This is a genomic window from Pedobacter sp. ok626 (genome assembly GCF_900100435.1).
Taxonomy (GTDB): Bacteria; Bacteroidota; Bacteroidia; order Sphingobacteriales; family Sphingobacteriaceae; genus Pedobacter.
This window is the reverse complement of record NZ_FNEX01000021.1, coordinates 1-57,671: the sequence shown is the minus strand read 5'-3', so window position 1 is coordinate 57,671 and position 57,671 is coordinate 1. Positions and strand designations below refer to the sequence as shown.

57 protein-coding genes (1 of these 57 running past the window's edge) are annotated in these 57,671 nt (G+C 38.5%); 22 read left to right on the top strand and 35 right to left on the bottom strand.

Annotated features, from left to right (window positions below; genetic code table 11):
* Positions 1 to 243: the 5' portion of a peptide-methionine (R)-S-oxide reductase MsrB gene (msrB, locus tag BLS35_RS23935; RefSeq protein WP_090786128.1), read on the bottom strand. 261 nt of this gene lie to the left of the window's left edge; the window shows 243 of its 504 coding nt (coding positions 1–243); it begins with the start codon at positions 241 to 243; its stop codon lies off the left edge, out of view.
* A gap of 105 nt (positions 244 to 348) precedes the next feature.
* A complete protein-coding gene (locus tag BLS35_RS23930) occupies positions 349 to 1,395 on the bottom strand; it encodes a c-type cytochrome (protein ID WP_090786126.1) in 1,047 nt (348 codons plus the stop codon).
* A gap of 321 nt (positions 1,396 to 1,716) precedes the next feature.
* Between BLS35_RS23930 and BLS35_RS23925 the strand changes: the two genes are divergently transcribed.
* Both BLS35_RS23925 and BLS35_RS23920 read left to right on the top strand, forming a co-directional pair.
* Positions 1,717 to 2,394, top strand: coding sequence for an acetyltransferase (locus BLS35_RS23925; protein WP_090786124.1), 678 nt, complete (start codon positions 1,717 to 1,719; stop codon positions 2,392 to 2,394).
* A gap of 30 nt (positions 2,395 to 2,424) precedes the next feature.
* Positions 2,425 to 2,697: a UBP-type zinc finger domain-containing protein gene (locus BLS35_RS23920; RefSeq protein ID WP_090786122.1), complete on the top strand. Its 273-nt coding sequence runs from the start codon at positions 2,425 to 2,427 to the stop codon at positions 2,695 to 2,697.
* Here BLS35_RS23920 and BLS35_RS23915 read toward each other — a convergent pair.
* The 6 genes from BLS35_RS23915 to BLS35_RS23890 form a co-directional block, all read right to left on the bottom strand.
* Positions 2,694 to 3,596, bottom strand: a complete 903-nt coding sequence (locus tag BLS35_RS23915) for a DUF5996 family protein (RefSeq protein ID WP_090786120.1) — start codon at positions 3,594 to 3,596, stop codon at positions 2,694 to 2,696. The genes BLS35_RS23920 and BLS35_RS23915 overlap by 4 nt on opposite strands.
* A 64-nt stretch (positions 3,597 to 3,660) precedes the next feature.
* Complete coding sequence (locus tag BLS35_RS23910; protein WP_090786118.1) at positions 3,661 to 4,911, bottom strand: YdcF family protein; 1,251 nt, start codon at positions 4,909 to 4,911, stop codon at positions 3,661 to 3,663.
* Between the two features lie 82 nt (positions 4,912 to 4,993).
* The gene (locus tag BLS35_RS23905) at positions 4,994 to 6,364 is read right to left on the bottom strand and encodes a RagB/SusD family nutrient uptake outer membrane protein (RefSeq protein ID WP_090786116.1); all 1,371 of its coding nucleotides are present in this window, start codon (positions 6,362 to 6,364) and stop codon (positions 4,994 to 4,996) included.
* 10 nt (positions 6,365 to 6,374) lie between these two features.
* Positions 6,375 to 9,668 (bottom strand): SusC/RagA family TonB-linked outer membrane protein, encoded by a 3,294-nt coding sequence (locus tag BLS35_RS23900; protein ID WP_090786114.1) that lies wholly within the window; start codon positions 9,666 to 9,668, stop codon positions 6,375 to 6,377.
* Positions 9,669 to 9,756: 88 nt separating this feature from the next.
* Entirely contained in the window at positions 9,757 to 10,782 is a 1,026-nt protein-coding gene (locus BLS35_RS23895; RefSeq protein ID WP_090786112.1) for a FecR family protein, read from the bottom strand.
* A gap of 58 nt (positions 10,783 to 10,840) precedes the next feature.
* Positions 10,841 to 11,389 (bottom strand): RNA polymerase sigma factor, encoded by a 549-nt coding sequence (locus BLS35_RS23890; protein ID WP_090786111.1) that lies wholly within the window; start codon positions 11,387 to 11,389, stop codon positions 10,841 to 10,843.
* A 221-nt stretch (positions 11,390 to 11,610) separates the two neighbouring features.
* Here BLS35_RS23890 and BLS35_RS23885 point away from each other — a divergent pair, with 221 nt between their 5' ends.
* From BLS35_RS23885 to BLS35_RS23865, 5 genes are all read left to right on the top strand, one after another.
* Complete coding sequence (locus BLS35_RS23885) at positions 11,611 to 12,663, top strand: sensor histidine kinase (protein WP_090786109.1); 1,053 nt, start codon at positions 11,611 to 11,613, stop codon at positions 12,661 to 12,663.
* 18 nt (positions 12,664 to 12,681) lie between these two features.
* On the top strand, positions 12,682 to 13,122 hold the full coding sequence (locus BLS35_RS23880; protein WP_090786107.1) for a response regulator: 441 nt from the start codon (positions 12,682 to 12,684) through the stop codon (positions 13,120 to 13,122).
* A gap of 15 nt (positions 13,123 to 13,137) precedes the next feature.
* Positions 13,138 to 14,685 carry a sensor histidine kinase gene (locus tag BLS35_RS23875; protein ID WP_090786105.1) on the top strand — a complete coding sequence of 516 codons (1,548 nt, stop codon included), beginning with the start codon at positions 13,138 to 13,140 and terminating at the stop codon, positions 14,683 to 14,685.
* Positions 14,686 to 14,969: 284 nt separating this feature from the next.
* Positions 14,970 to 16,430: a PhoX family protein gene (locus tag BLS35_RS23870; RefSeq protein ID WP_254779108.1), complete on the top strand. Its 1,461-nt coding sequence runs from the start codon at positions 14,970 to 14,972 to the stop codon at positions 16,428 to 16,430.
* 71 nt (positions 16,431 to 16,501) lie between these two features.
* Entirely contained in the window at positions 16,502 to 18,307 is a 1,806-nt protein-coding gene (locus BLS35_RS23865; protein WP_090786103.1) for a cytochrome-c peroxidase, read from the top strand.
* Between the two features lie 185 nt (positions 18,308 to 18,492).
* Here the strand turns inward: BLS35_RS23865 and BLS35_RS23860 are convergent, their stop codons facing one another.
* Positions 18,493 to 19,599 carry an NADH:flavin oxidoreductase gene (locus BLS35_RS23860; protein WP_090786101.1) on the bottom strand — a complete coding sequence of 369 codons (1,107 nt, stop codon included), beginning with the start codon at positions 19,597 to 19,599 and terminating at the stop codon, positions 18,493 to 18,495.
* Positions 19,600 to 19,613: 14 nt separating this feature from the next.
* Positions 19,614 to 19,913: an ArsR/SmtB family transcription factor gene (locus BLS35_RS23855; RefSeq protein ID WP_090786099.1), complete on the bottom strand. Its 300-nt coding sequence runs from the start codon at positions 19,911 to 19,913 to the stop codon at positions 19,614 to 19,616.
* Positions 19,914 to 20,073: 160 nt separating this feature from the next.
* Here BLS35_RS23855 and BLS35_RS23850 point away from each other — a divergent pair, with 160 nt between their 5' ends.
* Positions 20,074 to 21,756, top strand: coding sequence for a M28 family metallopeptidase (locus BLS35_RS23850; protein ID WP_090786096.1), 1,683 nt, complete (start codon positions 20,074 to 20,076; stop codon positions 21,754 to 21,756).
* Here the strand turns inward: BLS35_RS23850 and BLS35_RS23845 are convergent, their stop codons facing one another.
* A complete protein-coding gene (locus BLS35_RS23845; protein ID WP_165973399.1) occupies positions 21,757 to 23,115 on the bottom strand; it encodes an MORN repeat-containing protein in 1,359 nt (452 codons plus the stop codon).
* A 42-nt stretch (positions 23,116 to 23,157) separates the two neighbouring features.
* Positions 23,158 to 23,604 (bottom strand): DinB family protein, encoded by a 447-nt coding sequence (locus tag BLS35_RS23840; RefSeq protein ID WP_090786091.1) that lies wholly within the window; start codon positions 23,602 to 23,604, stop codon positions 23,158 to 23,160.
* Positions 23,605 to 23,782: 178 nt separating this feature from the next.
* On the opposite strand from BLS35_RS23840, the gene BLS35_RS23835 reads away from it, so the two are divergent.
* Positions 23,783 to 24,604, top strand: coding sequence for an alpha/beta hydrolase (locus BLS35_RS23835; RefSeq protein ID WP_090786089.1), 822 nt, complete (start codon positions 23,783 to 23,785; stop codon positions 24,602 to 24,604).
* The gene (locus tag BLS35_RS23830) at positions 24,601 to 25,269 is read left to right on the top strand and encodes a lysophospholipid acyltransferase family protein (protein WP_090786087.1); all 669 of its coding nucleotides are present in this window, start codon (positions 24,601 to 24,603) and stop codon (positions 25,267 to 25,269) included. Before BLS35_RS23835 ends, BLS35_RS23830 begins: the two co-directional genes overlap by 4 nt.
* On the opposite strand, the gene BLS35_RS23825 is transcribed toward BLS35_RS23830, so the two are convergent.
* The 3 genes from BLS35_RS23825 to BLS35_RS23815 form a co-directional block, all read right to left on the bottom strand.
* A complete protein-coding gene (locus BLS35_RS23825; protein ID WP_090786085.1) occupies positions 25,262 to 26,737 on the bottom strand; it encodes a tetratricopeptide repeat protein in 1,476 nt (491 codons plus the stop codon). The two genes, BLS35_RS23830 and BLS35_RS23825, sit on opposite strands and share 8 nt — an antisense overlap.
* 84 nt (positions 26,738 to 26,821) lie before the next feature.
* Positions 26,822 to 27,454 (bottom strand): phosphoribosyltransferase, encoded by a 633-nt coding sequence (locus BLS35_RS23820; RefSeq protein WP_090786083.1) that lies wholly within the window; start codon positions 27,452 to 27,454, stop codon positions 26,822 to 26,824.
* 35 nt (positions 27,455 to 27,489) lie between these two features.
* Complete coding sequence (locus BLS35_RS23815; protein WP_175459627.1) at positions 27,490 to 28,140, bottom strand: dienelactone hydrolase family protein; 651 nt, start codon at positions 28,138 to 28,140, stop codon at positions 27,490 to 27,492.
* Between the two features lie 195 nt (positions 28,141 to 28,335).
* On the opposite strand from BLS35_RS23815, the gene BLS35_RS28105 reads away from it, so the two are divergent.
* Together BLS35_RS28105 and BLS35_RS28100 are read left to right on the top strand one after the other, a co-directional pair.
* Complete coding sequence (locus BLS35_RS28105) at positions 28,336 to 28,695, top strand: erythromycin esterase family protein (protein WP_207909174.1); 360 nt, start codon at positions 28,336 to 28,338, stop codon at positions 28,693 to 28,695.
* On the top strand, positions 28,686 to 29,309 hold the full coding sequence (locus BLS35_RS28100) for an erythromycin esterase family protein (RefSeq protein WP_207909173.1): 624 nt from the start codon (positions 28,686 to 28,688) through the stop codon (positions 29,307 to 29,309). Before BLS35_RS28105 ends, BLS35_RS28100 begins: the two co-directional genes overlap by 10 nt.
* A gap of 25 nt (positions 29,310 to 29,334) precedes the next feature.
* Here the strand turns inward: BLS35_RS28100 and BLS35_RS23805 are convergent, their stop codons facing one another.
* From BLS35_RS23805 to BLS35_RS23780, 5 genes are all read right to left on the bottom strand, one after another.
* On the bottom strand, positions 29,335 to 31,617 hold the full coding sequence (locus tag BLS35_RS23805) for a TonB-dependent receptor (protein ID WP_165973398.1): 2,283 nt from the start codon (positions 31,615 to 31,617) through the stop codon (positions 29,335 to 29,337).
* A 613-nt stretch (positions 31,618 to 32,230) separates the two neighbouring features.
* Positions 32,231 to 33,106 carry a DUF808 domain-containing protein gene (locus BLS35_RS23795; RefSeq protein ID WP_090786077.1) on the bottom strand — a complete coding sequence of 292 codons (876 nt, stop codon included), beginning with the start codon at positions 33,104 to 33,106 and terminating at the stop codon, positions 32,231 to 32,233.
* 16 nt (positions 33,107 to 33,122) lie between these two features.
* Positions 33,123 to 33,872 (bottom strand): hypothetical protein, encoded by a 750-nt coding sequence (locus BLS35_RS23790; RefSeq protein ID WP_090786074.1) that lies wholly within the window; start codon positions 33,870 to 33,872, stop codon positions 33,123 to 33,125.
* A gap of 57 nt (positions 33,873 to 33,929) precedes the next feature.
* Positions 33,930 to 34,412, bottom strand: coding sequence for a YdeI/OmpD-associated family protein (locus tag BLS35_RS23785; RefSeq protein WP_090786072.1), 483 nt, complete (start codon positions 34,410 to 34,412; stop codon positions 33,930 to 33,932).
* Positions 34,366 to 35,949, bottom strand: coding sequence for an MFS transporter (locus BLS35_RS23780; RefSeq protein ID WP_254779105.1), 1,584 nt, complete (start codon positions 35,947 to 35,949; stop codon positions 34,366 to 34,368). Before BLS35_RS23780 ends, BLS35_RS23785 begins: the two co-directional genes overlap by 47 nt.
* A gap of 69 nt (positions 35,950 to 36,018) precedes the next feature.
* On the opposite strand from BLS35_RS23780, the gene BLS35_RS23775 reads away from it, so the two are divergent.
* Positions 36,019 to 36,873 (top strand): AraC family transcriptional regulator, encoded by an 855-nt coding sequence (locus tag BLS35_RS23775; RefSeq protein ID WP_371328260.1) that lies wholly within the window; start codon positions 36,019 to 36,021, stop codon positions 36,871 to 36,873.
* A gap of 66 nt (positions 36,874 to 36,939) precedes the next feature.
* Here BLS35_RS23775 and rsgA read toward each other — a convergent pair whose 3' ends face one another.
* Complete coding sequence (gene rsgA / locus BLS35_RS23770; protein WP_090786068.1) at positions 36,940 to 37,992, bottom strand: ribosome small subunit-dependent GTPase A; 1,053 nt, start codon at positions 37,990 to 37,992, stop codon at positions 36,940 to 36,942.
* Positions 37,993 to 38,256: 264 nt separating this feature from the next.
* Between rsgA and BLS35_RS23765 the strand changes: the two genes are divergently transcribed.
* On the top strand, positions 38,257 to 38,616 hold the full coding sequence (locus BLS35_RS23765) for a DUF4180 domain-containing protein (protein WP_090786066.1): 360 nt from the start codon (positions 38,257 to 38,259) through the stop codon (positions 38,614 to 38,616).
* A 111-nt stretch (positions 38,617 to 38,727) separates the two neighbouring features.
* On the opposite strand, the gene BLS35_RS23760 is transcribed toward BLS35_RS23765, so the two are convergent.
* Complete coding sequence (locus BLS35_RS23760; protein WP_090786065.1) at positions 38,728 to 39,771, bottom strand: NAD(P)-dependent alcohol dehydrogenase; 1,044 nt, start codon at positions 39,769 to 39,771, stop codon at positions 38,728 to 38,730.
* Positions 39,772 to 40,137: 366 nt separating this feature from the next.
* On the opposite strand from BLS35_RS23760, the gene BLS35_RS27940 reads away from it, so the two are divergent.
* Positions 40,138 to 40,938 carry a DUF6266 family protein gene (locus tag BLS35_RS27940; protein ID WP_090786063.1) on the top strand — a complete coding sequence of 267 codons (801 nt, stop codon included), beginning with the start codon at positions 40,138 to 40,140 and terminating at the stop codon, positions 40,936 to 40,938.
* On the opposite strand, the gene chrA is transcribed toward BLS35_RS27940, so the two are convergent.
* The 8 genes from chrA to BLS35_RS28310 form a co-directional block, all read right to left on the bottom strand.
* Positions 40,924 to 42,051 (bottom strand): chromate efflux transporter, encoded by a 1,128-nt coding sequence (chrA, locus tag BLS35_RS23750; protein WP_090786061.1) that lies wholly within the window; start codon positions 42,049 to 42,051, stop codon positions 40,924 to 40,926. The genes BLS35_RS27940 and chrA overlap by 15 nt on opposite strands.
* 302 nt (positions 42,052 to 42,353) lie before the next feature.
* Positions 42,354 to 43,280, bottom strand: coding sequence for a transporter (locus tag BLS35_RS23745; RefSeq protein ID WP_090786059.1), 927 nt, complete (start codon positions 43,278 to 43,280; stop codon positions 42,354 to 42,356).
* Positions 43,281 to 43,282: 2 nt separating this feature from the next.
* Positions 43,283 to 44,329, bottom strand: a complete 1,047-nt coding sequence (locus BLS35_RS23740) for a cytochrome-c peroxidase (protein WP_090786057.1) — start codon at positions 44,327 to 44,329, stop codon at positions 43,283 to 43,285.
* A gap of 5 nt (positions 44,330 to 44,334) precedes the next feature.
* Complete coding sequence (locus tag BLS35_RS23735) at positions 44,335 to 45,192, bottom strand: MbnP family protein (RefSeq protein ID WP_090786055.1); 858 nt, start codon at positions 45,190 to 45,192, stop codon at positions 44,335 to 44,337.
* A 3-nt stretch (positions 45,193 to 45,195) separates the two neighbouring features.
* Positions 45,196 to 46,275: a cytochrome-c peroxidase gene (locus BLS35_RS23730; protein WP_090786052.1), complete on the bottom strand. Its 1,080-nt coding sequence runs from the start codon at positions 46,273 to 46,275 to the stop codon at positions 45,196 to 45,198.
* A 4-nt stretch (positions 46,276 to 46,279) separates the two neighbouring features.
* Positions 46,280 to 47,062 (bottom strand): MbnP family protein, encoded by a 783-nt coding sequence (locus BLS35_RS23725; protein WP_090786050.1) that lies wholly within the window; start codon positions 47,060 to 47,062, stop codon positions 46,280 to 46,282.
* A gap of 172 nt (positions 47,063 to 47,234) precedes the next feature.
* Positions 47,235 to 47,450: a hypothetical protein gene (locus tag BLS35_RS28260; protein WP_254779099.1), complete on the bottom strand. Its 216-nt coding sequence runs from the start codon at positions 47,448 to 47,450 to the stop codon at positions 47,235 to 47,237.
* A gap of 193 nt (positions 47,451 to 47,643) precedes the next feature.
* Positions 47,644 to 47,766, bottom strand: a complete 123-nt coding sequence (locus BLS35_RS28310) for a hypothetical protein (protein WP_256375315.1) — start codon at positions 47,764 to 47,766, stop codon at positions 47,644 to 47,646.
* Between the two features lie 49 nt (positions 47,767 to 47,815).
* On the opposite strand from BLS35_RS28310, the gene BLS35_RS27935 reads away from it, so the two are divergent.
* On the top strand, positions 47,816 to 49,261 hold the full coding sequence (locus BLS35_RS27935; RefSeq protein ID WP_165973397.1) for a TlpA family protein disulfide reductase: 1,446 nt from the start codon (positions 47,816 to 47,818) through the stop codon (positions 49,259 to 49,261).
* Here the strand turns inward: BLS35_RS27935 and BLS35_RS23705 are convergent, their stop codons facing one another.
* Together BLS35_RS23705 and BLS35_RS23700 are read right to left on the bottom strand one after the other, a co-directional pair.
* Complete coding sequence (locus tag BLS35_RS23705; protein ID WP_254779096.1) at positions 49,262 to 49,750, bottom strand: sterol desaturase family protein; 489 nt, start codon at positions 49,748 to 49,750, stop codon at positions 49,262 to 49,264.
* Positions 49,751 to 50,005: 255 nt separating this feature from the next.
* A complete protein-coding gene (locus tag BLS35_RS23700; RefSeq protein ID WP_254779092.1) occupies positions 50,006 to 50,428 on the bottom strand; it encodes a winged helix-turn-helix transcriptional regulator in 423 nt (140 codons plus the stop codon).
* A 50-nt stretch (positions 50,429 to 50,478) separates the two neighbouring features.
* On the opposite strand from BLS35_RS23700, the gene BLS35_RS23695 reads away from it, so the two are divergent.
* Positions 50,479 to 51,477 (top strand): NADP-dependent oxidoreductase, encoded by a 999-nt coding sequence (locus BLS35_RS23695; RefSeq protein WP_090786039.1) that lies wholly within the window; start codon positions 50,479 to 50,481, stop codon positions 51,475 to 51,477.
* A 155-nt stretch (positions 51,478 to 51,632) separates the two neighbouring features.
* Complete coding sequence (locus tag BLS35_RS23690) at positions 51,633 to 52,073, top strand: putative antibiotic biosynthesis monooxygenase (RefSeq protein ID WP_254779090.1); 441 nt, start codon at positions 51,633 to 51,635, stop codon at positions 52,071 to 52,073.
* Here BLS35_RS23690 and BLS35_RS23685 read toward each other — a convergent pair.
* Together BLS35_RS23685 and BLS35_RS23680 are read right to left on the bottom strand one after the other, a co-directional pair.
* Entirely contained in the window at positions 52,070 to 52,327 is a 258-nt protein-coding gene (locus BLS35_RS23685; protein WP_132226061.1) for a hypothetical protein, read from the bottom strand. The genes BLS35_RS23690 and BLS35_RS23685 overlap by 4 nt on opposite strands.
* A 101-nt stretch (positions 52,328 to 52,428) precedes the next feature.
* Positions 52,429 to 52,875 (bottom strand): Hsp20/alpha crystallin family protein, encoded by a 447-nt coding sequence (locus tag BLS35_RS23680; RefSeq protein WP_090786036.1) that lies wholly within the window; start codon positions 52,873 to 52,875, stop codon positions 52,429 to 52,431.
* A gap of 617 nt (positions 52,876 to 53,492) precedes the next feature.
* Here BLS35_RS23680 and BLS35_RS23670 point away from each other — a divergent pair.
* Together BLS35_RS23670 and BLS35_RS23665 are read left to right on the top strand one after the other, a co-directional pair.
* Entirely contained in the window at positions 53,493 to 54,029 is a 537-nt protein-coding gene (locus BLS35_RS23670; RefSeq protein WP_090786032.1) for a hypothetical protein, read from the top strand.
* A gap of 56 nt (positions 54,030 to 54,085) precedes the next feature.
* The gene (locus BLS35_RS23665; RefSeq protein ID WP_254779087.1) at positions 54,086 to 54,778 is read left to right on the top strand and encodes an AAA family ATPase; all 693 of its coding nucleotides are present in this window, start codon (positions 54,086 to 54,088) and stop codon (positions 54,776 to 54,778) included.
* On the opposite strand, the gene BLS35_RS23660 is transcribed toward BLS35_RS23665, so the two are convergent.
* Positions 54,752 to 55,621, bottom strand: coding sequence for a hypothetical protein (locus tag BLS35_RS23660; protein ID WP_090786030.1), 870 nt, complete (start codon positions 55,619 to 55,621; stop codon positions 54,752 to 54,754). The two genes, BLS35_RS23665 and BLS35_RS23660, sit on opposite strands and share 27 nt — an antisense overlap.
* A 186-nt stretch (positions 55,622 to 55,807) precedes the next feature.
* On the opposite strand from BLS35_RS23660, the gene BLS35_RS23655 reads away from it, so the two are divergent.
* Positions 55,808 to 56,455, top strand: a complete 648-nt coding sequence (locus tag BLS35_RS23655; RefSeq protein WP_090786028.1) for a hypothetical protein — start codon at positions 55,808 to 55,810, stop codon at positions 56,453 to 56,455.
* 145 nt (positions 56,456 to 56,600) lie between these two features.
* Entirely contained in the window at positions 56,601 to 57,431 is an 831-nt protein-coding gene (locus tag BLS35_RS23650; RefSeq protein ID WP_090786026.1) for a sulfurtransferase, read from the top strand.
* The last annotated feature ends 240 nt before the right edge of the window (positions 57,432 to 57,671 follow it).

The window sequence follows — 57,671 nt, the reverse complement described above, 5'->3', positions numbered from 1 at the left end:
TTTGCAGTAGTATGTTCCTCTGGTTTCCGAATCCCAATATTTTCCTGTGAAAGGCTTTTCTGTCGCGGCCTCTCTGGCTACAGCATACAGATCTGCAGGCAGTATCTTTTTCCATTCCGCATTGCTCACATTTAGTTTTTTAGTGTCCGTTCTGGAATAATATGAATTTTTCATAGCTTTATTTTGTCCGTAGCTACCGTTAAACAATAGTACAAGGATCAATGAAGTGAATATCGTTTTCATTATTAAAGTTCTATTATAACTATATATACGAGAATAAGCTGACCTTGGGTTTTATACACCACTATATAACAACGTTTGGACATTAAAGTTGTAACGCGTTATTATTTATTTTGTTGCGAAAACAATTGATCCGTAAGGTCCAAATTTATGCTGCTGCTCAGGGTATTTATCCGCGTAAGGCCCATAAGGCGCATCAATTGGCTTCTTTGTCAAATCAGGATAGTCCTTTTTCTGCGTTCTATGCGGTCTGGGTTGCGAATTAACAAAGGCCGCTAAATCCCATGCTTCCTCATCGCTTAGTTGCGGATTATCATAAGTTGCACCCAAGGGCATATTGTTCTTCACAAATCCAGCAAAATTGCTTAACCTGTACTGCCCTGCCCCATCGTTATAACTATCCTTACCCCATAAAGGTGGATAAACATAACTGAGTTTATCTTCAGCAATTATCCCTTCTCCATCCCTGCCGTGACAGCTCTGACACTTGTTATTATATAAGATTAACCCCAGTTTGGGGTCTGCTGCCCTATCCAGATATTTCAATTTTTCCGTGCTATTTCCAAAAACTAGATCTCCTTTATTCAGGCCTGTACCAACCCATGTCATATAGGCCAACATTGCCTGGATCTCTTTGCCTGATTCATCTGGTACTTTGCCATTAAGACTGCGTTCAAAACATTCTGCTATGCGCTCGGATGGCGGCTCTATCTTGCCAGACCTGTTGCTTTTTTTAGGATAACTGGAAATAAATACAGAAAAGTTATTAGCGAATGGCTTTGTTCCTGCTTCAAGGTGGCAATTTTGACAATTCATCCCATTGCTGATTTGAGCAACAGTTCCATTCGGGCCGAAATATTTAGAGGTATTCACAACCAGATCTTTTCCATACTTAATCATATCACCATATTTACCAGCGGGAATAGTACTTTCATGGGGTGCCTTCCATGAATCCACAGGCGTAGAACGTTTTTGTAAAGGCTCAAGAGCTGCTCCAGCTTGCACTAATTCTGTCTGAACCGATATAACTCTATCAGTTGGACGATCGTTCCAGAAAAAGAGGCTAATTATGATAAACCCGCAAATCACAAACAAGATGGCTACAATAGCTATACTTCTGGCAGTATAAATAAGTGCTTTGTCTGATGATTTCATTTTTGGCTTGCTCAATTGTTTCGAAAAATACTTAAAAAGAGTTAAATACGGTTAAGAACCTGTAAACAATAAGGCTCAAAACCGTAAAACAAGTTTACAATATGTAATGTCATTCAGAAATGAGCTTATTTTATAGGAAAGCAAAATATCCCCATATATTATAAAAAAACTAAATGTAATCTGCTTTGTTCTTACAAATATTACTTTAAGAAGCTGTAAAACTGTAAAGAAGGAACTTGTCAAAATGGGTAGTTGCTATACACTTGCGTAATATTTTGGACTATCTTTAAACAAGATAATTTAACCTCAAAACATGGCACTATGAAAGTTGTAATTTATGGAACAGGAAAAATGGCGGAACTTATATGTTACTCCTTTAACAATGACAGCCCTTATGAAGTTGTCGCTTTTTGTGTTGATGATGCATATATCCCTTCGGAGGAAACCAAACTATTGGGACTACCTATATTGAGCTTTGAACAGGTATTGAGAAAGTTCCCAAAGGAAAATCACAAAATGCACATTGGCATTGGCAGAAATAGTGCCAGAGAGGTTGTTTACAATAAGGTTAGAGAAGCTGGCTATTCTTTTGCAAATTACATTTCTTCAAAAGCTAATTTATGGCCAGATTTGATTACAGGGCAAAACACTTTTATCGATCAATGCTGTGACATACAACCTTTTGTAACTATAGGTAATAACTGTATGTTAATGGGTTCACGTATTGGCCACCATTCCACAATTAAAAACAACGTACTACTGTCGGGTAATACGATGGGTGGAAATGTAACTATTGGAAATAATTCTTTCCTGGGAATCAACTCCGCTGTAAAGGAAGATGTTTGTATAGGAAACAATAATATCATCGGTGCTGGGGTATTCATTAATAAGAACACTGAAGATTATGCGATAATTTCAAGCTCAGCTATTCCACAGCGTGTAGGTGATTCAAAAAGATTTATTATGTTCAATAAATCACAGGAAGTTAAACAAGCGTAATAGTAATTTGAAATCCAAAATTCATAGCTCATGGAAACTGAACAAATTTGCGACCACATCAAAAATATTAAAGAATTAAAACTTCCTAAAGATCTCCTGTGCGAAGAATGCATTAAGACAAACAGTACCTGGGTACATTTGCGAACTTGTCAAACTTGCGGTGTGACATTGTGCTGTGACGATTCCCCAAATACGCACATGACAAAGCATTACCACGCCACAGAGCATCCTGTTGTGAGTTCTGCTATGCCCGGCGAAAGGTGGTTATGGTGTTATAAAGATCAAGTTTTTGCAGACTATTAATATTCCAACGATTCTCTATCCCATTTTGCCAGGTCGGCGCCAATACTATAAGTACTGCGCAAGAATTCAATTAATTTTTCTTCTGGCTTTCCCGCCCCCTGCACTGCTGAATAAGGCAAAATAAATTCGCCTAACGTCTGGTGATAGTAGGCTTCGTCGGGTTTAACTCTTGCATTCTTGTATCCTTCCGGTTCAGGATACAAATAACAATAAAATGCCGCTTCATTCACACCTCCCCCTCCCGTCCAAAAGCCACAACTGCTCACCTCTTTACAATATGCGTCTTCTGCAACCCAATTGGGCATACCAGGTATTCCACCTGCATGTTTTGGAGCTGTAGCACCGGAAAAAAAAGACAATGCTAAATCAAAACTTCCCCAAAAAAAATGGATAGGGCTGCATTTACCTCTAAATTCAGCTCTGAATTTCATAAAAACATCCTGAATATTTAACAAAGCTTTATGAAAAGCGGTGACCTGTTCGTCCTCATAGGTCGCATGAATAGTATCTTGTTCGAAAGGAATAGGATCAGCGAGCTCAACAGGCACAGGTCTGATTGTTACATTAATTTTTAAATCATTTAATAGTTCGAAAATCTTTCCGTAAAAATCAGCAACAGAAATCCCGTGTAAATCAAATTGCCGGTTTTCTCCATTGCTGGTTGTAATTTTCAATTGATGAGCTATAAAATCAAAATCTATTTGAAAGTTTTGATCATTATAACGCATAGATCCTGTAGTTAAGCCTGTCGTTGTAATGTGCAGTGTAATATGCCAGGAATGGTTTACCCAGGGGAGAACCGCAAGTTTTATCTTTCCAACAATCTGCGACCATAGTTGCAAAGTTTCATAGGTAGCCTTTCCTTTTTCATAAGAAAGTATTGGCCAATGCTGTTCCATAGTAAGGGCTTTAGTTCTCTAAAAAGTAACTACAAACCATGGCCACAATTGTTTGATTTTTTACCTATGGATCCATAGGCTCATCATAATCGATTTGTAAAGACATCACATTTGGATAAAATTCCAGAGCGGTATCTGACAAACGATCCCCGATCCGATAGGGTTCGTACCCAAGTTCTTTCATGCAGCGTTTAGGCATAACATCACTGATATACATACTTTGTGACTTAACAGTTACGGTAAGTGCTTTCTTATCCATAGGCATACCATACCGGAACATAATTCTGGCTGCATTACGCAAGTTTGTGGTTGTATGCCTGGCATGAGGTTCCATAATAATTGCACTTTCAGGAATCTGTAGCGTTTGTATTAAAAACTTTTTCATTTCATGCGCCTCACTGTATTTTGTTTTATAAGGATGTACCCTACCTCCTGAGACCATAATAAAAGGTGCAACACCTCTGCGGTACTGTTCTACAGCAAGGCGACAGCGCAACATCCCACCTGCACTTAATTCAGTATCGTGCTCTTCGGGCCCCTCACCTGGCACCAATATCAAGCTATATTTATAGGCTCCAAAGTTTGTCTTTTTGATGGCCAAAAGACTTGATTTGTTTACGGTGCTCATCATGGGCTCATAATCTGCTGCATCATTCCGTTCGTTAATTTCCAGAGCAACCAAGGCAAACTGCATAGATGGCTCAAAAAATAGTTTATTTTTAGTGTTCACACTTAATAAAGCGTTAGTATTAACTAGCTCCGGATAGCTTTTATCTTTCACATTGAACCCTATTGAGTCTATTTTCGGGTAATTGGGTTTTGATCCCTCTACATATACCCCAATAGCAAAATTAATTGCCTTAGCGTCCTGTTCCCATGCTTTAAGCAACATATCTATTGGTTTCAAATTACTATACATGTTATAACAGCCTGAAGGAATAACCTGATTCTTTACCATCATTCCTAATGCATTACTCTCTTTAAAAAGAAAGCTTAAACGCTCACTTACAGCGGCAATTTCATCTTTAGAAAACTTAAAAGCAGCGCTGAAACAGGCTATATTATGCTGACAACTTTTAAGTGCATCAGTTATTTTTGCTTCCCTCTCTTTAAATAAATCACTCATCACAAGATCATTTTGAATAAGCTTTTTTACAGCCAGATCTTGTTGTAACAGCGTAAGTAAATAGTAGTTTTTATACTGCACAGCGTTATGGGTACTTTGGAGCACATACTGCCTGCTTGGCCCCTGACTTTGTGCCCAAACATTTATGCTGCAGAACCAACAGCAAATCAAAAAGAAGAAAGATCTCATATAGGGTGTTTTATATTCAATTCAAAAATATTAAAAATAAAAGGCCGGTACGTCAAGGTACCGGCCAAATTGGTAAACAGGCTTAATTATAGCCCGTATTTTGCCATCCATTTTTATTGTTAATATTGTCAATTTCTACCTGCGGAACCGGATATATACTCCTGAAAGCAGGGATACCAGGAAAAATTGAACTCATCTGATTTGTTCTCACAATATCAAACCAGCGATCCGCTTCCAAAGCCAGCTCTAATCGTCTTTCCAAATATACAGCGGTCCGGAACTCGGCTTGCGAAGTAAGCATTCCTGGAGTTTTTAAAGACGCTTTTGCAACTTCACGCACAGCATTAAGTGCTTTAAAAGCCTCCGCATTTCCATAAGCAGTTTCATTAAGTGCTTCAGCATACATCAATAAAACCTCGGCACAACGAAGAACCGGAAAATCACCACTGGTTTCATTGTTCACTTGCGGAGCGTTAAATTTCCCTGGCCTGCCACCTGTTCCTGTTATAGCAACCAATGCCTTACGGTTATCACTAGCTTCAAATAGAGATTGGGGAATGTTAATGATGTTCGTGTTGTTGTTATTTCTATAGCGATTATCCTGGTGAACAAACTCTTTTACCCCACCTAGTAGATATTGAACCGCAAAAATGACATCCTTGCTTGTTTTAAGGTTATTAGGGAAAGTTTTAGCCTGCGGAACTGTATCCAATATTGTTTTGGCATAAATAGCTGTCACAACGGTTCTTAAAGCAGGGACTGCCAGATCAAACTTTTTCTGATATATGTAAACCTTGCCCAATAAACCGCTCGCTGCATAACTGGTTGCCCTTCCCCGCTGCGCATCTGGCCAGGATGTTGGGAGTTTTACCGCAGCATCCGCTAAATCATCAATTACCTGCTGGTAAACCTGTGCAGTTGTAGCACGAGAATTTTGCCTGGCTTCCTCTGTTTTTTGAACTTTTAAAACCAAAGGAACGTTACCCCAAAGACGGGTTAAATTAAAATAACTTAATGCCCTTATAAACTTCGCTTGCCCAATGATCTGATTTTTGATAGTTTCATTCATGCTTATTGCGGGTGCCCGATCTAATATGATATTGCAGCGGTAAATCGCTCTGTAGTTTCCAAGCCAGGCTCCTGCAAGAATGCTATTGGCAGATGTTTCGGAAAACACTTCAATCTGGTTGCGGACACCTGCTCCTGAGCCAGGATCATTATCGATCAGGTTATCCCCCCTAAGTTCGCCCAAGGTCAATAAGTTATTTCCATAAAGACTGTCCGTTTGCAAAGCATCATAGCAACTGATCAGGCCTCCTTGTAATCCTTTTTCATCATTATAAAAGGTGTCTTCCGTATAAGAATCAAGCGGCTTTAAGTCCAGAAATTTTTTGCAGGATGTGGCGGTTATCATTAAGCCACATGTAAGGATTGATATGATAAATGTTTTCATCTTTCTAATTTTATAAAGTGATGTTAAGGCCTATTGATGTTGTTTTAGCTGTTGGATATACCCCATAATCTTCTCCATTTGTAGTGGCATCAGAACGGTTGGTAACCTCCGGATTATACCCTGTGTACTTGGTAAAAGTAAAAGGATTTTGCATGGACACATATACTCTGACTTTAGTTAAGGATGCTTTCTTAATCAGTCCAACAGGTAGTGTATAACCCAAAGAAATGTTACGGATGCGTAAATAAGATCCATCTTCAATATGCCAGGTAGATGTCGTGCCATTACTGCCCTTAGCTGCACGGTTGGCCCTTACATCCTGGCCACTGCCCGGATTGCTTTCTGAAATCCAGCGATCCAATGAGCTCAGCATATTATTCATATTTCCTTCCTTATTGGCAAAATATCTGCGGGAAAGGTTAAGGATCTGATTTCCATAAACTCCTTGCATAGATACACCTAGATCTACCCCTTTGTACTCCGCTGAAGTGGCAAAACCATAAGTAAATTTAGGTAGGTAATTACCTACGATCTCCCGATCTTTCGTTAAATCAATAACGCCGTCACCATCCACATCTTTAAATTTAAAATCGCCCGGTTTAGAAGTATTCAAGTCATAGTTACCCTGAGTATCGGTGTAATGAGGATATGCATTTACTTCAGCCTGATTTTTAAACACGCCTAAAACTACCGGCAAATAATAAGAACCAATAGGCTCGCCTACTCTTGTGATGAAGTACGCATTGGCTACAGAACCTGTTTTAATGATATCTGCATTGCCTGGCCCTAACTCTACAACCTTGTTTATGTTTTTAGAAAAGTTTCCACTTGCGGTCCACTTCACTCCACCAAATTGCTGTTGAGTACCTAAGTTAATATCAATTCCCTTATTGTTAACCTTCCCAATGTTTTTCAATTCGGTAGCAAAACCGGTAGAGATAGGTACTGGTACATCCAGTAGCAGGTTGTTGGTGTTACTATTGTAAACATCAACAGATAAAGTAAGCTGATTTTTGAAAAAAGCGGCATCAAATCCAAGATTTAGCTGTGCTGTTTTTTCCCATTGCAGATTATCATTCGGTTGAGCTATTGGGGCTACTCCATTAATAACACCAGGAGTTGTACCGCCAAACACGTATCCATAATTGGTCATAGTGCCTAATGCAGCATAGTTCGGGATATTAAAATTACCCGTTAAACCATAACTAGCCCTTAACTTCAGATCAGAAATTGTTTCCGACTTCTTCAAAAATTCCTCTTCCGATAATCTCCAACCAACAGAGGCAGATGGGAAATATCCCCATTTGTTATTTCTTCCGAATTTTGAAGAACCGTCAGCCCTTATCGAACCCGTAAATAAGTACTTCCCTTTATAGCTGTATTGCAACCTGGCAATACCTGAAGCCAAAGCCCACTGTGTTTTGGTACCCGTTCCATTCGTTACAATACCTGCCTTTATAAATTCTACCTGGTCGCTGATGAAACCTTTAGAAGCAAAAGCATAGTTACCACTTAGATCATCTTTTTGTGTAGACCAACCAATTAAAGCATTGATATTATGATCACCAATCGTTTTAGCATAATTTAAAGTCTGCTCTAACAACCAGTTGGTTTCTTTTATGGTGCGGGAAGAACCTGTTGCATCCGACAATGGATTTCCTGCGGTATTGGATTGAGGGAGAATAGATGGCCTGAAAGTATCCTCTGAACTGTTAAACAGATCAATTCCCAACTGAATTCTGTATTTTAAATTTTTTACTACTTCTGCTTCCAGAAAAGCACTACCAGTCATTCTGGTAGCAGCAACATCATCTTTTTGCAACATCGCCAATGCCACCGGATTCCAGGCCTGTGTTTCTCCGTTACCACTTGCTGTTGTGTTGTTTGGCAATGTGGTAATGGTTCCCGGACTCCAGGAGTTTTGAGCAAAATTGTAGCTACCATCAGCATTATACACTGGAAAAATTGGTGAGTAATGTAATGCCGATGCAACAATACCTCCGCCATTTACACTGTAGGCACCATTGGCGTTTACTTTTTTTTCATTGATGACCGAGGGGCTGAAATTAACGCCATATTTGAAAACTCCTTTTTTCCCTTCCAGGTTTAGCCTGCCGCTATAACGTTTGAAACCACTGTTCAAAATAATTCCATCCTGATTAAAATATTCCAGGGAGGCATAGTATTTTAACAACTCGCTACCCCCTGCTGCAGAAATGGAATGGTCTTGTATAGGGGCTGTTCTAAAGATCTGGTCTTGCCAGTCGGTATTGGTTAAGCCCTGCTGTCCTTGCAGATATGGCAAAACCTCTAAGGGCATTACCGTATTGGTATTGTTGGCTGTATTGAACAGGCGGACACCGTTATTGTCGTTTACACTAAAGCCAACTACAGGTTGGCCAAGCGCGACGTTCTTTCTATTTATGGCCTCCATCGCATCGGTATAAGAATTGTTCCTTGAATCCAGCACCATTTGCGCATACTGGTAAGCATCCATCATATCTATTTTATGCGCTAGTGTCTGCCATCCTGTATAGCTGTTTACACTAATAGTCGATACACCATTCTGGCCTTGCTTTGTGGTGATCAGGACCACACCATTGGAGCCCCTTGAGCCGTAAATTGCCGCTGATGAGGCATCCTTTAAAACTTCAATGGATGCAATATCGTTTGTATTTAGCGTATTGATGTTATCATTTGAAATAGGCACACCATCAATAACATACAATGGATTTGAGCCGGCAGTTATGGTACCAACCCCACGAACTTTAATAGATAATGCACCACCAGGAGCTCCAGATCCCTGTGAAACCTGGACACCAGCCATTTTTCCAACCATGGCCTCGGCCGCATTACTAATAGGTTGGTTCTCCAGATCAGCAGCTTTGATACTGGAGATGGAAGTGGTTACATCCTTCTTTTTCTGACTCCCATATCCTACAACAACCACATCTGTTAAGGTAGTTGAAGCAGGGTTGAGTTGAATCAGCAGAGTCGCCTGTTCTCCGGCTTTGAGCACATAATTGTCAATGGTTTTCGTAACGTAACCAATAAATGAAGCACTGATACTGTACGGTACGTTCGCAGAAAGGCCCTTTATTGAAAACTTGCCTTCTCCGTTCACCATGATCCCCTTCTTTTCATTGGTTTTTGTATTGAGTAAAAGTATGGAGGCCCCAAGTAATGGCTGGCCGGCTTCATCTTTTACAATCCCTGTGATCTCTGATGTTTGAGCCCAGGTCTTCGCCGATACTGATAACATCAGCAGGCAAAAGAACAAATGTGTAGTAAATTTTCTAAGCATATTCTATTTAATTTGATTGGTTTTTGGCAAAAGGATTCCCTTCCCGCTTTTATTTGCAGGTTAAGTATATTTTAATATGGTTCTGGTTTTACTTTCTAATCAGGTAGCCTTCGGTTGTTTTAATTTGATTTAGTTTGTTCAACTCGGCAATTTCTTCTAGTATAGTATCTATGGATTGCGTTAATTTTAAACTTCCAGTAAACGACATCTCGGCCAAATCAGCTCTGTCGTAAATAATCTTAACTTTATATTCTTTTTCGAGTTTAGCGAAAACATCAACTAAAGAGGCCTGTGTAAAGTTTAATTCCTTCAACACATTTTCCGTCTTGATGGATAAAGATTTGAAATCTGAAACTTTTACTTTATTGATCAGACTATTGTATACCAATTCCTTTCCTGGCAATAGAATCTTGCTAAATGCCGAAATATGATGCATTGAATCCATATTTTTCACCCAAACCTTACCTGTATGCAGCTGTACTTTAATAAACTTGCTCTTCTCTAAAGCTGTGATCGTAAAAGATGTCCCCAAAGCAGTGGTAGAAATACCTTTAGCATATACTATAAATGGATGTTTCTTGTCCTTCGTAACCTGAAAGAAGCCTTTGCCATTTAAATACACTTCTCGCTTATTTTTCACGAATGGAATAGCATATGTCAATTCTGCTCCCGGATATATTTTTACAATAGAACTATCAGGCAGGGTAAATAACTGGTTATGCTCTGTATAATTCGTTACCGATTTCCACTTTATTGGGCTTGTTTTTTTAATGCTTAAAATCTTATTTTTCGCCAGAACAGTATTTAGGGCAGTTCTGTTTAAATTTAAAAGAGTAACTGTCAACACTGCCAGAACAACTGCCGCCACAGCTGCAACTTTTATCCATTTTAAACGATAAACCTTGGTGATGGTCTGCCTTTTTATCGCATTAAGCATCTCCTCAGTTTTTGCCTCATCTATTATCGCATCATCCGTCTTATCCCATTCATCTTTACTTAACAAATGCGTTGGTAGCTCATCAACTTTGTTCAAATAGTCTAACACCTGCAGCTTTTCTTCTGGGCTACACTGTCCTTTAAAATATTTATCTAACAACTGATCAGATACACTCATACTACTAATACGATTGAATTAGAGATAAACCCGTAACGGGCAAAAAATATATTTTAAATTAACGGAGAAATTTAAAAAGAAGGATAAACACTGGGAGATAAGCATAACCATTCAGCTGCTTTGTGGCCAGTGAAATATGTTTTTCTACTGTTCTGGGAGAAATAGAAAGCTGCTCGGAGATTTCTTTATAGGAATATCCCTGTAGACGATTTAATATGAAAACTTTTTTACGTGTAGGTGGTAGCAGACTTAAAGCAACTTCCAATTGCTGGTTGGTTTCAAAATTTTGATTCTGATCGTCTGCTTCTTCAGAAATCCTGTTATAGTAAAGTTTAAGATTCCGCTCATCATTTGCCAGCTTTTTAAAATAATCCAGCAGCGTGGTCTTGGCTATTCGGAACAATTGATGGTCAAGTTCATGCGCTTCCGATAGCGTATGCTTAAAATTCCATAATTTTATAAAAGCAAGCTGAGTTAGTTCCTGAGCAAGATCTTCAGAAGCCGTCTTCTTCAAAAAATATGCATATACTTTTTTGTGACATAGTTTGAAAACTATTTCAAAAGATACATGATCGCCCTTTTTTATATTTTGGATATAGTTTAACATCGCTGCACAAAACTATTTGCTATATGTTACCTAAACCTAAATATAGTATTAATTCTAATCAAAAAATTTAAAAAAGCCATACGATTTATACCCCAATTTACTCAGGTTCCATTATATTATGTTAGCTTTAGCAAATCCAAAGGGAAAACACCTTCCTTCCTACTCCAATTACCCTTTGCTTATTTCCACCGCTTTAAAAATATGGTCTTTTAGTTAAGGATATGAAAAAAAACGATTCTGATGAATTAATTATTGCCAATAGAGAGATTGCATTCCAACTCCAGGAAAAAGAAGACCGGGCGGCAGAATTAGTCATTGCAAATAAGGAGTTGGTTTTCCAAAATGAAGAGAAGGAAAAAAGAGCTGAGGAATTAGTGATTGCGAATAAAGAGCTGATTTTCCAAAATAAGGAGAAAGAGAATAGAGCGGAAGAATTGATCATTGCTAATAAGGAGCTGGCTTTTCAAAACAAAGAAAAAGAAAAAAGAGCTGAAGAATTAATCATCGCCAACAGGGAACTTAAAAATGCCGAAGATGATATTCGCAAATTAAACGATGAATTAGAGCAAAAAGTAATTGAACGAACGGCTCAATTAGAATCGGTAAATAAAGAATTAGAATCCTTTTCCTATTCTGTATCACATGATTTACGTGCCCCAATCAGGGCAATAAACGGCTATACAAGGATTCTGGTAGAAGATTATGCCGAAAAGCTAGATTCAGATGGGATAAAAACCCTTCAATCCATTATTAACAACTCTAAAAAAATGGGCGAATTGATTGATGACTTACTTGCATTTTCCAAACTGGGAAGAAAACAGGTAACTGTTTCAGAAATTAATATGGCTGATCTTGTAAAGCTGGTACAGGAAGAATTGTTATTTGAGGACTACGAAAACATACCTGAATTTAATGTAGGTGTACTTCCACATGCTAAAGGAGATAAGTCTCTGATTAAACAGGTATGGGTCAACCTAATTTCCAATGCCGTTAAATATTCAAAACATAAAGAAAAAACGAGTATCGAGATTGGTGCTTATCAAAAAGACAATCTCATTGTATATTATATAAAAGATGAAGGCGCTGGATTTGACATGCAATATTATGATAAACTTTTCGGGGTTTTTCAGCGACTGCATTCCCAGGAAGAATTTGAGGGCACAGGCATTGGTCTTGCCATTGTGCAAAAAATAATAGACAGACACAATGGAACCGTTTGGGCCGAATCGGCAATAAACCAAGGTTCTTGCTTCTATTTTAGCCTACTCGCATAAACCATTAAAACAAAAAACATGAGCTACCATAACGTTGAAATATTATTTGTTGAAGACAGTGCCGATGATGCTGCACTCACCATTCGTGCATTGAAAAAGAGCGGTTTTACCAATAAACTTCATCATGTAATTAACGGTGTTGAAGCCCTGGATTTTATATATTGCAGAGGGGATTATGCTTTAAGGAGTAGCAATGAATTTCCAAAACTGATTTTATTGGACTTGAAAATGCCAAAGGTATCTGGCCTACAAGTATTAGAAAAAATAAAATCTGATCCAGACCTTAAATCGATCCCGATAGTGATGTTAACTTCATCTAATGAAGGTCCGGATATCGAGAAATGCTTCGAGCTAGGTGCAAACAGCTATATCGTAAAGCCTGTTGACAGCGATAATTTTTTCCATGCAGTAAAAGAAATTGGATTGTACTGGATGATATTAAACCAAGCCCCAAATTAACATTTGAATAAAGCAATGGCACCAAAGCTGAAAATACTTATTCTCGAAGACAATGAAAGTGATGCTGATCTACTTAATCGGGAATTGAAAAAATCAGGATTAAGTTTTACATCTGAAATTGTCCAAACACGTATAGCATTTGAGCAGGCCCTCCATGGCTTTAATCCAGATCTCATATTATCTGATTATTCCCTTCCCTCTTTTGACGCAGTTGAAGCTTTCCGCATCAAGCAGAATAAACATCCACACATTCCATTTATTATTGTTTCTGGTATTATTGGAGAAGAAAATGCCGTTGAGCTGATTAAGGCTGGCGTTACTGATTACGTATCAAAAAATAAATTATTTACGCTATCGACCAAAATTGACAGAGCATTAAATGATGCTGAGATCAGGAAAGAAAAAATACTGACTGATAAAAAGTTAAAACTCCTTAACCAGGAGCTTCTGGAGCTGAATCAGGAATTGGAAGCCCGGGTAGTTCACCGTACAAAAGCACTAGCTGAAAGTGAAAGCCGATTCCGAAGCATGATGGAAACCATTCCTCAAATCGCATGGACCAATAGGATTAATGGCAAAGTTGTTTTTTACAACCAACGGTGGTATAATTATACCGGATTGGATAATGGACAAACTCAGTTGAGGGGGTTTAAAACAGTGGTTCACCCTGAAGACCTTAAGACTGGTTTTAAGCAATTCAGTTCGATCTTAAGGACAAACGATGGTGGTGAGTTCCAAATTCGCGTAAAGCGCATGGATGGGCTCTACATGTGGCATCTGATCCGCTTAATGCCAATTACCGACCAACATGGCGAAATGCAGCTTTGGGTGGGGACAGCTACAGACATTCAGGAACTTAAATTACTGCAGCAACATAAAGATGATTTCATCATTATTGCTAGCCACGAACTCAAAACACCAATAACCAGCTTAAAGGCATCTCTTCAATTTTTGGACAAAATAAAGGATAATCCACCCACGCCCATTTTATCCAAACTTATTGGACAAGCGAATAAAAGCCTAGGCAAAGTAAATTCGCTTATAGAAGATCTGTTAAATTCAAGCATGGCTAGTCAAGGGCAACTTCACATCAATCAAAAACATTTTGTCCTATCTGAGACCATAAAAGAATGTTGCCTTGATATACAGACAGAGGGCATGTATACGATCAAAACCGAAGGAGATATGCAGGTCGAAGTGTATGCTGATATCATTAGGATTGGACAGATCGTGATTAACTTTCTCAATAACGCCATTAAATACGCCCCTAAATCAAAGGAAATACGCATCTCAATTGAGAAAGTAAACGATATGGCGAAAGTCTCGGTGATCGACAATGGACCGGGCATACCCCAAGAAAAGTTACGCTATCTATTTGATCGTTACTACCGTGCAGAAAATAGTGGAAGCCAATATACAGGCTTAGGACTAGGACTATACATTTGCGCAGAAATCATCAAAAAGCACAACGGACAGATTGGTGTTGAAAGCGAATTAGACAAGGGCAGCTCTTTTTGGTTTACCTTACCCCTTCATACACAATCGATTCATCCCAGCAAATAATCTAAATCCCAATTCTTCTTCTACCCCAGCAACATCAATTGTAATCTTTTGATGCATCAGATTATTAAGTATTTGCTCCACAAAGTAGGTAGCCTCCCCCTTTCGGTAATGGTACTCCGGAAATATCCTGGTAAATGTTATCACATTGCTCACAAATCAAATTTCATCATATCTTTTTAATTATCATTCACCTTTCAAGAATTACAGACCAATACATTTAACATAACCTTAAACCTCCCACAATATTAGCCCTGTAGCTTTGATGTAGAAAACAAAAACAAACTATGACTAAAAATCTATTCAAAAGAAAAACATTGGCATTTGCTATTGCTGGCTTTGTTGCCGCTGCAGTTGCAGTAACAGCTTGTAAAAAAGATAAGAAAGATAATTCAGAAAGCAATGAGGTAAAATTGGATAACTATTCGAAAACACCCGTGCTATTGAATAAACTTTCAGGATTTGAAAATCTGGAGTTTTTCTCCCTTTTCAGCAGTGAAGATAAATTCCCTGAATCTCCGGACTACGTATTTGGTGGCTCAGCTGATGGAGCTGGAATTATAAAAAATACAACAGGTGGCTTCATTATGATGGTAAACAACGAGGATAACTACTCTGTCTCTAGAATTTCATTTGACAAAACCTTTAAACCTGTTAAAGGTGAGTATACTTTAAATTCGGATGGCGGTCAATGGCGCTTATGCTCTGGAACCATGGTTACAAAAGAAGAAAATGGCTTTGGTCCATTTTATCTTAGCGTTGGGGAAAGTGCATCAGAAGCACAAACACATCGCATTAACCCATTAGTTTCAGGCAAACAAACCAAAACAGCTACTGAAGGTCTTGGCCATTGGAGTGGCGAAAATGCTGTCCCATTAAACAAAGATGCCTATCAGGGAAAAACAGTAATGATTTTGGGCGAAGATGCTGATGATGCTTCTGGAGGTCAGGTAGTAATGTATATGTCTAATACTGTAGGTGATTTAGATAACGGAACACAATACATGCTTAAGCGTGTAGACAACAACCAGAAGGAAACTGACATGCAAGTTGGAAGTTCTTATGATGTTGAATTTGTAAAAATTGAAAACCACAAAACAATTACCGGCACGCAAATTCAGGCATTGGTAGACCCATTAAAAGCCATCAAATTTGGTCGTGTTGAAGATGTAGATTATCGTAAAGGGAATGCAGCAAACTCTCGCGAAATTTACTTTAATGTAACCGGACAAGCAGCAACAGGTTTTAATGCAGATAATTCAAGAACAGTTTTTGGTCGTACTTATAAATTAGTATTAAATGCCGCTGATCCTACAAAAGGTAAATTGGAGTGCATACTTGATGGTGATAACAAAAACGGACCAGCAAAGGAATTTCAAAACCCGGATAATATTTGTGTAACCACAAACTACGTATACATCCAGGAGGATTCGAATACTTATGGCGGAGAAACTCACGATGCTTATATTTATCAATACAACATCGCTACTAAAGAATTAAAAAAGGTAGTTGAAATTGACCACCGCAGATCAGATCCTAAATTTAAAGCTACTGCTGCAAGAGGAAACTGGGAATATGGTGCTTTAGTAGACGTGTCTGACGTAATTGGAATCCCTAATACCTTTACCTTATGTATTCAGCCACATACCTGGAGAGAAGAAGCTTTTAAAGGTAAAGATGGTGGATCTAAACGTCCTAGCGAAGACCAAGGCAGCCAGGTGGTACTGATCAAAGGCCTACCAAAATAATCTAATCCAATTTAATTATAAAAAATTGATATCCTCTGATCTAATCAGAGGATACTTTTTTATGTATACAGATGAAGAAAACATCCATTTTTATAACTTTAATGACATTGATTACCTGGATGGCATGCATGTCCAGACAAGAAGATTCAAAGCCGAAGCAAGTACAGAATTACTACCTTAAACAGATTGCCGTTACAGATAGTCTTGTCAAACAATTAAGCATTAGTATTGAAAAGAATGCCCCTAACAAGGAGCTACAATCACTTTTCAAACAGTCAAGACTTGCTTATAAAAAAATAGAGTTTCTGGTAGAATATTATAATCCCTTAACTGCTAAGTCTATTAACGGAGCGCCTATACCTGCCATGGATGACAATGATCAACATAAAATCGATCAGCCCGAAGGTTTTCAGGTAATTGAACCATTTTTGTTTCCCGAAGTTCAGGCCTCAAAAAAAGAGGAGCTACTTAGAGAAGTTAATATACTCATCGCAAATTTCATAAGGCTCAAATCAGTAGCCGAACATCAGGAGTTGGCCAATACCCAGATATTCGATGCGCTAAGACTTGAAAGCTTCAGAATCATCACATTAGGCATATCCGGATTTGATGCTGCAATTGCACAAAATTCTATGGCCGAAGCTGCCCAGGCACTTCAATCTGTTAAGGAAGTATTGGGGCTCTACAAAACTGACTTCGTAAAAAAAGATGAGAAGGTGCTGGCAAACACCCTTGATCTTTTGCAAAAGGGAATAAATAACCTTCAATCCGGCAAAGATTTCAACTCGTTCGACCGCATGTTTTTTATCACCAATTTTGGCAATCCTATTTCAGCAGCAATTAAAGCCTGCGCCACCTCGCTAAAAATTGCCCCCTCTAAAGACCTCAGGGCGCTGCGTGTTGATGCCCCAACCCTATTTGATCAAAATGCCTTCGATGCTAATTTCTATACGGCTAATGCTGAAGCGCATATGAGCCCAGCGAAGGTCGAATTGGGTAATAAATTATTTTATGATCCGATCCTTTCAGGTACAGGTAGTCGGTCTTGTGGATCATGCCATAAACCAGAGATGGCATTTACCGATGGACTTATCAAAAGTGCAGCTCTCGATGGTAAATCAAAATTAAAAAGGAATACACCTACCCTGTTAAACTCAGGATTTCAACCATCCCTTTTCTACGACAACAGGGTAAATTATTTGGAAGATCAGGCAAATGATGTGATCAATAATAAAGATGAAATGCATGGTTCACTTCCTGCAGCTGTAGGCAAACTCAAGTCCGACAGTTTGTATTTCCCTTTATTCAAAAAAGCATTCCCAGATTCAAAAGAGCCAGTTAGTGATTTAAATATCAGAAATGCGCTTGGAAGCTATATCCGTACATTGGTTAGCTTAAATTCGTCTTTCGACAAATATGTAAGAGGAGATCACTCAAAATTAAACAAGGACCAGGTTAATGGATTTAACCTTTATATGGGTAAAGCTAAATGTGGGACTTGTCATTTCACACCACTGTTTAATGGAACTGTCCCCCCAGATTTCAGAACAATCGAAACTGAAGTTATCGGTGTACCCGAATCAGCAAATTCTAAAAAAATAGATGCCGACAAAGGAAAATATGACCTAAGAAAACTGTCACTCTACAAAAATGCATTCAGGACGCCAACAGTAAGAAATATAGCACTCACTGCACCTTATATGCACAATGGTATATACTCAACCTTAGAAGAAGTGATTGATTTTTACAATGAAGGTGGCGGCGTTGGCTTAGGAATGGATATCCCCAATCAAACACTTCCATTTGATAAATTAAACCTTACAAAAAAAGAAAAAGAGAATATTATCTCTTTTCTAAAAACGCTTAACGATCAATAGCAAAAACACCTTCCGAAACATTCAGCAGTTTTTACTGTTTATTTTGAAGTCTAACTCAGGTACGAAATTCTAAGATTGGACGCTTCAAGTACACCTAACGGAATCGACTATCAAGTAATTGAACAAAACAGAAAAAGGGTGATCACCCACGATAATCACCCTTTGCTCGTTTATAAAAATACAAATTAATCTAAAACCAGCTCGCCAAGTGCAGCTTTAGTAAAACCCTTTAAAGCTCCTGTATTACCCTCTTTGATTTTCCTTACCCAGTTTGGATCTGACAACAATGGTCTTCCTACAGCTACAAGGTCAAAATCTCCTCTATCCATACGACGCATTAATTCTTCTAATGAACTTGGTTCAGAGCTTTCACCAGCAAAAGCAGCTAAAAACTCACCGTTCAGGCCTACAGAACCTACAGTAATCGTTGCTTTTCCAGTAACCTTTTTTGCCCATCCAGCAAAGTTCAAATCAGAACCTTCAAACTCTGGTTCCCAGAAACGACGTTGTGAACAATGAAAAATATCTACACCTGCATCCGACATAGGATTTAACCAGGCTTCCAATTCTGCCGGTGTTTTTGCCATTTGATTGGTATAATCAGCAGGCTTCCATTGCGACAAACGAAGGATGATTGCGAAATCTTCTCCAACCTGCCTTCTCACCTCTTTAATCACTTCAATCGCAAAACGGCTGCGCTCTGGTAAGGTTTTACCACCATACCCATCCGTACGCAAATTTGTACCTTCCCAGAAGAACTGATCAATCAGATAACCATGGGCACCATGAATCTCAACAGTATCAAATCCCAAACGTTTTGCATCCGCTGCCGCACGACCATAGGCAAGAATAGCCTCAGTAATGTCGCTTTCAGTCATGGTATTTCCATTGTTAAAACCAGGTCTGTTTAAGCCTGAAGGACCTTCAAAAGGTTCAGATGGTAGCCATCCGGAATGATGGTTATCCATAATCCCCATATGCCAGATCTGAGGACCCATTTTTCCTCCTGCCAAGTGAACGTTCTTAATCACGTTTTCCCATCCCGCTAGGGCCGCTGTTCCATAAAAATGAGGAATATTAGGATCGTTAGAAGAAGCAATCCGGTCGATCACTGTACCTTCAGAAAGGATCAGGCCAACTTCACCTTCCGCTCTTTTCTGATAATAAGCAGCTACATTTGAAGTAGGTATGCCATTTGGTGAGAATGACCGCGTCATAGGGGCCATTACAATTCTGTTTTTTATATTCAATGATTTCAGACTAAAGGGTCTGAATAAATTGTCAGTATTCATATTTATTATTTTATTTAAATATCGGATTGGATAATTTTACCTAACTCCTCAAAAGCTGCCTCATTACGTTTGTAATAAGTCCACTGCCCCACCCTGGTAGATTCTACAAGACCAGCACGTTGAAGAATAGATAAATACTCGGAAACTGTAGATTGGGTAAGTCCTGCTTTTTTTTGGATTTCCCCTACACACACACCAACTTCAAAGCCCGCATGAATTTGCGCTGGAAAGCTTGCTTCAGGATCTTTTAACCATTGCAAGATTTCCAACCTTGTTTTATTGGAAAGTGCTTTAAATATTTCTAACTGTTTCATAGCACAAAGGTATATCGACTTTTTCCGATATACCAATTAAAAGAAAAGAGATGACACCTTGATGATAATATCGGATATTCCCGATATATCTATAGATGTTCTCTATGAATAGCTTATCTTAGCATCACAATCCTTTTTAGAAATTTAATCGACAGATAAAATGACTCGTCCTTTACCATATAGTCGCGCTTTCCTCTCTGCCTTAGTTTTCTCGTCCTTCAATCTATGTGCAACTGCACAAAGGGTAATTCCAAAATCCTTATCCCCTGATTCTGGAGCCATAAAGGCAATAAATAAACAGAGTTTCGCCAGGCATATTCGCATTCTGGCCTCTGATGAATTTAAAGGCCGTAAACCTTTTACGATTGGAGAAACAAAAACCATCAATTACCTGAAAGTAGAGTTCGAAAAGTTGGGACTTCAACCTGGCAATGGAAAAAGTTTTTTCCAACAGGTTCCTATGGTCGATATTAAGTCCATACCTGAAGAAAGCCTGGTGATCAAAGGAAAAAACGGAACTGTTACAGCAAGTTATCTGAACGGATTTCTAGCAGGAACAAAACATGTGGCAGCGGAAGTCAGCATCACAAATTCTCCCTTAGTATTTGTAGGGTACGGAATCGTAGCTCCTGAATACCATTGGAACGATTATGCAGGTTTAAATGTCAAAGGCAAAACAGTAGTTGTCATGATTAATGATCCCGGACTATCCGATGCTCATTTGTTTAAAGGAAAAAACATGACTTATTATGGGCGCTGGACCTATAAGTTTGAGGAAGCCGCCAGACAGGGTGCAACTGGCGTCCTGATCATTCATGACGATATTCCTGCTGGATACCCTTGGTCTGTGGTGAGAAGCGGCTGGTCCAAATCTAAATTACAACTGGAAGCAGCAGACCAAAATAAATCAAGAGCTACGGTAGAAGGTTGGATCAGTCTTGATATTGCCAAACAGCTTTTCGCACTGGCAGGTAAAGATGAAAACCTATTTAAGGAAGCCTTAAAACCAGGTTTTAAACCTATCGACTTAGGGCTTACAACTTCTCTAAAGATAAAAACCTCCATCAAAAGGTCGGTATCAAATAACGTGCTTGCACTGATTCCCGGAACAAAACGTCCAGATGAAGCTGTAATCTATTCTGCACACTGGGACCATTTCGGTGTTGGAGAAATTATAAAAGGAGATTCTGTCTATCATGGTGCGGTCGACAATGCAACCGGTGTAGGCGCTTTATTAGAACTTGCCGCAGCCTTTAAAAAAGCGAAAATAAAACCGGAAAGGTCTATCTTATTTATCTCTTTCACTGGAGAGGAACAAGGCTTACTAGGCTCCGAATATTATGCAAAATACCCGGTATTCCCAGCAAACAAATCTGTTGCGGACATCAATATGGACATGATGGGACTTGCAGGGAAAACAAAAGACATTGTTGTTTATGGCTATGGGCAATCAGAACTGGAAGATTATGCCGCCTTATCTGCAAAAAAACAAGGACGAATCATTGTTCCAGATCCGGTCCCTTCTTCGGGCCTATATTACCGTTCAGACCATTTCAACTTTGCAAAAATAGGTATCCCCTCCCTATTTACTGGTTCGGGCGTAGACAATGTAACGCATGGTAAAGAATGGGGCATGAAACAAGCCGAAGACTATATTAAAACGAGGTATCATTCTCCACAAGATAGTTTTAATGAGAAAACCTGGGACATGAGCGGTATGGTAGAAGATGTTCGTTTGTTGTTTGATATGGGTTTCCGCCTGAGTACAGAACACACTCTTCCGGAATGGAAGACAGAATCAGAGTTTAAAGCCATTAGAGAGAAGATACAACCAAAAAAATAACTATTTATTTAGAATTCTAAGCATCCAATTGATACAATCTATAGGTTCAACAAGTGACCATGAATGAGGATGCCTGGCTCCATCAAGACGATACCCCTTTCCGATTGCCGATATAAACTCAGCTTCCTTATTTCCATTAAGATTTAAGAAATTAATCATTGCTGATAAATTTGCCGCATTCATATCATAATAGTCCCTATTTCTTTCTTTTAGCGCCCATAATATATCTGGGTCGCAATAGACCCGCACAGGTAAATCATTTAAAAACCTTGCGTTGCCCCCGTCTTTTTGCGACCTGGAATACATAGAGCATTGTATATACCTTTTTGGATATTGATCTGGTGCCCCACCATAAATTTTATCATACTTCTCAACAATCCATTTTGCCTCTCTCAATCCATTCATCTTACCGGAACTTAGGCCTGTACGGTCACTATTCATTATCAAATCACGTTTAGATGTATTGTAAAGTCCCGCTAAATCTACTGGTGGATCAACACCAAAAACAGCCGCGGGACTGATATAAGTTTTATCACTCTTATCTCTGGACATTTCAGTATATCTTAATGCAAGCATACCTCCACCAGAAAAACCACCAATAATAAATTTATTCTTTGCAACTTTATATTTTACAACTACTTCATTCAAAATAGCATTAAAAAAATCTAATGCTAATTGATCATCATCCAGTCCTCGATCATTATTAATTGATGGTACAATCATTAAAATACTTTTTTCTGAAGCAGCCTGTATTAATGCCTTATTACAACTAATTACACTTTCAGCATTTTCACCAGATGATGGAAGCAATACTAATGCACCATTTACATTCCCCTTCGGAATAACCGTGTAATAAAAAAGTGATTTTGAATTGCCATCACTTATGTAAATATCTGTACTATCCAGAAATACAGTTTTGTGCTTTTTGAGCTGCTTTAAATAAGATTCATCCAAATTCAGGAACTCATCATCAATATAATTCCCTTCCAACTTAAGACCTGTGGCAAAAATTCGCTTTCCTCTTCCTTGCAATATGCCATCAATAAAATTTCCCTCGCTTTCACCATTTCCTACATAGGTATATTTACCATGGCCATTGGGTTTTCCTTTTTGCATTATTCCGACATAACTAGTGGTTTCTTTGCCATTTTTATACCAAATCAAAATCCCAGAACCATCTGCATACCCCCCCTTACATGTACCTTTCCAAGTCACACTGTCTTTTTGTGAATAATTTTCAGCCCATATCTTACATCCAGTTACTACATCATGAACATACGCCCCAGTCGCTTTTTGTCCAAAACTTATTAATGAGTTAAAGCAGATAATTAGGGTAAAAACACTTTTTGTAAATCTCAAAATCATATTTAAATATTCCTCAATGTTTAAAACTAAAGTATTTTACGATTGTAACCGGACAAACTGAATATAATCTGTATTAACTGGTTTAATATTATGCAACTTCATTTCTTTTGCTATCTGTGCGCGGTGATAAGTACCATGATTAAAAACGTGCAGCAAAATATCAGAAACTGAAGTTTCATAATCATCACCAGTTGTGGTTGTGTACTTTATGATCGGCGATTCTGTCCTTTCCGAGTACTCCACTTGCGATAAGGCCATTGCACTTCCCTCGAGCATCACCTTACAGGTTTCCAGATTATTTACTTGCCAAACACCCACACTTGGGGTAATACCATTAATTCTGGAAGCCCATATGGTTTGTGCATTTACAATGTGACTGAACAGGGAAACACATGATTCGGGCAGCAATGCAGAATTAGCCATCAGTGCTTCTAATAAAAGTGAATTTGCCCAATTGTTATACTTACAGAATTTACTCAACATCTAACTTACTTTTAGGTATCTAAATGTCGCAATTTTAGAAGGAAATATAAATTTTCAAAAAAAATAAGGATATTTAGCCCGCAATCACACCCTATATATCTACCATAAGGATTCTTTTTTTAGTTCATTCATCGTTTTCACCTGATGGAGATTATGCAAGGGCAATTGCTTAGCTAATATGACTGAAAATTACTTTGAAAATCCTTTCGTAAAACTACACTACTATAAGTTTGGAACTGGAACACAACATATGTTGTGTTTTCATGGGCTTGGCATGCATGGAAAACAGTTTAAGCAGATTGCCAATCAGCTTGGACATCAATATACTTTCTGGAGTTTTGATCTATTTTTCCATAAGGAGACGCAACTGAAAGACCAAAGCCTGGCGACCATAAAAAAAGGACTGCAAAAAAAGGAACTTGCCGCATTGATTAGCGCTTTCTGTAAACAGGGAGGAATTGAATCCTTTTCTGTAATCGGATATTCGATGGGTACCCATTATGCGACAACAATTGTTGAAGAGTTGCCTGCAATGGTCAAGGAATATATTGTAGCGGCACCATCTTCCATAAATCCCGGTAAACTAGTCCGATTTTTCGGAAAAAACAAAGCGGGTAATAAGATCCTGGAAAAGCTGATGCTCAGTGAAAGGGCGATGATCAGAATCATAAACTTTTGTACAACACTTGGACTCCTTGATGTCAAAAGCCGGGACATTCTTCATAAAGAAGTAGTTACTTATGAGATGAGGTTTGCTTTATATGCCTGTTTCACCTATCTCCGACTGTTGGAAACTAACGAAGAGCAATTGATTAAATCATTAACGGCACACAAGATCAAAAGTATATTTATATTTGGGCGGTATGATAAAATGTTTCAGCCATCTATCGGAAAAACCTTCTTTGCCAAATACAAACATGGAAAGGTGTTGGTATTAGATGAAAGTCATGAAATGATCAATCAGAATTTTGTAAATCAATTAATAGCTTCCCTATCATGATTATTAAAGCAAAACCCTTAAATCCGTTTTTTTTTAAGTGTGGAGTTACGATTATTGGCTGGCTATTTAAAAGACGGTTCAACAAGATCATTCTAAGGAATATTGAAATCAAACCTGATCATTCTTACCTACTGATGTGTAATCATTTCAGTTTCCTCGATGGACTTTTGGCCTATTACCTCTGCGATAAGGCGCTCCGAAAAAAAGACGGAATGAAGCGGCTATACATCATGTCATTGAAAAAGCAGATGGAGAAAAACAAATGGCTTAGATACTGTGGCAGTTTCTCTGTCGACCCCGGAAAACGCTCCATTATGGAAAGCTTCGAATATGCTACAGAAATCCTGTCTAAACCTGGAAACGTGTTACTATTCTATCCACAAGGGAATCTGGAAAGTAGCCTGGTACGACACATAAAGTTCCAGGATGGATTAAAGCAGATCGTTCCTAAAGTAAAAGGGAAATGTCAACTCATTTGGAGTAGCAATCTGATGGAGTATTTTGAAAGCACAAAGCCATCCCTGTATTACAATCTACTGGATTGTGGCACCAACGAAGAGTTTGATTTTGAATCATTAAAACAGCAGGTAAATCTGCATCACCGCAAATCAATCGAAAAGAATATCAGGTTTACTAAAGAGCCTATACCCTACCCAGCTACTTAATTCTTGTGAGTCCTTCCTTGGCTTGTGTATCAATGCTATTCTGATATTCATGCCCTTTCATACCCAAGGTCATATTGTAATAATATTTAGCTTTAACATCATTATTTTTCTGCTCATAAAGCATCCCTAAAAACAAAGCGGAATTGGCTGCAAAATAGAATGTTTCATTCTTACCTAAATTGATTGCCTTCTGGTAGTTTAACACAGCTTGATTAAAGGTATCCAAACGATCATAGATCCTACCTAATCTGTAATAAAGTTCTATCTGATCACGCAAAGACTTTAGCTCAGCTTGGGACTTATCTTTAATTTGTTCTAAAGCCTTAATGTAATAACCACCATCAAAGTAAAGCCTGGCTTTTAAAAGATCAACGTCTGGCTTTACGTCATTCGCCTCCTTCAATGCTTGTTTATCCTTCTCATCAGTTGCATATCCTTTAGTACGAACAAGTTTAAGGTAATTTGAATACCCTAGCATATCCCCCTTTAAAAGGTAGTAGTAGGCCAATTTTAAATAGGTGTCTTTAATGTAATTTGTACCATTATACGCTTTCAGATAATTGGTCAGAAAAGCAGGCGCATCTTTGTCCATTCGGCACAATTTGGCATTACCCAACAAATACTGAACAGTTGGCATTTCGATATATACATTAGATGTTGGAATATTCTCCAGATAAGAGATCGCTTTATCGTTTTTTCCACTCTTAAATGCAACATAACCCCGCAAGTACGCTTTTAGTAAACTCTTGTCACTCATATCATCCAGAAAAGAACTGAGCTTCGTATAACTATCTCTCTTGTGCAAAAGATCTATATCCATAAAGCATAATAAAAAAATCGCCTCATCATTATAGTAACTATATTTTGTCCCCTTAATATTTGATCTAAAGGTTTCCAATCGCTTTACTCCTGCCGAAATATCGCCTTTAACACCTAAAAAACCAGCTATCCCTCTTAAGTTAGAGGGAATGGCCCCAAATACCACTTCAATTAAAGCCATGCTTTTTAGATTGGGTAGAAAAGCGCCAAATTTTTCATTGTTCTTTTTAAGTAGGCTCTGCGCTTTTTTAAAATCCATCGTCGAAGAAGTATAATCCCCAAACTTTGCTTTAATCAAACCCCATTGCAGATATACTTCAGCCTGGGAAAACAAGTAATATGCTGAATTCTCATCATTATCTTCTAAAGCATCTATCCTTTGTGCGCGTCGGTCTTTAAACTTGATATAATCTGCCTTATTCTCTGAGGTCAGTAAATGAAAATAATCCACATAATTATCTAAGAGTATAGCTATACCATTTTGTGGATTACTCTTTTTTTCCTCTGCGATATACCTTCTTGCATCATTTAACCTAAGATCAAATATTGCTTTATAGGCCTCCGCAGCATTAGCTGTGAATGTAAAATTGGCTTTCAAAGAGAAGTGGCAAAAGGCAAAGAATAGAATAAGGAAGAATTTACGAGACATGAAATCTTGACAAAGATGATTAAGAGAAATAAGCACCCCAATATACTTATTTTTAAACCAAAATGTATCCAAACCGATTTTGTATCAAATGGCTTTTCGCAATCGTTTCAATTTATCAAGATAAAATAGCACTTCCTCATCCGTAACCTCATTGAAATTTTCGTAAAAGGCCCCAACTCCATAAAATGTTTCCGGAACCAATAGTGTTACCAATTCATCTACTTCAGGCGATACTTTTTCGACAGCCTCTTTCGATGCTACCGGAACGCCGATAATAATTTTACCTGGCTGGTCTCTGCGAATGAGTTTTATTGTCTCCAACAGGGTATTGCCGGTTGCCATTCCGTCGTCAATAACAATCACTGTTTTCCCTTTTATCTTTTCAGGAGTTTTATCCCCCATAAATTTCTTATACATTTCTTTAAGCCGCTCACGTATAACCAACAGTTCCTGTTCAATATACTTCTCGGAAACGTCTGCATGGGGTATGACAAAATAATCCGACAGGCTTGCAGCACCAATGGCATACTCCTTTTGCCTGGGATGCCCGATCTTCTTGGTAAGAACAACCTCCAAGGGAAAGCCCAACTCTATAGCAATGATATAAGCTATAGGGACACCACCCCTCGGCACAGCCAGAATAACGCCCGAATCATTCTGGTATTTTTTGAGTTTGACGGCCAGTAGTCGACCAGCCTCTGTTCTATCATGAAACATCCTCTTCTGTTTTAATTTCTATCCCAAATAGGTTGTTACACCGTAACTGCCATTAAATGATCTTTGAACCACCTGGCGGCCAACACTCCCACTTTTTCAAGTTTACCTGGTTCTTCAAACAAATGCGTAGCACCCTCAAGTATCTCCAAATGTTTTTCGCATTGCAATTCCTTATACGCTTCCCTATTAAGATCGAGCACTTCCAGGTCTAAACTACCTACAATCAAAAGAGTTGCTGCGCTTACCAAGGCTAAATCTTCCATGGCCAGATCGGGCCTACCGCCTCTGCAAACCACTGCAAATATCTCTGGCAACTTTGCCGCAGCTTTTAATGCGGATGCTGCGCCAGTACTCGCGCCAAAATAACCAATGCTGGCACCCTTTGCTGCGGGAAGTTTTTTAAGCCATATTGTTGCAGCTACCAAGCGATCGCTAAGTAAATCAATGGCAAAACGATTGTTATAATCTTTATCCTCTTCTGGAGTCAACAGATCAAACAACAAGGTACCAAAGCCATACTCCTGCAAGTATTTGGCGACCTGCTGGTTTCTTTTACTCAACCTGCTGCTACCACTACCGTGCGAAAAAACAATGATAGCCTTTGCTTCTTTCGGCATCAACAAATCGCCCTTTAGCCTTATACCATCAACAGGTATACTTACTTCATTTTGATAGTTCACTTCCATTGCATTAATTATAAAATCAATTAGTCCGGCTATTTTTTATGCATTGCTCAAGCCTTACAAAACTAACCACATGATGGTTCAACACGCATGACAGCAATCACGTAAACAGATGATTATCATCATCATATATTAATCCAAAATGTATTTACTTTATACTAATTACCCTAAAAATAATCGCCTGAATAAAAAAATAAGATGAGACATTATTTCGAGGAAAAAAATCCATTAGATGAGACTGGTATCTTAAATTCTATAAACCAGCATGCCCAACCATTGAAGAACGTAAAGGATCTGCAACCATTACTTGACCGTATTGGGGATGCAAAAATCGTGATGCTAGGGGAAGCCAGTCATGGCACGCATGAATACTACACATGGAGAGCTCAACTCTCAAAAAAATTAATTGAAGAAAAAGGCTTTAATTTTATTGCTGTAGAGGGCGACTGGCCCGATTGTTACCGACTGAACCGTTTTATTAAAGGATATGATACCGATAGTAAAAATGTATTTAAGGTGTTACATGAAGTGCCGAACAGAATGCATTGGTGGCAGTAAATGCCGAAAAATATTATCGAGCCATGATCGGGGGTGGCCCAAATAGCTGGAACATCCGTGACCAGCATATGGCCGACACACTAAACCGTTTGCTAACCTTTCATGGTAAAAATGCCAAAGCCATCGTTTGGCAGCACAATACCCATATTGGTGATGCACGAGCAACCGACATGGCTTTAACCGGTATGTTTAACACAGGAGAACTCGCGAGAAAACAGTATGAAGATAAAGATGTCGTGTTGGTAGGCTTCGGCTCATACAAAGGAAAGGTAATGGCAGGAACCAGCTGGGGAGCTCCCATGCAAGCCATGCAAATGCCTGATGCAAGAAAAGATAGCTGGGAATATTTATTACATCAGGCTGGAAATGAAAACAAACTATTAATCATGAATAATTTTTCAGGAAATCCTCAGCTATTGGAAAATCATATCGACCACAGGGCCATCGGCGTGGTATACAACCCACTGCATGAGCGATACGGAAATTATGTTCCAACGATATTGCCATTGCGCTATGATGCATTTATATACCTTGATGAGACGACAGCCCTGCACCCGCTACATATTAAACCCGATGGGAACCAAATACCAGAAACTTATCCATTCGGTGTATAAACTACATTTTTGCAGCTGACATAATCTACATCAATCCAAATTTCAATCCCATGAAGAATGTCCTTGGTCTTCCGGGGCCATAAATGTAGTTACTGTCCCTATTTTTTCCGATGTCAAAATCATTTTGGTATTGATTAAACATATTTTGAACACCAATATTAAATTGAAGATCTTGTTTGATGTTTTTTAACGTAAAACGATAAGAGAGCTTTAGATTATTTTCAAGGAATGTAGCTGAAGTATTTAGCACATCCTCTTCAATACCAGGTGCACCTGCAAAATGTGGAACTTTCATTGGACCAGTCAACACGCCTGATAATACTGCATTAAAACGGTTCTGAGGCCAGAAACTCAATGTATAATAACCATAAAGATCTGGAGAACGTAAGTATTTTTTGGTCCCCGGCAGTTCAGATGACCAGGAAACAGCCTCTTTATAGGCGGATTTTTGGAAGGTTATCCCCGTCTCCAGTTGTATTTTTTGGTCATAATTCAATCTACCTTCCAGCGTAAGCCCTTGTACAGTAGAGTTGCCTCCATTTTTTCGCAACAACTGCTGGTTACCATTCTGATCTTCACCTACCTCTTCCAAAACAAAGGTATTGTATAAGCGGGTAAAGAAACCGTCTACAGTAAAGCCATAGATAAAATGTTCACTTGCTTTATTAAAATCTAAAGAAGCATTAAAACTATTTGAGGTTTCCTCTTTTAGACTTGGATCGGTTTTAATCACAGAAACCCCACCACCGGCAAAGGCCATGTGCATATCTGTTTCCAAAGCCTGGGGGGCTTTAAACCCCCTGGCATAAGATGCACGCAATTGAGTTTCCGCATTTAATTTATATAGTGTACTCAACCTTGGGGTAAGCACAAGCTTATCGATGCGGTTAGATTTGTTTAATCTCAGTCCGGACAACAAGGTAAACTTATTGGTTACTTCCCAGTCACTCTGTAAAAAGGCACCTAACAAATTTACATGCTGATCTATCAGGTATTCATAAACTTTAATTTCATCAAAGGTATATTCGTATTGATTCTCAAAGCCAGTAGTAAAGGTGTTTTTTCCACCAAGAAAATTGCTTGCAGTATAGTTGTACTGAATCCCGCCCTGCATGGAGTAATTTTTAGTACGTCCCCAGGCATCAATTTGATCAATACCAGTATAATGTGTTCTTTTCGTGTTTTGGGCAGAGCCATACACGCTAAAAGAGCTTTTCTTATCTTTTGATTGATGCTCATAATTAAAACCTCCAACTAAGATATTATGTAACCGGTATTCCGACTGATCTGCTTTATCGGCCTGAAGATCCAATTTATTTCCACCCTTTCTCTCTTCATAAATACTCCAGCCATTTATTTCCAGTTTATCCTGAGGAGTTAATTTGAAAAACGAATTAAAACCAAAGGAATTGTTTTTTAACATGGGCATTTCGGAGAAACCATCACCATTGGCATCATACGAATTACGGTCGCGGTGGGAAGCGAAAAAAGAAACACCGGCATTTTGTGCTTCATTTACCGATGTTAAATTGGCATTAAAAAAGTGATCCCAGGTTTTTCCAGCAATTAGCGAACTGTTATTGGACAAAGTAAAAGAGCTTTTTTTAGGCTCTTTTGTTAATATATTTACCGTTCCTGCTATAGCAGAAGAACCATATAAAACTGATCCGCCGCCTCTTACAATTTCAACCCTGTCAATCATGTTCGCAGGTATCTGCTCCAATCCATATAGGCTCATTAAAGAGCTAAATACTGGACGACTATTGATCAGGACCTGAGAATAAGAGCCTCCTAACCCGTTCATACGTAACTGGGAATAGTTACAGGTCTGACAATCAGTCTCCATCCGCAATCCAGGCTGAAAACACAAACCATCAGCAAGTGTATTAGACTGGGTGATATTAAACGTCCTGCTATCCAGAATATTTACAGCTACCGGACTTTCCAGCCTTCTGCGATTTGTCCTGGTACCGGTTACAACCACACTGTTTAAAGTATTTATAGACGATGTCAGCTCCACGTCCACAATCAGCGATTCAATATTGGCCTTCACCTGTAGATGTCTGGTATTAAAACCGATATAGCTGACCACCAACTGATGAGTTCCATATGGAATATTTTTTAGCTCATAATAACCTGTACTATCGGCCTTGGTTTTAAGCGCTAACTTAGGAATCATTATGGTTGCCGATTCAACAGCCTCGCCATTTTTATCGATAATATTCCCTTTTAAGAGCGTAGTCTGGGCCGTAGCAACCAAAGCCGCTGTTGCGAAGATGAATGTTAGTAACGTAACTTTTGTTTTCATTAGTGTAATAATTGTTTCATTCACAAACATACAAAAGTTAGGTTAATCTAAAAATTAATTTAGACAAATAAATATTGATAAATTAGCACTAACTAAATAATGCTAGAATCTATCCTAATGAATTACTTAGAAATCCAAAAAATTGTACAACAATCAGACTATGGTTTTCCCCATTAATTTTCCTTATATTAGAAGATTGTTGATGCAAACCACGATATGAAATAATGACATTTCTCAACACAATTATTCAAATCAGGTAGCGTTAAAGTTGATAATAGTTCGATGTATTAACCTTATTAATAATAGTCCGAATTCAATGAAAAAACTGAGATCAAAAGTAGTAAAAGCGCTCAAAAAAGAATTTACCTTCGAATGTATCATCTCTGCTAGAATGAACCAGGTTATCTTAAACGTTAAGAACATAGATTTCGAACAACATCTAGGACAATTAATACAGCAGACTCAACTTATCATTGACAAATACTTCCCTCAAAGAGAAGATCATTTGTGTCTTGTTATTCGAGAAATCGGAGGAACAAATGAGAATAGATTTAAAATCTGGAAGCCTACTTATTAGTTTCAACCAGCATATTTAATAAAGTAGTTTCCTTATTTAAGCCACATCACGCCTAAATAAGGAAACTATTTTTTTACCAATTGTTAAAATTGCTATCGCAATTAATCCGGCTACCACTCCTATCACTAATTCTTTGATTATCGAAGCTACATTAGGAACTAAATGGTGTAAATATTCAATGTTATGAACAAAAATGCCACCTGCAACCAAGATCAAAGCAATTGTTCCAACCACGCTTAAGATCCGGATAATAATAGGCAAGGATTTGACCAATAAAAGTCCCAGACCTGCAAATAAGCCTTTATTATTGGAACGTTTAATTAATTTATAGCCAATATCATCCATTCTTACAATCATTGCAACGATGCCATAAACACCAATTGTGGCTAGTAGGGCAACAATGGAAACTGTTAAAATCTGCAACATTAGGCTTTCTTCCAAAACAGTTCCTAATGCAATAATTACGATCTCTACGGATAGAATAAAATCAGTTGTTATTGCAGATTTCACTTTTGCTTTTTCGGCATCAGCGCCATCCTCTTTAGCTTCTGCAACCACTTCATGGCCTGTCTTTGAACGATGAAAAAAATATTCTATTATTTTTTCCATCCCCTCATAGGCCAAATAAAACCCGCCTAAAACCAAAATAACTTTAATGGCGACCGGGAAAAATACATTTAGCAATAATGCAATAGGAACAATAATAAGCTTGTTAATTAAAGAGCCTTTAGTAATTGCCCAAAGCACAGGTAATTCCCTTGAAGATAGAAAGCCAGTAGCTTTTTCTGAATTCACGGCTAAATCATCTCCCAAAATACCCGCTGTTTTTTTCGTTGCCACTTTAGCTGCCACCCCGACATCATCCATTAAAGCAGCTATATCATCTAAAATCGCAAAAAAACCTGAAGCCATATCTACTCTCTCAACACTAAAACTTAATCAATAAACCTTCAGAAACCAATTTTTCGTTGTTATAATATTCGAAAAACCATTTCCCGTCTTTTTTCAGGACGATTCCTTTGGATTGGCCACTATCTGCAATAAAACAATCCTGCACCGAGGTTTTATAAAGAGTTATCACTTTTTTCGGCGTGGTATCTATCAGCTGAAAGCCATTTGCGGTGGCCTGAGCATATAGTGTCCCTGAGGCTTCGGTACTTTCAACTACTGCTGCTGCAACGGCAACTGGACTATTTACAGGGGCTGCAACAACTACTGGAGCTTTTACACTTTCAACCTTTACAGCTTCATCGGTAAAAGTATAGGGAAGTTCATTTAGAGAGACAAAGGCATTTCTCAAAGCTTCGTTATAGGCAGCGCTAAATTCCTTTTCTCTACTTTTACCTTCCTTACTTTTAAAAATCACATTACCTTGGCAATCCTTTAGGATCAGTGTAAGTGTGGTGGTAAACATCCCTTTTTTCTCAATAAGATCGGCATTCAATGCCTTACATTTATTGTTAGCAATCTCAGTAGGCAAATCTTTATTATCAAAATAGGCTGTAAAGCCTTTTTCTTCCAGCATATTCTTAGCAAGGCTGTTTAGACCATACTGATGCGCTTCTTTAAAAAAACTATATTGCTCTGGCACCAATACATATTTGTAGTTATTGATCGTATTTTGAGCATATCCCGATAATGTCGTGAATAATAAAAGGAGTAAAAAATATCTTTTCATAGTATACAAAATTCTTCGATTATAAAGATAGCGCATTTTTTCAGCCCGTCAATATCTTTATTTTCTTCCTATAAACGAACCTTTACCTAGTAAATAACTAATAGCTCTTTCAATATTTCGAGTTCTACTTTCCTCTATTTTTAACGAAGAAATATATCTTACCATCTCTTTTTGCATTGAAGGGCTGAGACTATCAAATTTAGACTTTGCTTCTAAATTATTTTCTAATGCCTCTATAAACTTAGGATGTGGCTTTATTGTTTTATCCGACGGATCAAATTCAATAGTCACTTCAATGTTTTCTCCAATACGTTTGGGAGAATTTTTAAGCATTAATGTATTAATATAAAGTCGCCAAAGACCACTGTACTTTAGTAAGGTTTGTTGATACGGTAAACTGTTTACAGTCCCAGTAACTGGAATATGTCCTTTATCTTTACCTGCTTGAATAAAAATTTCGGTCAAAATAGTTTCCGGGACTTGCACGTATGGATTAATCCCTATTATTTCTATCGTTGCATGGAAGGAATAGCTTTTCATTTTCTACTGTTAAATTTAACTCATTCTCTGATCGCGGCTTAAATATAAAGAAACTGACCAATGCAAGGAAAACCACTCCAATTCCGCCAAACAAAGTCAGCAGTTGAAAGCCACCAGCCAATGCATGATGTGTAATATCGCCAGCAGGATCTAGAGTTGCAATCCTGGGATTTTTTTCCAGGAGGCCCGCAAAATTACCTGCTGCGATTTTTTCTGCCGCTGAATGGAGCTGAAGGTTATCCAAAGCTCCTGAAAATGCTATCTTTAAATGGGTAAACACCCCCTTACTTAACAAGAATCCCATGAGAGCAATATTGATTGCCAAGGTGATCAGTCTTGCACTCATATCTATACCCGAAGCCATACCTGCACGATCCGCACTCACAGCACCTGTGGTGGTATTGGTAACTGTAGTATTAGATAGTCCCAGTCCAATGCCAGACAACAACATACCTGGTATCATAGTCCATGGCCCTATATGGGCAACACGGATGCCAAACCACATGAGTATAAATCCTAATCCGATAATAAAAAGTCCTAATGGGATCACAATACCGGGACGGTACCTCATCAGCAGTCGCTCGGCCAGTGGCGGAACCACTAATGTAGGCAAAGTATAGGCCAGCAGCATCGTACCTGCCATAAGACTACTGTAACCCAATACACCCTGAAAATAGATAGGAAGGTAAATTATAAAGGGCCAAAAACAAAAGTTCATGCCCACAGAACCGATAATGGCCCCGGAAAAGTCCCGTACCTTAAATACCGTAAAATCAAACATCGGCTGAACGCTTGTCTTTTCTGCATATAAGAAGAGCAGAAAACAAGCTACAGATCCCCCCAGGATCAGTAGCGCATAAAAGCTTAAAAATCCCATTGCGGGTCCTTGAGTAATGTAATAAATAAGTCCAAAAACAGCCAGGGAAAGACTGATCATACCTAAGGTATCCAGCCGCTGTATTTGAGCCGACCGTGATTCCCGTATTCCAGCCCATGCAAGTCCTAGGGTAAGCAGGCTAAGCGGAACATGCACCAGGAACACCCATTTCCAACTTAAAAATGTGAGGATCATACCCCCAATTAGGGGCCCGAAGCCCAACCCTACTCCAAAAACAATCCCCCAGGCGGCAAAGGCCAGGCTACGTTCGCGCCCGTCCTGGAACTGGTGAGAGAGAATTGCGACCTGACAGATCAGCATAATCCCGCCGCCAAGGCCCTGCAAAAAACGCCCGACAATGAGCAGTGGCATTGCCGTGGCCAGCCCACAAAGCAGGGAGGTTACACCAAAAAGGACTAGCCCCGCTATGAAAACAAGTTTGCGACCATAACGGTCAGCAAGCGTGCCGGATGCCATTAGTACCGTAGTGCAAGCAATGGTATAGGCATTCATGATCCATTGTACATCACTGAAATTGCCCTTTAATAATTTTTCGAGCGTTGGCAATAATACCGGCACACTCGATATTTCCAATCCAAACATCAGTGAGGAAAGGCAAACGGCAGCCAGGGTCAGTGTATTCTTTTTGTCTTTAAACATAGTTTTTATTTTTGAGGTCATTTTCAACAAAAGTAGACCGAAAAAGGTAGGACTATTCGGTTCATTTCTATGATAAAAAGGTATGTTTGTATTATGGTCAAACAAAATATGCACCAGCAGGTAGAGCTGGAATACCTCAAAACTGATCACTGCCCCCTGGGTGACCGACAGTATAGTTTCTTTGAAATGGTGTACCTCATTTCTGGTAAAGGCACCGTCTGCATCAATGGCAACCGGATGGCCTACCGTGATGGCAATTTGTTACTGCTCACGCCCAACGACCGACATACTTTTGAGATCACCGAAGTAACAGAGTTCCTGCTGATCCGGTTTAGCGACAGTTACATTCGCAGCTATCCATGGAAAAGTATTCACCACCTGGAATGTCTGCTCTTCTATGCCACCCATCTATCGGGTTGCGTAATGCGCTGCAAGGACGACAGCCGGCTGGTTGAAATGATTGTCGAATCGATGCTGTTTGGAATGAAGCTGGGTGGTGTTTACCAACAGGATCTGGATATGAATCTTGTAAATGCACTGATCGTTATCGCGGCAAGGAACATTTCAAAGATAAGGCCTGAAAACGTCCGTACCAATACAGACAAGCGCATACTCCAGATCATCAACCATATCGAGCGCCATATTTTTATGCCAGATCAACTGACTGCGGCTGTGATAAGTCAGACTTTTGGGATTTCCCAGGCATACCTGGGTATTTATTTCAAGAAACAATGCGGAGAAACCATCCAGCAATTTATTGCTAGCTATAGGATCCGACTGATCGAATGGCGGTTAAAATTCAGCGACCTCCGAATCAATGAACTGGCCGATGAATTCGGATTTGCAGACGGCAGTCACCTGAACAAGTTTTTTAAGAAGCAAAAAGGCATGAGTTTGACTGGATATCGGCAGCACTTACTCTAAATTTTTCAATGGTTAGTACAGGTGTTTCAACTGATAGTGAAACACCTGTACTAAATGATAAAAAGATCAGCGTTTTTTTAACCGCTTAGCCTCATTTGAAATTCTAGCAAAAGACTTGTCTCTTTTACGTTTTTCATGTTCTGAAGTAGAAAAATGCCAAGATTCTTTTCTCAACTTGAGATAACTACTGTACACTTTCAATTCCAAAAGACCATTGTTTACAGCTTCGACAACCGAACAGCCGGGTTCATCGACATGGGTACAATTCTCAAAACGACAGGATCCTGCAAAATCAGAAACATCGAATATATCTGCTAATACCTCGGGATTGTCAGAAGCTAAACCAAATTCTCTTACACCAGGCGTATCTATTAAAATACCCCCATCATCCATCAGCACCATTTCTCTTCGGGTTGAGGTATGTCGCCCTTTGCCTGAGGATTTGCTTATTTCAGATGTAAAAAATACTGTCCGTTCACACAATGCATTGATTAAAGAACTTTTCCCAACCCCCGATGATCCCACAAATACGATGGATTCTCCCTGGTGGATAAATTTACGCACAGGAAGTATTGTTTCGGGAGAAAGAATGCTTGTGAAAAATATCGGCATTTGGCGGGCAATATGTTTCAGTGATTCATCCACTTGATGGCGACTAAACTCCAAATCAGATTTAGTAAGTATCAATGCAGGCTGAATATTTTCCTCTAACACCTGGACCATAAAACGCTCCGTTCGGCGAACACTGAAATTTGCATCAAGGCTTTGTACGATAAATGCCTTATCAATATGGGATGCAATAGCCTGCCTATCGGATATTGTACCGCTCTTTCTTCGGTACAGTGTATGTTTACGCGGTAAAACATCAACGATTATTCCTTTATTATCGTCAAAAGGTTGAAAGATAATCCAATCTCCTGTACATGGAAGTTCAAATGAGGAGCTTCCATATAGTAAATTACCGCTTAGCTCGCATACCAGCAGGCCGTTTTCGGCAATAACTTCATAATTAGTTTTGTTTACTGCAGAAACGCGACCATGAAAAAGATGTTTGTATTGCGAGATTTGTTTAAGTTGAAACAGACTGTCGTTCCAACCATATAATGATAAATTATTCACTACATATAATTTAAAGTGATGAAATAAAATTGCTTAATTCTCTATCATCCGAATGGTTTGTTCCATACAAATCACTGTTGGTAATATAGAAAAACCAAGTAAGCAACTTTAGAAACAAGACACCCGGAATCAGGCAATCATTCCAATCGCTAAACTATAATATGTGAATAGTTGTCTTTGCATAAGATACAAAGATATAAAAAACAAGAAGGCTGCAAAAGAACTCGCTTTGTCTTTTAACATTTAATGTAGAATTTAGCGTCCATGAAAATAGAAGTTCACCAAAATGAAGACGTAAAAATTGCAGAAGTAATTTCCGATTCCGTTATAGTGACCAATGCAGAAGAAGGTCTGCAACTAATGGTCGATTTATATTATCAGGACTTTGACAAAATCATTATCCATGAGCCAAACATTACGTCTGATTTTTTTGATCTAAAAACAGGTATCGCAGGTGAAATCCTGCAAAAGTTTTCCAACTACAGGGTACAATTGGCAATAGTTGGTGATTTCAGTAAGTATCCAGGGCAGTCTATTAAGGATTTCATCTTCGAAAGCAATAAAGGCAGGCAGGTCAATTTTCTGGGTTCTGTTAAAGAAGCTGTTGAGCGATTATCTAAGTAGGGACCTTTTCTTTATAGCGATGGATTAAACATAAGTCTGTACAGAAAAAGCCGTTCTTCTTATCGAAAAACGGCTTTTAAGCTTCGCCCTAGCTGGGCTCAAACAAAAAAATTATAATGTAGCCATATCGATTACGAACCTATAGCGTACATCGCCTTTTTCCATGCGTTCATAAGCAGTATGAATATCTTTCATATCAATCATTTCTATCTCAGAAACAATATTATGCGCTGCACAAAAATCAAGCATTTCCTGAGTTTCAGCAATACCTCCAATACCAGAACCTGCAACACTCTTTCTGCCGCCCAACAAACTAAAAGCCGGGATTTCTGCTGGTTTAGATGGAACACCTACACAGATCATTGTACCATCGGTTCTCAATAGAGATAAGTACATTTTAAAATCGTGCTCTGCTGAGACAGTGTCCAGGATAAAGTCAAATGTACCCATTGCTGCCTTGACCTGTGCCTCATCTGTAGTAACTACAAAATTATGGGCGCCCAATTTTCTTGCATCTTCTTCCTTTTTAGGTGACGTGCTTAGCACAGTTACCTCAGCACCAAATGCAACGCCAAATTTGACAGCCATATGGCCCAATCCACCAAGGCCTAATACGGCAAGTTTATGACCTTTACCAACTTTCCAATGTCTTAAAGGAGAATAAGTAGTAATACCAGCACACAATAGAGGCGCTACAGCAGCCAAGTTTAATTTGTCTGACACATGTAATACAAATTCTTCCCTAACCACTATAGTATTAGAATAACCACCATAGGTTGGTGTTTTACCGTCTCTTTCTAAACTGTTATAGGTACCTGTACTACCTTCTAAGCAATACTGTTCCAGATCTTTCTTACAGTTTTCACAAACCTGACAAGAGTCCACCAAACATCCTGTACCAGCAAGGTCACCGACCTTGAATTTTTTCACATGGTCACCCACTTTAACTACACGTCCAACAATCTCATGTCCGGGAACCATTGGGAATATACCTGGAAACCAGTCGTTTTTAATCTGATGCAGATCTGAGTGACAAACGCCACAAAATAAGATATCAAACTGTACATCATGCGGGCCAACTTCGCGGCGTTCAAAAGCCCATGGAGCTAAATCTGTATCTGCGCTTTGCGCTGCATATCCTTTTGTTTCTATCATATGATAAATATAAATAATTGTTAAAGTATGCTAACAGCAATTCAAATATTTGAATTTACTGTGACGATGATAGAAGTGTTTTTTTTAACAAATGTTAACAAAAGCTGACTTTTTATTACATAACTAGAATGTTACAACCAAGGATTTCAGTCTAAAAGTTTCCTTTCAGTTAATCCTATAAACCCGGCCTATACCCGGCATTTACCCGGACATTACTCGGACATTGCCCGACTGGAGCCGAGTAGTATCCGCTTAACATCCGTTAATACATTGTGAATTAAATTGCTTTAAAGTGCAAGCAATCAAAAGCATGCGAGTTGACAATCAACAGCTTAGTGCATACTTTTAGAAAAAAAACAAAAAACTATGGCAAGAATTAATAACGGTATTTTGGGTGGCTTCAATGGTAATCTCGGTCCAGTAGAGGGTTATGTAAGGTATGGAGTAGCTTATGTTAGGTCAAAGAAAAGAAAGCGTACGAGTCCCCCAAGCCCAAAAGAGAAAATTCAAAGGAAGAGAATGGAAGTAGTGAATAATTTCGTCAACAGTATGACGGATTATGTTCGAATAGGCTTTGAAGAAGCTGCCCAGGGCAAACCCATTTCGCCCAACAATGCAGCGAAATCCTACCAACTCTTACATGCAGTTCAAGGCGAATATCCTAACATCAGCATCAACTACGCTGCAGCGCGTTTAACTCAGGGAACCATCGAACTGCCATTAAACCCAGAGGCAACAGCCGAAGGCAATGGCGTTCGTTTTAACTGGACTTACGACACCGCATTAAACTGGAGCGACAGAGGCGCACGTGCAATGTTGTTGGTTTATGCAGAAGAAACAGGAAAATCATATTACCTGTTTTCTGGTGCACGCATGACAGAAGAGACAGATTTTTTAGAATTACCTGCAGAACTAAAAGGTATGAAACTTCATGTCTATATGTCTTTTATTGCAGATGACAGAAGAAGTTTAAGCAACAGTATTTACCTTGGCAACCTTGTTATGGAAACATTGGATTTAAGCACCATTGAAAGATCAACAGAACCTGATTCTTGTGTTGTTTTACTAAACAGAAAAGAATATGCCGAAAAAACAGCCTCATTACTACATGAAAACGGAAAAATAATCGGATTAAGCCAATTTATTAACCAATTAAATCAAACTTAGAACATATCCTAATCCAGCTCCCCCGAGTATAACAAAGGCGCTGTTAAGGCGTTTAAATTTGCTCGTAACAGTGAAGCCAACAATTGCAATAAGTATAGTTCGCCAGTCCACGATAGCGGCTTTGCCCATTTCGATACAGACAATTATAATCAATGCAATAGAGACCATATTGACTGTATCTAAAAAGGCCGACATCATTTTAGATTCCCTGAGTTTAAGTATTAACGGAGTTGAAAAAGTAACAAATAAAAAAGAAGGAAGAAAGATTCCTATGGTTGCAGCAACCGCTCCCATAAATCCGCCCAATTGCCAACCTATAAAAGTAGCCGCGGAAAAGACAGGCCCTGGTGTAATCTGACCTACCGCGATGGCATCAATTAGTTCCTGCTTACTCAAAAGTCCTGTTTTCACCAATTCTGTATCCAGAAACGCAAAAAGTACATAGCCACTTCCATATAAAATAGCTCCGATCTTTAGAAAGATCCAAAATATTTTCCAATTAAAATCAGCGGATCCGCCCCTATATCCGGGTAGTAAAATAAGTGGAATAAAACTTTCCATAGTACTTTTCCGGTTCTTTAAGACCTGTATTAAAAGCCCGATCAGTCCACCGCCAAACAAGATATAAATCTCGTTAACCCCATAAATAGCCAATATAACAGCAGCTATCCCGATCAAACCTAACTCAAGTGACTTTAGTGCTTTCCTTGATAATGAAAGCATCATAGCAATTACAACAGAGATAATAGCAGGTTTGACCCCATATAAGAATGGTTGTACTTCGGGTAATTTTCCATACGTCTGGTAGGCAAAAGCAATTCCTCCGGTTATAATTACTGCCGGAAGAATAAAACAGAGCCCTGCTACCACTAGTCCCTTCCATCCGGCTCTTTCCTGCCCAATATGCATGGTCATTTCAGTGGAATTTGGCCCTGGAATTAAATTGGTAGCACCAATCAGATCTAAAAAATATTCCTGGCTAAGCCATTTTCGTTTTCTGACTACTTCCTGTTCCATCATGGCAATGTGAACAGCAGGGCCACCAAAGCCAATACACCCCAATTTTAAAAATAGAATAGCGACTTCTTTAAGGCGTAAATTGTCTGGAGTCATAAATACCTAAGGCATATGTAAATTATCTATTTTTCACAAATTAACCATTTGTAAACCATAACTTTAAATTAATTCTCAATGAAAATTAAATTTTTAAGCTTCGAAAATCCGGCCTCACTACAGTTCTGCATTGCAGAAGGAAGCGCTACTTGCCCATAGTCTAGCTTACAGGAATACCAAAGCATTCAAAAAGGCGCGCGCTCTTTGAATGCTTTTTTTATTTTCCCCAAAGTGCCTATCTTATTGCCACAACACTAAGGATCGTGTTTAATCAAATAAAATCTTCAACAAAATTTTATTTTTTAAAAAGGTAAAGACATATGAACCATGACACGGTTTCCAGCAGATGCTCTGCCTCCTGCAAGATTCTGCGACCGTACATTTTGGTAATTGGCACCGACTGAAAGGCCTTTCATTGCAACCTCTACACCGCCAACAGCAGATAAAGAGTAGCCCCCAGAAACAGCCACATCATATTTTTTACTTTCCACATCTTTTTCAGCCGTTTCATATAGTACGCCAATATTAGGCGCAACTGTAACTTTCTGAGCGACCCTGAATTTATGATAAACCAGTAAATTTGAAGTGAATTTATTACCGTACCGGTATTCATATTTGTTTTCTGTATTGATCTTGTAGTTGACATTGGCATTCAGTCCCAAATCATTATAGCGGATATCATATGCCGCATTAAGGGTAAAATCTGTACTGGCGGTTCCCAACTGGAAATTATTCGGGGATTCACTTACAGCCAAACGCTCTGTAGGTTCATACTTCCCTGTGGGCACTTTAATTCCCCCACCGATCCATAAAGACTGAACCAATAAGCGTTCGCCCAAAGTACCTTTATGGTCAAATAGTTTATAATATCCCATTACTGCAATATCTCCTAAACCTGTCTTAGTGCCATTTCCAGTCTGGCTTTCCCGCTTATTAAAATTGTAAGGCAGAAACGCCAGCACCCTAAATCTGGTTCCAAAATTCCAGCCTCCCCAAAGCTCTGCACTCTGGTAAGTTTCATCGGCTGTTATTGGCGTGCGTTCTCCGAAAGGGCCAAGGTGTGTTCGTAATGTTTTATGTTGATAACGCAAGCCGATGAAACGCTTATTGTACTCCGGTAAAATACCCAAATAATAGCTCCCAACGCCGCAGCCACAAATGTCACATGCACGGGTAGCAGTTATACCAGTGATAACCAGAACCAGTGCAATCATTATTTTCTTTTTCATATCTATTGTTCTGATAACATTTTATTATTGATAAACTCCGTATCATTCAGGGTATTCAGGAATGCGGTAAGTTTAGCTTTCTGATCTTCTTTTAGTGCGATGCCTAGCTTTCCGTTCTGGTTCAATACCGGATCCAAATTAGGCGTAGCCTGAACTTCTGAATGGTAATACTCCAGCACACCAGCCAGTGATAAAAACCTGCCGTCGTGCATATAAGGCGCAGTATACTGCAGATTCCTTAAGGAGGGCACTTTAAATTTATACTTATCCGTCTCGATCAGCGTTGCTCCGTATAAACCTTTGTCATTGATCGTGCTAATTCCCAAACCATTGTTACGGAAAGAACCATCCGTAAATAAAGGCTCGGAATGGCAGGAAGCACATTTATCCTTAAACAGTACATAGCCTGCCTGCTCATCTGTAGTAAAGGCTGCACCAGCTTCCTTACGCATCACCTTGTCATACTTAGAATTGCTACTGACGCACATTAGCATAAATTGAGACAAGGCTTTCATGAAACGTGCAGTTGTGACCTCTTCGGTGCCAAACGCACCTTTAAACATGGCTGTATATTTAGGTAGTGCCCTGATCTTGTTCAACACATTTTCCAGATTTTCGTCCATTTCTTCATGGGTAGTAATGGGTGTGATCGGCTGCAGATCCAAATCATAAACCCCACCGCCCCACATAAAGGCCTTATTCCAAGCCAAGTTCATAATTGGCGGCGAATTACGTGTTCCCAATCGATCATCAATACCGTGACTCACATCATGACCATGCTGCGTAAATGCAGAAGATTGAATATGACAGGAACCACAGGTAATGGTATTATTTCGTGAAAGTCTAGGCTCATAAAACAAAGCCCTACCTAGTTCGAAACCTTCTTTGGTAACCGGATTATTGGCCAGATTATATACAGGCTCAGGAAAGTTCGCTGGCTTCCGAAAACCCAGGAACTGCTCTATCTCTTCTTTAATCGGATTGTCTTTCTTGCAGGCCAAAATAAAAAGGCCAGAAAGACACAATACGATCCAGTGTTTTTTGTTCATGTTACTTAATTTTCAGTATGGTCATGCCTAAACATTTCCGGGAAATTGGCCGCAATTTTAGCACTAAAATCATCGAACATCACGTTCGGTTTCTCTGCTATTTTAAAAGCGTTTTTACCGTTAAATACCTTCATCAGATCTACAAAAAGATGGATATTACTCTGGCGGTCTTTTCTCACTTTAGCGATTCCCGCTGTCCTTAAATCCACATTAATAACTTTGATGTTATTCAATGTTGGTGCACTGTAGCCACCAAAAAAGCCAATATGGTATTTCATCTGCTTCTTACCTGTAGGATCTCCATTTACGTTATCTGAAATGACCGCCGAATTACCCTCAAATTTAAAGAAGATATATCCGCCGTTCCATCCCCAGTACATGCCACCATCTTCCATACCACCACCCGCTGCCGGATCCAGCACACCAGTACGTTTGTCTATCGGCATGGTACTGCGCAAACTATCCACACCTAATGTGAAAGTTAAATTGGTATAATCGCCTTCGGGAACTTTCACCTTCGCAAAACGGGTAGCCTTGTCATCACCTTTAATCAAGAAATAACTGCTGTCTGGATTTACGGTATAGGTATTTCCAGCTGCTGTGGTTACCTTAAGGTTGCTGATAAAATACTGAATTCTGGATACCGTAAAGGGCTCGCCAGCTGCATTTTTGTAAGGACTGCCTGTATTGTCAAAAGTTAATGTCCTTTCTCCAACAATATTGTCGAATTCAACCGAAAGCGGCGCAAGGTTTTCTTCCTGAAAGTCTGGCGTAGGATTGTCTTTCTTAGAGCAGGCCGCAAGTACCAGCATAAAGCTGAACAGCAGCATTGATTTTATTTTTTTTCCATTTATAGGTATCATAATTTATGGATTAGGGTTATTCATTTTTTTGTTTGTGATAAATTCATGATCGGTAAGCGCAGCCAGAAAGGCAATAATAGCCTCTCTTTCTATTTTTGACAGTGGAATGCCCGTCTGATCCTGATAAAGCAACTGATCTGTGGTGGGGGAGATTTTAATCCCAAACTCATAGTGATCCAATACTTCATCAATGGTTTTAAATCTGCCGTCATGCATGTAAGGTGCAGTGAGCATTACATTTCTTAGTGAAGGTGTTTTGAATTTGCCCATATCATTCGGATCAAAACTCACCCGGAAACGGCCTTGATATATCCCTTCATGATCGTCGCTGAATGTTGCATCAATACCATTGTTGTGGTAACCATCATCTGTGAACAATTCACCACTGTGGCAAGCTTTACATTTACTGTTCAGCAGGTTCATACCCAGCAATTCAGTCGCTGTAAGGCTGGCACCTGCTTCTCCCCTTTTGTACTTATCATATCTGGAAGTACCGGAAATCAGCGTACGTTGAAATTGTGCTAATGCCTTAACCACATTTACAGATTTAATATCTTCGTTAAAAGCCTTTTTAAACCTGGTTACATAATCTGGAACCTGTTTCAGTTCAGCCTCTAATACCAAAAGATCCTGATGCATCTCATCGGCACTGGTCAAAGGTCCAAATGCCTGAGATTCGAGGTTTTTTGAACCACCATCCCAAAACAATCCTGTTTTTGCCCATGCCAGATTAAATAGTGCAGGAGCATGCCTGTCAAGCATTTTTCCAGAAACACCAATCGTACTCAAAGCTAGCCCATCGGTGAAAGCAAGATCCTGACGGTGACAAGAGGCACAGGAAATCCTGTTGTTGCCAGAAAGTCTCACATCATAGAAAAGCATTCTGCCCAGTTCAATACCTTCAGCGGTTAAAGGATTGTCCAAATCCTGTTCAACTGTCGGGAAGTTACCCGGTACCTCCAGCTTTACAGCATGAGGTACCGGATTGATTTCTTCGAGGGGAACATCCTTTTTACAGGATGAAACCGCAGTCGGCAAAAGAATACAGACAGTAATACGCAAAAATGCGATCTTACCAGTCATTGGATTAGTTTACTGATTTAACTGAAAATACTTTTGTAGAATAGTTGGTTGCTACTGCGGCCATTATCGTTGCTTTTGAAGCACCAACAACAGGATTGGTTACCACATCCACACCGTCGATGGCTTTCTCCACATCAGCATTCAAAACGATCTTTGTTTCCTTAGCAGAGCTAATTTTAACTGCCTGAGGTAAATCAACTGTTACTGTTTTGTAATTTGCGTTTAAACCTGTCTCTACCAACAAGGTTTTCGATGTGCCATTTTCAGTCACCTTACCTCCTACAGAAGAGAAAATATAACTGGTCATCCACATCCAGGAAACATTTGTCATCCCGTTTAATTGAGAAAGTTCAGCTGTTTGCAAACTTAGATTATCATTGTATTTCTGATCTACACCGATAGAGAATTTAATGGCTTTGTAATCTCCCAGCGGGATATTTGGCAGAACCACATCTTCACGCTTAGTAGCCGGATAGGTAAATGCTCCTTCCTGAACAGGAACTGCACTGGTTTCTTCTACTAAAAAGTATGAGTTAGGTACTTGGTACGCTTCGCCTTTACTATTTACAAGGGCAACATTACTCACCCAATATCTGAATTTAGTGAAATTAAAGGTCTTAGTTCCGGAAGTAAAGTCTTTATTCAACGCAAAATCCTGAGCCCCGAATACGGCATCAAAAGAAACTGTTACTTTACCATCTGCTTCTACAAGAATGGTGTCATTGTCTTTTGAACATGAAGTAAATAATAAAGCAGATAAACCTATGATAGATAATAATTTTTTCATTTTTAAGTATATAATTTATGATGATGAAGCATTTTCGATAATTACGAACGCTCCATTAAATTTAGTAAGCGCACAACGCTACAATAATGTACGTTACGCAAAAGCCAAGCAATACAATTCCATTTATCGGAATATGCATTACCTGATTACATTTTATATTATAAGTCTGTGATTAAGAAAAAACCTTGGCAGGTGGAGGATGAAGTATTTCTGAACTGATTTTAGGAAGTTGGAAAGAAATGAAAGCCGGCTCTTTCTTTTTAGGAGTGAATTCGTAAAACGAAACGATCAAAGGACTGTTTAGAACAAATGCATCTTGACCTCCTTTTTTCTGGCTGGCCTCCTCCTGCTTCTTTTCTTTTTCTTCCGCCTCTTTAAGCTTTTTCATTAGGTAACATTTACCATTACAATGCATTTGTGGCTTGTCTCTGTTCTCGCAAAGTGCCGCGGCAATGTATTTTTGATTGGCTTTAAATTCAGCATACACGAAAAACCGTGATAAGTTAGTACTTATCAATGCTAAAAGTAGGGTTATAGCAATTAAGCGGTTGATCATTTTGGGGCAAAGGTAGACTATAAATTTATAGTTTTACAATATAGGCGAACGAATTTGAGATGACATCCGGAAGTTCTCCAAATATTTCTACCAGACCAAAAACGTCCAATGTTTCGAAATTATTAAATAGAATAATATTTATAATCATAAACAATCTGATTGAATTAATCCATCACTTGATTTATTTATCTTACACTATGAAAAAGCTGCTATTTTTATTTACCATTAGTTTGATGCCTTTTATTTTACAGGCGCAGCAAGCTACACTAAGAATTAAGGTTTTAAATGCCAGTAATAACAAGGTCAGAATTCAACATCCGGTTGATGGCACGTGGTTTCCCGAAGCTGTTGATGAGCAAAAAAATGGCATCGACAGTATAATTAAGTATACGTTGACAGTTAATAAAACTACCTGGCTGAGAATCAATGGGTATCCATTTATTATTGAGCCAGGAATTACCAATATAGTATTTGATTATGGCAAAAAGGATGTTTTAAGGCACACAGACCGAAATATGGAAGGGATAATTCTCTTCTCAAAAAGGGATAATCAATTTTATCAGGATAAAGCAAGGACATTTTATAAAAATGACACAAATACTGTAGCCTTACTAAAGCGAATTGAACAAGAGAAAGAAGCAGAATTAAAACCCTTTACTGATTTATTGGTCGCCAAAAAAATCTCTTTAAATTTTTATGAAGCGGTACAAAATTATTTGAATGTTAATGCTGTCATTATAGAGGCCGCCATTCCTATGATTGTTTTTTCGGAAACTAAAAAATTAAATAGTGAATTAGATGCGATGTGGACAAATGCTTATAAAAAACATCCGTTAACAAATATCCAGGATACATTTAACCCGGATTTTTATTACCATGCCGACTACTACGTATTTACCTATTTACAATATTATTTAGCCCAAAAGAGAGGCATTAAGTCAGATATTAAAAATGAAAACGATTACTTCAAGTATAAGTATCAATGCTTTGGAACAACCTTTAGCGGAAAAATGCGAGAATACCTGATGGCAAGCTTTCTACAGAACGAAATGATGCAAAATAAATTTCAGCCTGTTTTGCTTGAATTATTTAATGATTTTGAGAAGCAATACCCTCGCAGTCATTTCACCCCCTATTTACAAACCCATGCAACGCAGATTGAGGCATTTAATAAAGTAAAAAAAACTAGTTTAAATCAAAAGCAAAAAATAATAGCCGATTATGGGAAGATTGACTCATTTGAACAGCTGCTTCGCCAATTTAAGGATAAAACCGTCTTTATAGATATTTGGGCAACCTGGTGCGGGCCATGTAAAGAAGAATTTCGGTATAACAAAGACCTAGAGCAGTTCCTCACGTCTAAAGACATTGATATACTTTTCATTTCTACAGATAAGGATGAAGCCGATGAACAATGGAAAACCATGATTAAATATTACAATCTAGAAGGTTGGCACATCAGAACCAATAAAGCGTTATTACAAGACCTAAAGAACAAATTTTGGGCTGGTAAGAATGGCTACGCCATACCTCGTTATGTTTTAGTCAGCAGAGGAAAGGTTGTTAATGCTAATACCTTTAGACCCAGTGATAAAGAACAGCTTTATAATCAACTGATCAGTGAGCTTAAAATTGGTTTATAATTAAGCTTTATGCGTTCCAAATATTCGATCCCAAATAGAAGTATAAAACCCAAAGTTTCTTTTTTCGTTTAAATGATGTTGGTTATGAAATTTTGTAGTCCCTAAAAATAATTGTTCTGTCCATCTTGGGAAGAATTCTCGGTTTAGGTGACCGATAGTTCCCCAAGTTAAGTTGATGAACAGATAAATCGTAATGGAAAAAATAGAAAAATCATACCGCATAAAAACAAAGATCATCATCAATCCGAAACCTAAGGTTTCAAGTGGATGCAGCACGAAAAGGCTCAAGAAATTAGTACTCTTATGTTCGTGATGTTTGCGGTGTAAAATTTTATAAATAAACGGATGATGCGCTAGGTAATGGAAAATATACATCAACAGATCCATCACCAAGATAATGGCTACAGTTTCAATAAGAAGTGTCAAGATAGTTTTAGATTCGTTTAATGTAATCCATCCAGATTTCCACAAATAAACGCCAATCAACATCACGACGCTATTGAGAAATAAGGTTAAAAAACTTACATACAAGTCAGATTTTAGAAAAGGATGATCAGTCGTTTGAATCTTATGCTTCGAACAGGTTTTATCAATAAAAAGGTAAACCCCAATCGAAAACAAATACAAAAATGTATTAGATATCAAACTGAAAATAATCCATTCCAACCAAGACAGATTTTCAAAAAATAACAGAAAAGTCAAAGCGCTGGTGATTTAAACGTTAACACATATTGATTTTTCGTACTAAGGTTGAATTGACGAAATGATTTTTTCGCGGTGATTAAGGCCCCATTGAACCAACATTTCGGTAACAGGTAATACCGTTTTTCCGTATTCTGTAATAGCATAAGCTATCGTAACAGGTCTGGTTTCCTGGATATTTCGGCTAATTAACAGGTTTGTTTCCAGGTCCTTCAGTTCCTTGCTCAGCATCTTCGCAGATATTCCCTCAATTTCACGTTCCATTTTATTAAAATGAATAACATGATCTGTTCTATTAGTTAAAAACCTTAAGATCATTAGTTTCCATTTACCTCCCAATACCTCAAGACTATCGCGCATTGCGATTAACTCTTCGGTACACTTAGCTTCCCTAAGTATACCTTTCTCATTTATCATTGCCATGGTGCTTTCATATAGGTAAGTACTAACCTCTAATATACCCATGACAAATGTAAATCATAATGGCTTTACATTTGACTATTAAATCAGGTAAAATGAAAGCAATTATATTAAATGATCTAGGCGAGTTACATCTGGAAACCATAACTGAGCCATCACCCTTAGCAAATGAATTACTTATCAAAATTATTTCCTCAGGTTTTAACCCTATTGATTATCAAATGCGGGAGAATGAAATGGAAAGAAAACTATTACATTCTCCTATTTTAGGAAGGGAATTTTCTGGTATTGTTAAAGCCGTTGGAGCATCGGCTACAGATTTTAAGATTGGGGATGCGGTATTCTGTGGTTCCGGAAATATGGGTTCCAATGGCACCTATGCAGAATATATCTGCGTTCCTGAGACAATTGTTGCGTTTAAACCCAACTCAGTTTCTTTTGAAGAAGCAGCAGGAACACCTTCTGCAGGTTTAACCGCGTTGCAATGTTTTAACAGAATGAAAGTCAAGAAAACAGATAGCCTATTTATATCGGGAGCTACAGGCGCCGTGGGCACCATGCTGATCAAAATACTTTGGTATAATGGCATACAGAATTTTATTGTAACAGCAGGAAATCAGGAAAGTGTAGCCGATTTAATGGAAATTGGCCTCCATCGGAGCCAAATCATCAATTATAAAACGACCGATATCGAATCATCAGCATTATCATTTAACCAGCAAATGAAATTTGATTTTGTAGTCGACCTTGTTGGAAATAAAATGGCTGAAACTTCTGCCAGGCTTGTAAAAGTGAATGGTACATATTTAGATGTAACTGCCCTTTCGACTACTGAATCCAGGGAAATTCTATTCAACAATGGCACTACTATTCTTAACATATCGAACTATGCCCCATCCCTCATCAAAAAATTCGATTATTATCAAGATGGTTTAAACAAAATCGCTGAATTACTAGAACATGGATCTATAAGGGCGCCCAAAATTGAAGTTATTGGGGCATTAAATGTAACTACGGTAGAGAAAGCGCATCAAATTCTCCGTAAAAATGAAACGAAAGGACGAAAATTAATCATGAAAATTGCAACTGTATAACTACAATGTTTAAAAAATTTAAGTCCATGCACAATATGCTATGGAAAACCATGGCCATACACGTTGCAATCACGCGCAAAATCCTTCCCGGGAAAGAACAGGAATTCAAAGATTCCCTACGGAATTTTCTAGGGCAATCGTTTATCCATGACGGCGTGCATGGGGCAGCAATCATTTCCTCCTTTCCAGGGGCGGACACTAACGAAATTGGCATCTTAAGAACTTTTAAAGACGAAAAAGAACGGGATGCATTTTATAATTCTGAGCAGTTCAACAGCTGGGAAGCCTATGCTTCCACCCTCACTGAACCGGCTGTCTACAGGCAACTAACAGGTCTGGAGGCATGGTTTCGTTCCTCAACTCCACCACCAAGATGGAAGATGGCAATTGCAACCTTATGCGGCGTATTTCCAACGAGCCTTTTTCTGTATTACGCTACCGGCTCGTTACTAAAAGACCTGCCAACACCATTTAGGTTACTCATAACTGCCACATTCATGGTCGGCATATTGACATGGGTAGTGATGCCAATGGTTACTAAAATTCTGAAAGCCTGGCTAACCAGGACAAAAAACACACAACAAATTCACACCTAAATATCCAAATTCAGATATTTGAAGACCTCTTTGGTGATCAGCCGTATATTCGCTGAAAGCTGTTCATAACTGCAATGCCGCAGCCCCTGAGGGAAAGGTACACCACCCTCCCGCTTTACCAAATCTATAGTAATCACCGAATCAACAGAGACCTCATGGTCTGCAAGCAGGGAAGCGTAAAGCCTCCGGGCAAAAGCCTCGTCATTACCAAGGTGAAAACAACCATAAGTTTCGATGCCTTTAAGTGTTTTCATGTTCAGAGATATTTCATAGCTTGTTTCCATAACAATAAACAAATTGAAATAAAAGAGCCACCCGAAGGCAGCTCATTGTATTGGTATAAATCAAAAACGCATTACTTGATTTCAATCTGGCGGCTCTGCATTTTAGCCTCCTCACGTTTAGCGATATCAACGCACAATACCCCATCCACATACTTCGCTTCAATTCCATTCTCATCCGCAGCATCAGGCAGTGTGAAAGAACGCACAAACGAACTGTAGCTGAATTCCCGTTTATTATAATTGCGCTCCTGAACACCGTCTTCCGAACTCCGCTCTACAGAAATATTCAGCACATTCCTTTCCAAAGAAAGTTTAAAGTCTTCCTTTTTCAGACCCGGAGCCGCAAGCTCCAGATGATAGTTGTCTTTACTCTCACTGATGTTGACTGCAGGCACACGCGCCATCATTCGATCAGAAAAGAAAGTGTCAGTGAAAATAGAATCAAAAACGCCATCAAAGCCAGTCATCAGGCCATTTTTCTTCACATTGCCATTTGGATTAAATTTAACCAGTGTCATAGGTCTGTCCTCCTTAAGTTGATTTTTAATGATTAAAACTTATAATTAATTAAACTTGAACTTCGTGTTCGTACAAGGTATATCCAATGAAATGCCAAAGCAGTTTTAACCTGAATCATCTGAAAATTTTGCAGAAAAAATGAAAAAATTTCAGATTCGAAATGTCAAAAATTCATTCCGACCCAGCCAAAAAGAAACGGCGAAGGATCATATCGACCTTTCCCTGTCATCAAAAGCTAACTCACAGTAAATTAAGGTAGAGATACACCCTATTTTTGTCGTAAATAGGTGACACAAAAGTGAGAGGGGCCGATATCCCTCATACTGAAGCCATGCGCAGTGTCTACCTAACACTAGTTCTTGAGACACCGGAAGAAGCTGAACACATCTATAGCCTATTGTCCAGTGAAGGCGAAGTGTTCATGAAAATGGAGAAAACTCCCTTCGCCAACCGCTTTGCCATGCTCCGCGATAAATTCGGAACTTCCTGGATGCTGCTCAATGAGAATTAAGTAGGCCTGGTATATACAAATGCCAAACACAGAAGATGCATTCCGCGTGAAGGGAAAAATAATTATATTTAGGACATAAACGAATACTAGTATAAGATACCTTAAATGAAATCTTTTAAATTCATAATCACGATATTGCTGATTTCGGTCTTTAGTATTGCCAAATCACAACGGTCACTCATCATTGCAGACAATTACAATAAAAAGAAAGATGAAACTACTTTAGTGATAATACCCAATGGAAATATCGTTTTTCCTGGTAAGTGGCATAAAATAGCATATAATCAAAGTAGCAAACAACATTTCTTTAGAAATGCAGACTCTACCTTGCTGATCATCGCGAAAGCGCCACAGAACAAATTTGACTTTTACGTCAAAAACAATAGCAATAAGGAATTTTCAAGCGCATACTATAAATGGGAAAATGATTACTGGACACAAAAAGGCTTGAATAGTAAATTGTTTAAAGATCAATCAGATCAAGGTTATATTTTATGGCAACTTTCTGGTCAAAAATATAAAACAACCACTTTCTTATTAGGTGCAAAAAATGGATATGGGTATAATCTTTCTACAGTTTCAAAAATCTGGGATGAAGAAAAACAACAAAAGTTTCTTGCCGACATCTTTCTAGAGAATTAGGAGTCAGATCTACAGCAAACTGCTGTCTTATATTTATAATTTCTATCCGAGACCACATGGGTTATTATATTGAACGAGTATATGCCTTTAAATCTTCATATGGTAATTCCAGAACCATTGTTTTCAAACGGAATACTCCCCCTTCTAATTATTTTATAGAAAAAAGCTATCTAACAAAAACATATAATATGATTATAAAAAACAATTTTCACATCATAACCGGTGGCCCAGGAGTTGGCAAAACAACTTTAATAAATGAGTTGCAAAAGAAGCAAATGAACTGCATTCCTGAAATAGCCAGAGAGATTATCAAAGATCAATTAAAAAATAATGGCCAGGCCCTACCTTGGAAAAATGCAAAAGAATATTCTAAATTAATGCTTTCACATTCTGTTCGGGATTATGTCAAACTACTAGATGCCCCTGATCTTTATTTTTTTGACCGTGGTATTCCAGACACCTATGCTTATGAATGCCTAATGAGCTTTGATTATGATGAGAATTTAGATCGCATTGTAAATAAGTACAGATACAATAAAATAGTTTTTATCCTCCCTCCTTGGGAAGAAATATATAAAATGGATAGTGAGCGAAAACAAGATTTTCAGCTAGCTAAAGAAACATATCATGTAATAAAAGATACTTATGAATGTTTAAATTATGATTTGATTGAAGTACCACGCTTAGCTCCTGCAAAAAGAGCCGATTTTGTTAAAAAAATACTATTTCATTGTTATGATTTCACTTAAAAACTTTCCGTCCCAAGTATATTTTTTCTGACTTTTTGTTTCTTTATATTTTGGAGCATCCAGATTCTCGCTGGTATTTTCGGCCTCAATAATGTTTTTGTAGATCATTGATGGATCACCTTTGTGCTCGGACGGGAAAAAGATATTCTCCTGGTGATAAAAAACACCGGCATCAGACACAGACATTTTTTCGGGAAAATGAATGAGGTTGGTCCCATTCCAGGCAAAGTAATAATACTGACTTGCAATGCCACATGCTTCGCCTAGAAAACCTAAGCGGTGAATATTTTTGATATTTTGTAAGCCCATTCCAGGCAATATTTTGGTCTCTATTCCCGACTGACCATTTATATTAGCATGGAAAATCTCTTTTGTAATGAACACTTGTTCTTTATCGAAAATTTTCAATTCCGATTCATAATAGGAGGAAGAATATGCTGTAGAAGGTCTAAATTTCTTGAAACCACAAATAAACAATTCCCCTTCATTATTCTTAGAACCATTAAGAGCTAAAAGCCCTAACCAAACAAATCCTTTTTTTTGTTGATTATCTTTCATATAAATAACCTCATGCCATGGGGCATAGAAGCCTCTAATGGTATTACCACGGTATGCAGCGCTTTTAATGATAACTTGATTTCCTTGTGTTAAAGAATCAATTACTCGTGCCTCAAGATTTGGGTAGTCACGGATATAGGCTAGATCTGCAAAAATATAAGCGGTATCTGCTTTCCGGAAGTTCCATAAATTATACTCCTCATCCAAGGCGTAGGCTGCAGGTTTTTCCTGGGCTTTAGCAAATATGGATAACACACAAAACAGTAGTAATAATGATGATTGCATATCGCCAAATCTAAAATTTATAATCTGCTAATGAAATAAAATACATTTAAGTTACAACACATCAAGTTATACCCGATAAGGTATAATAAACTCTGTTTACATATAAAATTCTACGTTTCGCGAATAAAATATTACCTATATTTAACAAAATAAAGCGTTATTTTAATCTCTGAAAAACTGGTTTCTATGAAATTTTGGAATGGTTTTAGTATATTTTGGATCATCTTTTTGTTGTTTTTTACGATTGGATTACCACTCATTCTCCATTACGCAGGAAATCATCATCAAAGCGATTATCAGATGATTAATACATCTGCCAGCGAAGCATTCGTTTTGCTTGGCCTTGGTACAGCACTTTGGTTCATCGTATTTATTTATTACATCAAGCAATTTTTGATTAATCTTCTTTTGAAAAAAAATGGTACTATTCGATTGTTAGAGCATGGGGGAAAAAGAAAAGGAACGGTTTCGGAGGAGTTTGATTTTGCGGACTTAAAGTCATATCAACGCCGCTTTGATGAGGGCAATACCACTGGGATTATGCTGGACAGAGAATTTAAATCTACAGACATTGGAATTGACGAGCAGGGGGTGAAATGGAATACCAAAACCATAGTACTTATTGTGATTGGGCTGCTACTATTGATTGGTTTGGCAGCAGGAATATTGGTTTATACCTATATAAATGAAAGCCGTGGCTATGGTTGGCGGTATCTGTATTTTTGGCATCCCTACATCATTATTCCCGGCTCTTTTATTCTTTATTCATTTTTTTTATTTGACATTACCAATGGTTTTTTTTCAAAATATTTGGGCACATCCGTAAAACCATAAATGTAACTTTTCGGGAAACGAGCCGAAGTGGTAATAGAATCCTGTAATTTCTTAAAAAATTAACACCAATAAGGGTACCAAGTTCGTTGTCTATCAGGCTACATAAGTAATCCTATTTTTATATATTCACAATTAAAAAAATGCTATGAAACTATCATCAATTATACAACCTGAGGAATTGGTTATACTAGATAAAAACGATTTCATCCTTTTTGATGTAAGTGCAGGATCGAAACCAAGATATGATGAGCAACACTTAAATGGCGCCTTTTTTTTAGATTTAAATACTGATCTGGCCGATATTAAAGATTTCGCTCTTGGTGGTAGGCATCCGCTACCAACTTTTGGCCATTTTGCTCAGCTTTTAGGGAAATACGGTGTTACAAAAGATACGCATGTAATTGTTTATGATGATAAAAACGGATCTAATGCTGCGGCAAGATTCTGGTGGATGTTAAAGTCAATAGGTCACGAAAAAGTTCAGGTTTTGAATGGTGGCTATGCTGCTGCAATTAAAGCCGGCTTTGCTGTGAATGCTGAGGTTCCATCAGCGAAACCGGCAGAGTCATATCCAATTACAGAATGGCAGTTGCCATTGGCAGAAATAGATGAAGTGGAGGTTGCTGGCAACAGTGATAATCATTTAATTATTGACGTCCGTGATGCGAATCGCTTTGCAGGTTTAACCGAACCTATAGATTTAATTGCTGGTCATATACCTAACGCAATAAATATTCCTTTTACTGAGAATCTAGATGCTGATGGAGCTTTTTTAGCTCCTGAAATTCTAAAAGAAAAATATTCAAAAGCGCTAGCTGATTATAAAATTGAAAATGTAATTGTGCATTGTGGTTCTGGTGTGACCGCTTGTCATACACTCTTAGCGATGGACTATGCGAGTTTAGAGATGCCAAAATTGTATGTGGGTAGTTGGAGCGAGTGGAGCAGGAATAACAAGAAAATGATTTTGGCTTAGATTTGCTGTTACGATGGTATGTTTCAGTTCCCACAGGTCTATATGCTGGGATTTAGGTGTAGACAAAAAAAGCCGCTTTTCTTATCGAAAAACGGCTTTTTTGTTTGTGGACCCAACTGGGCGCTTCTCGAACCATTTCTTGTCTGATTTAGGTTTAATCAGTGATCTGGTTAAATATGCGCTATAACAAATGTTATCTAATTCGATAAACTACTTTATGTGCCTCCCACAACGCGGGTA

Bases quoted from the DNA above. Each gene is read 5' to 3' on its own strand.
- BLS35_RS23930 (WP_090786126.1), bottom strand. From the start codon at position 1,395: ATGAAATCATCAGACAAAGCACTTATTTATACTGCCAGAAGTATAGCT.
- BLS35_RS23925 (WP_090786124.1), top strand. From the start codon at position 1,717: ATGAAAGTTGTAATTTATGGAACAGGAAAAATGGCGGAACTTATATGT.
- BLS35_RS23920 (WP_090786122.1), top strand. From the start codon at position 2,425: ATGGAAACTGAACAAATTTGCGACCACATCAAAAATATTAAAGAATTA.
- BLS35_RS23915 (WP_090786120.1), bottom strand. From the start codon at position 3,596: ATGGAACAGCATTGGCCAATACTTTCTTATGAAAAAGGAAAGGCTACC.
- BLS35_RS23910 (WP_090786118.1), bottom strand. From the start codon at position 4,911: ATGAGATCTTTCTTCTTTTTGATTTGCTGTTGGTTCTGCAGCATAAAT.
- BLS35_RS23905 (WP_090786116.1), bottom strand. From the start codon at position 6,364: ATGAAAACATTTATCATATCAATCCTTACATGTGGCTTAATGATAACC.
- BLS35_RS23900 (WP_090786114.1), bottom strand. From the start codon at position 9,668: ATGCTTAGAAAATTTACTACACATTTGTTCTTTTGCCTGCTGATGTTA.
- BLS35_RS23895 (WP_090786112.1), bottom strand. From the start codon at position 10,782: ATGAGTGTATCTGATCAGTTGTTAGATAAATATTTTAAAGGACAGTGT.
- BLS35_RS23890 (WP_090786111.1), bottom strand. From the start codon at position 11,389: ATGTTAAACTATATCCAAAATATAAAAAAGGGCGATCATGTATCTTTT.
- BLS35_RS23885 (WP_090786109.1), top strand. From the start codon at position 11,611: ATGAAAAAAAACGATTCTGATGAATTAATTATTGCCAATAGAGAGATT.
- BLS35_RS23880 (WP_090786107.1), top strand. From the start codon at position 12,682: ATGAGCTACCATAACGTTGAAATATTATTTGTTGAAGACAGTGCCGAT.
- BLS35_RS23875 (WP_090786105.1), top strand. From the start codon at position 13,138: ATGGCACCAAAGCTGAAAATACTTATTCTCGAAGACAATGAAAGTGAT.
- BLS35_RS23870 (WP_254779108.1), top strand. From the start codon at position 14,970: ATGACTAAAAATCTATTCAAAAGAAAAACATTGGCATTTGCTATTGCT.
- BLS35_RS23865 (WP_090786103.1), top strand. From the start codon at position 16,502: ATGAAGAAAACATCCATTTTTATAACTTTAATGACATTGATTACCTGG.
- BLS35_RS23860 (WP_090786101.1), bottom strand. From the start codon at position 19,599: ATGAATACTGACAATTTATTCAGACCCTTTAGTCTGAAATCATTGAAT.
- BLS35_RS23855 (WP_090786099.1), bottom strand. From the start codon at position 19,913: ATGAAACAGTTAGAAATATTTAAAGCACTTTCCAATAAAACAAGGTTG.
- BLS35_RS23850 (WP_090786096.1), top strand. From the start codon at position 20,074: ATGACTCGTCCTTTACCATATAGTCGCGCTTTCCTCTCTGCCTTAGTT.
- BLS35_RS23840 (WP_090786091.1), bottom strand. From the start codon at position 23,604: ATGTTGAGTAAATTCTGTAAGTATAACAATTGGGCAAATTCACTTTTA.
- BLS35_RS23835 (WP_090786089.1), top strand. From the start codon at position 23,783: ATGACTGAAAATTACTTTGAAAATCCTTTCGTAAAACTACACTACTAT.
- BLS35_RS23830 (WP_090786087.1), top strand. From the start codon at position 24,601: ATGATTATTAAAGCAAAACCCTTAAATCCGTTTTTTTTTAAGTGTGGA.
- BLS35_RS23825 (WP_090786085.1), bottom strand. From the start codon at position 26,737: ATGTCTCGTAAATTCTTCCTTATTCTATTCTTTGCCTTTTGCCACTTC.
- BLS35_RS23820 (WP_090786083.1), bottom strand. From the start codon at position 27,454: ATGTTTCATGATAGAACAGAGGCTGGTCGACTACTGGCCGTCAAACTC.
- BLS35_RS23815 (WP_175459627.1), bottom strand. From the start codon at position 28,140: ATGGAAGTGAACTATCAAAATGAAGTAAGTATACCTGTTGATGGTATA.
- BLS35_RS28105 (WP_207909174.1), top strand. From the start codon at position 28,336: ATGAGACATTATTTCGAGGAAAAAAATCCATTAGATGAGACTGGTATC.
- BLS35_RS23805 (WP_165973398.1), bottom strand. From the start codon at position 31,617: ATGAAAACAAAAGTTACGTTACTAACATTCATCTTCGCAACAGCGGCT.
- BLS35_RS23795 (WP_090786077.1), bottom strand. From the start codon at position 33,106: ATGGCTTCAGGTTTTTTTGCGATTTTAGATGATATAGCTGCTTTAATG.
- BLS35_RS23790 (WP_090786074.1), bottom strand. From the start codon at position 33,872: ATGAAAAGATATTTTTTACTCCTTTTATTATTCACGACATTATCGGGA.
- BLS35_RS23785 (WP_090786072.1), bottom strand. From the start codon at position 34,412: ATGAAAAGCTATTCCTTCCATGCAACGATAGAAATAATAGGGATTAAT.
- BLS35_RS23780 (WP_254779105.1), bottom strand. From the start codon at position 35,949: ATGTTTAAAGACAAAAAGAATACACTGACCCTGGCTGCCGTTTGCCTT.
- BLS35_RS23775 (WP_371328260.1), top strand. From the start codon at position 36,019: ATGATAAAAAGGTATGTTTGTATTATGGTCAAACAAAATATGCACCAG.
- BLS35_RS23765 (WP_090786066.1), top strand. From the start codon at position 38,257: ATGAAAATAGAAGTTCACCAAAATGAAGACGTAAAAATTGCAGAAGTA.
- BLS35_RS23760 (WP_090786065.1), bottom strand. From the start codon at position 39,771: ATGATAGAAACAAAAGGATATGCAGCGCAAAGCGCAGATACAGATTTA.
- BLS35_RS27940 (WP_090786063.1), top strand. From the start codon at position 40,138: ATGGCAAGAATTAATAACGGTATTTTGGGTGGCTTCAATGGTAATCTC.
- chrA (WP_090786061.1), bottom strand. From the start codon at position 42,051: ATGACTCCAGACAATTTACGCCTTAAAGAAGTCGCTATTCTATTTTTA.
- BLS35_RS23745 (WP_090786059.1), bottom strand. From the start codon at position 43,280: ATGAAAAAGAAAATAATGATTGCACTGGTTCTGGTTATCACTGGTATA.
- BLS35_RS23740 (WP_090786057.1), bottom strand. From the start codon at position 44,329: ATGAACAAAAAACACTGGATCGTATTGTGTCTTTCTGGCCTTTTTATT.
- BLS35_RS23735 (WP_090786055.1), bottom strand. From the start codon at position 45,192: ATGATACCTATAAATGGAAAAAAAATAAAATCAATGCTGCTGTTCAGC.
- BLS35_RS23730 (WP_090786052.1), bottom strand. From the start codon at position 46,275: ATGACTGGTAAGATCGCATTTTTGCGTATTACTGTCTGTATTCTTTTG.
- BLS35_RS23725 (WP_090786050.1), bottom strand. From the start codon at position 47,062: ATGAAAAAATTATTATCTATCATAGGTTTATCTGCTTTATTATTTACT.
- BLS35_RS28260 (WP_254779099.1), bottom strand. From the start codon at position 47,450: ATGAAAAAGCTTAAAGAGGCGGAAGAAAAAGAAAAGAAGCAGGAGGAG.
- BLS35_RS28310 (WP_256375315.1), bottom strand. From the start codon at position 47,766: ATGATTATAAATATTATTCTATTTAATAATTTCGAAACATTGGACGTT.
- BLS35_RS27935 (WP_165973397.1), top strand. From the start codon at position 47,816: ATGAAAAAGCTGCTATTTTTATTTACCATTAGTTTGATGCCTTTTATT.
- BLS35_RS23705 (WP_254779096.1), bottom strand. From the start codon at position 49,750: ATGTTGATTGGCGTTTATTTGTGGAAATCTGGATGGATTACATTAAAC.
- BLS35_RS23700 (WP_254779092.1), bottom strand. From the start codon at position 50,428: ATGGGTATATTAGAGGTTAGTACTTACCTATATGAAAGCACCATGGCA.
- BLS35_RS23695 (WP_090786039.1), top strand. From the start codon at position 50,479: ATGAAAGCAATTATATTAAATGATCTAGGCGAGTTACATCTGGAAACC.
- BLS35_RS23685 (WP_132226061.1), bottom strand. From the start codon at position 52,327: ATGAAAACACTTAAAGGCATCGAAACTTATGGTTGTTTTCACCTTGGT.
- BLS35_RS23680 (WP_090786036.1), bottom strand. From the start codon at position 52,875: ATGACACTGGTTAAATTTAATCCAAATGGCAATGTGAAGAAAAATGGC.
- BLS35_RS23670 (WP_090786032.1), top strand. From the start codon at position 53,493: ATGAAATCTTTTAAATTCATAATCACGATATTGCTGATTTCGGTCTTT.
- BLS35_RS23665 (WP_254779087.1), top strand. From the start codon at position 54,086: ATGGGTTATTATATTGAACGAGTATATGCCTTTAAATCTTCATATGGT.
- BLS35_RS23660 (WP_090786030.1), bottom strand. From the start codon at position 55,621: ATGCAATCATCATTATTACTACTGTTTTGTGTGTTATCCATATTTGCT.
- BLS35_RS23655 (WP_090786028.1), top strand. From the start codon at position 55,808: ATGAAATTTTGGAATGGTTTTAGTATATTTTGGATCATCTTTTTGTTG.
- BLS35_RS23650 (WP_090786026.1), top strand. From the start codon at position 56,601: ATGAAACTATCATCAATTATACAACCTGAGGAATTGGTTATACTAGAT.